Origin of the sequence: Pseudomonas oryzae, assembly GCF_900104805.1 — a bacterium.
Classification (GTDB): Bacteria; Pseudomonadota; Gammaproteobacteria; order Pseudomonadales; family Pseudomonadaceae; genus Geopseudomonas; species Geopseudomonas oryzae.
Window position 1 is genome coordinate 4390001 of sequence record NZ_LT629751.1, and the last position, 56056, is coordinate 4446056.

General features: G+C 65.4%; 53 protein-coding genes, 3 tRNA genes and 2 rRNA genes (2 of these 58 cut by a window edge). 33 read left to right on the forward strand and 25 right to left on the reverse strand.

The annotated features are described in order from the left end of the window. The 10 genes from BLT78_RS20005 to BLT78_RS20050 all read left to right on the forward strand — a co-directional run. Window positions 1–2394: ribosomal RNA gene (locus tag BLT78_RS20005) — 23S ribosomal RNA — on the forward strand (it extends 498 nt beyond the left edge of the window). Between the two features lie 126 nt (window positions 2395–2520). Continuing rightward, window positions 2521–2636 (forward strand): 5S ribosomal RNA (gene rrf, locus BLT78_RS20010). A 123-nt stretch (window positions 2637–2759) separates the two neighbouring features. After that, a complete protein-coding gene (locus BLT78_RS20015) occupies window positions 2760–3422 on the forward strand; it encodes a paraquat-inducible protein A (RefSeq protein ID WP_090351706.1) in 663 nt (220 codons plus the stop codon). Beyond that, the gene (locus BLT78_RS20020; protein WP_090351708.1) at window positions 3409–4029 is read left to right on the forward strand and encodes a paraquat-inducible protein A; all 621 of its coding nucleotides are present in this window, start codon (window positions 3409–3411) and stop codon (window positions 4027–4029) included. The genes BLT78_RS20015 and BLT78_RS20020 overlap by 14 nt, the downstream gene beginning before the upstream one ends. After that, window positions 4022–6304 carry a PqiB family protein gene (locus tag BLT78_RS20025; RefSeq protein WP_090351709.1) on the forward strand — a complete coding sequence of 761 codons (2283 nt, stop codon included), beginning with the start codon at window positions 4022–4024 and terminating at the stop codon, window positions 6302–6304. Before BLT78_RS20020 ends, BLT78_RS20025 begins: the two co-directional genes overlap by 8 nt. 142 nt (window positions 6305–6446) lie before the next feature. After that, on the forward strand, window positions 6447–7994 hold the full coding sequence (locus tag BLT78_RS20030) for a 2-isopropylmalate synthase (RefSeq protein ID WP_090351711.1): 1548 nt from the start codon (window positions 6447–6449) through the stop codon (window positions 7992–7994). Next, entirely contained in the window at window positions 7991–8800 is an 810-nt protein-coding gene (locus BLT78_RS20035; protein ID WP_090351712.1) for a hypothetical protein, read from the forward strand. The genes BLT78_RS20030 and BLT78_RS20035 overlap by 4 nt, the downstream gene beginning before the upstream one ends. After that, entirely contained in the window at window positions 8797–9249 is a 453-nt protein-coding gene (gene rimI, locus BLT78_RS20040) for a ribosomal protein S18-alanine N-acetyltransferase (RefSeq protein WP_090351714.1), read from the forward strand. The genes BLT78_RS20035 and rimI overlap by 4 nt, the downstream gene beginning before the upstream one ends. 67 nt (window positions 9250–9316) lie before the next feature. Beyond that, window positions 9317–10639: a flavin monoamine oxidase family protein gene (locus BLT78_RS20045; RefSeq protein WP_090351716.1), complete on the forward strand. Its 1323-nt coding sequence runs from the start codon at window positions 9317–9319 to the stop codon at window positions 10637–10639. A 180-nt stretch (window positions 10640–10819) separates the two neighbouring features. Beyond that, complete coding sequence (locus tag BLT78_RS20050; protein ID WP_090351717.1) at window positions 10820–11746, forward strand: DMT family transporter; 927 nt, start codon at window positions 10820–10822, stop codon at window positions 11744–11746. Here BLT78_RS20050 and BLT78_RS21485 read toward each other — a convergent pair. From BLT78_RS21485 to BLT78_RS20090, 8 genes are all read right to left on the reverse strand, one after another. After that, window positions 11728–12372, reverse strand: coding sequence for a hypothetical protein (locus BLT78_RS21485; protein WP_157719557.1), 645 nt, complete (start codon window positions 12370–12372; stop codon window positions 11728–11730). The genes BLT78_RS20050 and BLT78_RS21485 overlap by 19 nt on opposite strands. 116 nt (window positions 12373–12488) lie before the next feature. Beyond that, a tRNA-Met gene (locus BLT78_RS20060) sits at window positions 12489–12565 on the reverse strand. A 139-nt stretch (window positions 12566–12704) separates the two neighbouring features. Next, the gene (locus BLT78_RS20065; protein WP_090351720.1) at window positions 12705–13211 is read right to left on the reverse strand and encodes an Lrp/AsnC family transcriptional regulator; all 507 of its coding nucleotides are present in this window, start codon (window positions 13209–13211) and stop codon (window positions 12705–12707) included. A gap of 1 nt (window position 13212) precedes the next feature. After that, window positions 13213–14067 (reverse strand): ABC transporter ATP-binding protein, encoded by an 855-nt coding sequence (locus BLT78_RS20070; RefSeq protein ID WP_231975658.1) that lies wholly within the window; start codon window positions 14065–14067, stop codon window positions 13213–13215. A 6-nt stretch (window positions 14068–14073) separates the two neighbouring features. Next, entirely contained in the window at window positions 14074–14787 is a 714-nt protein-coding gene (locus BLT78_RS20075; protein ID WP_090351721.1) for an ABC transporter permease, read from the reverse strand. After that, window positions 14784–15509 (reverse strand): ABC transporter permease, encoded by a 726-nt coding sequence (locus tag BLT78_RS20080; protein ID WP_408003088.1) that lies wholly within the window; start codon window positions 15507–15509, stop codon window positions 14784–14786. Before BLT78_RS20080 ends, BLT78_RS20075 begins: the two co-directional genes overlap by 4 nt. Before the next feature lie 72 nt (window positions 15510–15581). Beyond that, window positions 15582–16361: an ABC transporter substrate-binding protein gene (locus BLT78_RS20085; RefSeq protein WP_090351724.1), complete on the reverse strand. Its 780-nt coding sequence runs from the start codon at window positions 16359–16361 to the stop codon at window positions 15582–15584. Window positions 16362–16643: 282 nt separating this feature from the next. Continuing rightward, a complete protein-coding gene (locus BLT78_RS20090) occupies window positions 16644–17075 on the reverse strand; it encodes an Lrp/AsnC family transcriptional regulator (protein ID WP_090352431.1) in 432 nt (143 codons plus the stop codon). A 155-nt stretch (window positions 17076–17230) separates the two neighbouring features. Here BLT78_RS20090 and rocF point away from each other — a divergent pair, with 155 nt between their 5' ends. Next, a complete protein-coding gene (gene rocF / locus BLT78_RS20095; protein WP_197673126.1) occupies window positions 17231–18178 on the forward strand; it encodes an arginase in 948 nt (315 codons plus the stop codon). 153 nt (window positions 18179–18331) lie between these two features. Here the strand turns inward: rocF and ctlX are convergent, their stop codons facing one another. From ctlX to BLT78_RS20150, 11 genes are all read right to left on the reverse strand, one after another. After that, window positions 18332–19249: a citrulline utilization hydrolase CtlX gene (ctlX, locus tag BLT78_RS20100; RefSeq protein WP_090351726.1), complete on the reverse strand. Its 918-nt coding sequence runs from the start codon at window positions 19247–19249 to the stop codon at window positions 18332–18334. A gap of 286 nt (window positions 19250–19535) precedes the next feature. Then, window positions 19536–20582: an ornithine cyclodeaminase gene (locus tag BLT78_RS20105; RefSeq protein ID WP_090351727.1), complete on the reverse strand. Its 1047-nt coding sequence runs from the start codon at window positions 20580–20582 to the stop codon at window positions 19536–19538. 284 nt (window positions 20583–20866) lie between these two features. After that, entirely contained in the window at window positions 20867–21967 is a 1101-nt protein-coding gene (ychF, locus tag BLT78_RS20110; RefSeq protein ID WP_090351728.1) for a redox-regulated ATPase YchF, read from the reverse strand. A 42-nt stretch (window positions 21968–22009) separates the two neighbouring features. Beyond that, window positions 22010–22594: an aminoacyl-tRNA hydrolase gene (gene pth, locus BLT78_RS20115; protein WP_090351729.1), complete on the reverse strand. Its 585-nt coding sequence runs from the start codon at window positions 22592–22594 to the stop codon at window positions 22010–22012. A gap of 34 nt (window positions 22595–22628) precedes the next feature. Next, the gene (locus BLT78_RS20120; RefSeq protein WP_090351731.1) at window positions 22629–23216 is read right to left on the reverse strand and encodes a 50S ribosomal protein L25/general stress protein Ctc; all 588 of its coding nucleotides are present in this window, start codon (window positions 23214–23216) and stop codon (window positions 22629–22631) included. A 105-nt stretch (window positions 23217–23321) separates the two neighbouring features. Continuing rightward, window positions 23322–24263 (reverse strand): ribose-phosphate pyrophosphokinase, encoded by a 942-nt coding sequence (locus tag BLT78_RS20125; RefSeq protein WP_090351732.1) that lies wholly within the window; start codon window positions 24261–24263, stop codon window positions 23322–23324. A gap of 96 nt (window positions 24264–24359) precedes the next feature. Next, window positions 24360–24434 (reverse strand) — tRNA-Gln (locus tag BLT78_RS20130). A 50-nt stretch (window positions 24435–24484) separates the two neighbouring features. Continuing rightward, window positions 24485–24559, reverse strand: a tRNA-Gln gene (locus BLT78_RS20135). Between the two features lie 18 nt (window positions 24560–24577). After that, complete coding sequence (gene ispE, locus BLT78_RS20140) at window positions 24578–25444, reverse strand: 4-(cytidine 5'-diphospho)-2-C-methyl-D-erythritol kinase (RefSeq protein ID WP_090351734.1); 867 nt, start codon at window positions 25442–25444, stop codon at window positions 24578–24580. 22 nt (window positions 25445–25466) lie between these two features. Then, window positions 25467–26081, reverse strand: a complete 615-nt coding sequence (lolB, locus tag BLT78_RS20145; RefSeq protein WP_090351735.1) for a lipoprotein insertase outer membrane protein LolB — start codon at window positions 26079–26081, stop codon at window positions 25467–25469. Continuing rightward, window positions 26078–27799 (reverse strand): tetratricopeptide repeat protein, encoded by a 1722-nt coding sequence (locus tag BLT78_RS20150; protein WP_090352434.1) that lies wholly within the window; start codon window positions 27797–27799, stop codon window positions 26078–26080. The genes lolB and BLT78_RS20150 overlap by 4 nt, the downstream gene beginning before the upstream one ends. A 167-nt stretch (window positions 27800–27966) precedes the next feature. On the opposite strand from BLT78_RS20150, the gene hemA reads away from it, so the two are divergent. From hemA to BLT78_RS20180, 6 genes are all read left to right on the forward strand, one after another. Next, the gene (gene hemA, locus BLT78_RS20155; protein ID WP_090351736.1) at window positions 27967–29232 is read left to right on the forward strand and encodes a glutamyl-tRNA reductase; all 1266 of its coding nucleotides are present in this window, start codon (window positions 27967–27969) and stop codon (window positions 29230–29232) included. A 56-nt stretch (window positions 29233–29288) separates the two neighbouring features. Next, a complete protein-coding gene (gene prfA, locus BLT78_RS20160) occupies window positions 29289–30371 on the forward strand; it encodes a peptide chain release factor 1 (RefSeq protein WP_090351738.1) in 1083 nt (360 codons plus the stop codon). A gap of 147 nt (window positions 30372–30518) precedes the next feature. Then, the gene (gene prmC, locus BLT78_RS20165; RefSeq protein WP_090351740.1) at window positions 30519–31364 is read left to right on the forward strand and encodes a peptide chain release factor N(5)-glutamine methyltransferase; all 846 of its coding nucleotides are present in this window, start codon (window positions 30519–30521) and stop codon (window positions 31362–31364) included. Further along, a complete protein-coding gene (gene moeB, locus BLT78_RS20170) occupies window positions 31354–32112 on the forward strand; it encodes a molybdopterin-synthase adenylyltransferase MoeB (RefSeq protein ID WP_090351741.1) in 759 nt (252 codons plus the stop codon). The genes prmC and moeB overlap by 11 nt, the downstream gene beginning before the upstream one ends. Next, window positions 32102–32896: a glutamate racemase gene (murI, locus tag BLT78_RS20175; protein WP_090351743.1), complete on the forward strand. Its 795-nt coding sequence runs from the start codon at window positions 32102–32104 to the stop codon at window positions 32894–32896. The genes moeB and murI overlap by 11 nt, the downstream gene beginning before the upstream one ends. A gap of 130 nt (window positions 32897–33026) precedes the next feature. Further along, entirely contained in the window at window positions 33027–33542 is a 516-nt protein-coding gene (locus tag BLT78_RS20180; protein ID WP_090351744.1) for an acyloxyacyl hydrolase, read from the forward strand. Between the two features lie 137 nt (window positions 33543–33679). On the opposite strand, the gene BLT78_RS20185 is transcribed toward BLT78_RS20180, so the two are convergent. After that, window positions 33680–34666 (reverse strand): NAD(P)/FAD-dependent oxidoreductase, encoded by a 987-nt coding sequence (locus BLT78_RS20185; protein WP_090351746.1) that lies wholly within the window; start codon window positions 34664–34666, stop codon window positions 33680–33682. A gap of 194 nt (window positions 34667–34860) precedes the next feature. Here BLT78_RS20185 and BLT78_RS20190 point away from each other — a divergent pair, with 194 nt between their 5' ends. After that, the gene (locus BLT78_RS20190) at window positions 34861–35763 is read left to right on the forward strand and encodes a TIGR01777 family oxidoreductase (protein ID WP_090351747.1); all 903 of its coding nucleotides are present in this window, start codon (window positions 34861–34863) and stop codon (window positions 35761–35763) included. Between the two features lie 11 nt (window positions 35764–35774). Then, entirely contained in the window at window positions 35775–36800 is a 1026-nt protein-coding gene (gene hemH, locus BLT78_RS20195; RefSeq protein ID WP_090351749.1) for a ferrochelatase, read from the forward strand. A 54-nt stretch (window positions 36801–36854) separates the two neighbouring features. Here the strand turns inward: hemH and BLT78_RS20200 are convergent, their stop codons facing one another. Together BLT78_RS20200 and cueR are read right to left on the reverse strand one after the other, a co-directional pair. Further along, window positions 36855–38183 (reverse strand): lytic murein transglycosylase, encoded by a 1329-nt coding sequence (locus tag BLT78_RS20200; protein ID WP_090351750.1) that lies wholly within the window; start codon window positions 38181–38183, stop codon window positions 36855–36857. 106 nt (window positions 38184–38289) lie between these two features. Further along, complete coding sequence (gene cueR, locus BLT78_RS20205) at window positions 38290–38703, reverse strand: Cu(I)-responsive transcriptional regulator (RefSeq protein WP_090351752.1); 414 nt, start codon at window positions 38701–38703, stop codon at window positions 38290–38292. A 420-nt stretch (window positions 38704–39123) separates the two neighbouring features. Between cueR and BLT78_RS20210 the strand changes: the two genes are divergently transcribed. From BLT78_RS20210 to BLT78_RS20275, 14 genes are all read left to right on the forward strand, one after another. Further along, window positions 39124–39315, forward strand: coding sequence for a Flp family type IVb pilin (locus BLT78_RS20210; protein WP_090351754.1), 192 nt, complete (start codon window positions 39124–39126; stop codon window positions 39313–39315). A gap of 53 nt (window positions 39316–39368) precedes the next feature. Continuing rightward, a complete protein-coding gene (locus BLT78_RS20215; RefSeq protein WP_090351755.1) occupies window positions 39369–39863 on the forward strand; it encodes an A24 family peptidase in 495 nt (164 codons plus the stop codon). 37 nt (window positions 39864–39900) lie between these two features. Further along, complete coding sequence (locus BLT78_RS20220) at window positions 39901–41253, forward strand: AAA family ATPase (RefSeq protein WP_231975659.1); 1353 nt, start codon at window positions 39901–39903, stop codon at window positions 41251–41253. Next, entirely contained in the window at window positions 41250–42053 is an 804-nt protein-coding gene (gene cpaB / locus BLT78_RS20225) for a Flp pilus assembly protein CpaB (RefSeq protein ID WP_090351758.1), read from the forward strand. Before BLT78_RS20220 ends, cpaB begins: the two co-directional genes overlap by 4 nt. A 94-nt stretch (window positions 42054–42147) precedes the next feature. Continuing rightward, window positions 42148–43659: a type II and III secretion system protein family protein gene (locus tag BLT78_RS20230; RefSeq protein ID WP_090351759.1), complete on the forward strand. Its 1512-nt coding sequence runs from the start codon at window positions 42148–42150 to the stop codon at window positions 43657–43659. Window positions 43660–43673: 14 nt separating this feature from the next. Next, window positions 43674–43943, forward strand: coding sequence for a hypothetical protein (locus BLT78_RS20235; protein ID WP_090351761.1), 270 nt, complete (start codon window positions 43674–43676; stop codon window positions 43941–43943). A 31-nt stretch (window positions 43944–43974) separates the two neighbouring features. Then, window positions 43975–45324, forward strand: coding sequence for a Tad domain-containing protein (locus BLT78_RS20240; protein ID WP_090351762.1), 1350 nt, complete (start codon window positions 43975–43977; stop codon window positions 45322–45324). A gap of 100 nt (window positions 45325–45424) precedes the next feature. After that, the gene (locus tag BLT78_RS20245; RefSeq protein WP_408003089.1) at window positions 45425–45841 is read left to right on the forward strand and encodes a TadE/TadG family type IV pilus assembly protein; all 417 of its coding nucleotides are present in this window, start codon (window positions 45425–45427) and stop codon (window positions 45839–45841) included. Further along, window positions 45841–46344 (forward strand): TadE/TadG family type IV pilus assembly protein, encoded by a 504-nt coding sequence (locus tag BLT78_RS20250; protein ID WP_090351766.1) that lies wholly within the window; start codon window positions 45841–45843, stop codon window positions 46342–46344. Before BLT78_RS20245 ends, BLT78_RS20250 begins: the two co-directional genes overlap by 1 nt. Further along, a complete protein-coding gene (locus tag BLT78_RS20255; protein ID WP_090351767.1) occupies window positions 46338–47573 on the forward strand; it encodes an AAA family ATPase in 1236 nt (411 codons plus the stop codon). Before BLT78_RS20250 ends, BLT78_RS20255 begins: the two co-directional genes overlap by 7 nt. Further along, entirely contained in the window at window positions 47563–48999 is a 1437-nt protein-coding gene (locus tag BLT78_RS20260) for a CpaF family protein (protein ID WP_090351769.1), read from the forward strand. Before BLT78_RS20255 ends, BLT78_RS20260 begins: the two co-directional genes overlap by 11 nt. Further along, the gene (locus BLT78_RS20265) at window positions 48996–49982 is read left to right on the forward strand and encodes a type II secretion system F family protein (RefSeq protein ID WP_090351770.1); all 987 of its coding nucleotides are present in this window, start codon (window positions 48996–48998) and stop codon (window positions 49980–49982) included. Before BLT78_RS20260 ends, BLT78_RS20265 begins: the two co-directional genes overlap by 4 nt. Before the next feature lie 31 nt (window positions 49983–50013). Continuing rightward, a complete protein-coding gene (locus tag BLT78_RS20270; RefSeq protein ID WP_090351772.1) occupies window positions 50014–50976 on the forward strand; it encodes a type II secretion system F family protein in 963 nt (320 codons plus the stop codon). A gap of 1 nt (window position 50977) precedes the next feature. Beyond that, a complete protein-coding gene (locus BLT78_RS20275; protein WP_090351773.1) occupies window positions 50978–52099 on the forward strand; it encodes a tetratricopeptide repeat protein in 1122 nt (373 codons plus the stop codon). A gap of 64 nt (window positions 52100–52163) precedes the next feature. Here BLT78_RS20275 and BLT78_RS20280 read toward each other — a convergent pair whose 3' ends face one another. From BLT78_RS20280 to BLT78_RS20290, 3 genes are all read right to left on the reverse strand, one after another. Next, the gene (locus tag BLT78_RS20280; RefSeq protein ID WP_090351775.1) at window positions 52164–53021 is read right to left on the reverse strand and encodes a response regulator transcription factor; all 858 of its coding nucleotides are present in this window, start codon (window positions 53019–53021) and stop codon (window positions 52164–52166) included. Window positions 53022–53259: 238 nt separating this feature from the next. Then, a complete protein-coding gene (gene gdhA / locus BLT78_RS20285; RefSeq protein WP_090351776.1) occupies window positions 53260–54591 on the reverse strand; it encodes an NADP-specific glutamate dehydrogenase in 1332 nt (443 codons plus the stop codon). Window positions 54592–54888: 297 nt separating this feature from the next. Continuing rightward, window positions 54889–56056 carry the 3' portion of a sigma-54-dependent transcriptional regulator gene (locus BLT78_RS20290; protein WP_090351778.1) on the reverse strand. Its footprint extends 185 nt past the window's final position, so only the last 1168 of its 1353 coding nucleotides appear in the window; its start codon lies beyond the right edge, outside the window; it ends in the stop codon at window positions 54889–54891.

The following is a 56056-nucleotide window of genomic DNA, read 5'->3' on the forward strand; positions in this document are numbered from 1 at the left end:
ACCTGAAACCGTATGCGTACAAGCAGTGGGAGCCTACTTTGTTAGGTGACTGCGTACCTTTTGTATAATGGGTCAGCGACTTATATTCAGTGGCGAGCTTAACCGTATAGGGGAGGCGTAGCGAAAGCGAGTCTTAATAGGGCGTTTAGTCGCTGGGTATAGACCCGAAACCGGGCGATCTATCCATGAGCAGGTTGAAGGTTAGGTAACACTGACTGGAGGACCGAACCCACTCCCGTTGAAAAGGTAGGGGATGACTTGTGGATAGGAGTGAAAGGCTAATCAAGCTCGGAGATAGCTGGTTCTCCTCGAAAGCTATTTAGGTAGCGCCTCACGTATCACTCCAGGGGGTAGAGCACTGTTTCGGCTAGGGGGTCATCCCGACTTACCAAACCGATGCAAACTCCGAATACCTGGAAGTGTCAGCGTGGGAGACACACGGCGGGTGCTAACGTCCGTCGTGAAAAGGGAAACAACCCAGACCGTCAGCTAAGGTCCCAAAGTTGTGGTTAAGTGGTAAACGATGTGGGAAGGCTTAGACAGCTAGGAGGTTGGCTTAGAAGCAGCCACCCTTTAAAGAAAGCGTAATAGCTCACTAGTCGAGTCGGCCTGCGCGGAAGATGTAACGGGGCTCAAACCACACACCGAAGCTACGGGTTCATCCTTTGGATGAGCGGTAGAGGAGCGTTCTGTAAGCCTGTGAAGGTGAGTTGAGAAGCTCGCTGGAGGTATCAGAAGTGCGAATGCTGACATGAGTAACGACAATGGGAGTGAAAAACTCCCACGCCGAAAGACCAAGGGTTCCTGCGCAACGTTAATCGACGCAGGGTTAGTCGGTCCCTAAGGCGAGGCTGAAGAGCGTAGTCGATGGGAAACAGGTTAATATTCCTGTACTTCTAGTTACTGCGATGGGGGGACGGAGAAGGCTAGGCCAGCTTGGCGTTGGTTGTCCAAGTTTAAGGTGGTAGGCTGATTTCTTAGGCAAATCCGGGAAATCTAGGCCGAGAGCTGATGACGAGCGTTCTTTTAGAATGCGAAGTGGTTGATGCCATGCTTCCAGGAAAAGCCTCTAAGCTTCAGGTAACTAGGAACCGTACCCCAAACCGACACAGGTGGTCGGGTAGAGAATACCAAGGCGCTTGAGAGAACTCGGGTGAAGGAACTAGGCAAAATGGCACCGTAACTTCGGGAGAAGGTGCGCCGGTGAGGGTGAAGTATTTACTACGTAAGCCCATGCCGGTCGAAGATACCAGGCCGCTGCGACTGTTTATTAAAAACACAGCACTCTGCAAACACGAAAGTGGACGTATAGGGTGTGACGCCTGCCCGGTGCCGGAAGGTTAATTGATGGGGTTAGCGCAAGCGAAGCTCTTGATCGAAGCCCCGGTAAACGGCGGCCGTAACTATAACGGTCCTAAGGTAGCGAAATTCCTTGTCGGGTAAGTTCCGACCTGCACGAATGGCGTAACGATGGCGGCGCTGTCTCCACCCGAGACTCAGTGAAATTGAAATCGCTGTGAAGATGCAGTGTATCCGCGGCTAGACGGAAAGACCCCGTGAACCTTTACTATAGCTTTGCACTGGACTTTGAGCTTGCTTGTGTAGGATAGGTGGGAGGCTTTGAAGCGTGGACGCCAGTTCGCGTGGAGCCATCCTTGAAATACCACCCTGGCAATCTTGAGGTTCTAACTCTGGTCCGTTATCCGGATCGAGGACAGTGTATGGTGGGTAGTTTGACTGGGGCGGTCTCCTCCCAAAGAGTAACGGAGGAGTACGAAGGTGCGCTCAGACCGGTCGGAAATCGGTCGCAGAGTATAAAGGCAAAAGCGCGCTTGACTGCGAGACAGACACGTCGAGCAGGTACGAAAGTAGGTCTTAGTGATCCGGTGGTTCTGTATGGAAGGGCCATCGCTCAACGGATAAAAGGTACTCCGGGGATAACAGGCTGATACCGCCCAAGAGTTCATATCGACGGCGGTGTTTGGCACCTCGATGTCGGCTCATCACATCCTGGGGCTGAAGCCGGTCCCAAGGGTATGGCTGTTCGCCATTTAAAGTGGTACGCGAGCTGGGTTTAGAACGTCGTGAGACAGTTCGGTCCCTATCTGCCGTGGACGTTTGAGATTTGAGAGGGGCTGACCTTAGTACGAGAGGACCGGGTTGGACGAACCTCTGGTGTTCCGGTTGTCACGCCAGTGGCATTGCCGGGTAGCTATGTTCGGAAAAGATAACCGCTGAAAGCATCTAAGCGGGAAACTTGCCTCAAGATGAGATCTCACTGGAGCCTCGAGCTCCCTGAAGGGCCGTCGAAGACTACGACGTTGATAGGCTGGGTGTGTAAGCGTTGTGAGGCGTTGAGCTAACCAGTACTAATTGCCCGTGAGGCTTGACCATATAACACCCAAACAATCTGATTGTTTGCGTGAGACAGGCCGAAAGCTTGCAGAACCGCAAATTACCGAATACGACTATCACGTACCCGATTCGGGGTAGCGCCACGGCGATGCCCCAACCGAATTGCTTGACGACCATAGAGCGTTGGAACCACCTGATCCCATCCCGAACTCAGCAGTGAAACGACGCATCGCCGATGGTAGTGTGGGGCTTCCCCATGTGAGAGTAGGTCATCGTCAAGCACCTATACAGAAACCCCGATCAGCTCATGCTGGTCGGGGTTTCGTCCTTTGAGCGCTGAAAAGCGCATGGCTAGGCTCTTCTTAGCTAAGATAGCGCGTACCTGCCCATCGCGCGGTGTTCCGATGTCCGACCCCGCTGTCTCATCCCCCACGTCACTCGCCGAGCTGCCATTGTCGCAACTGATGGCCTGCCACGAGTGCGACTTGCTGATGCGAAAGCCTGAGCTGGATCTGGAGCAGAGAGCCTGTTGTCCACGCTGCGGCTATGAGTTGTCGTCTCACCGTGCCCATGTCGAATTGCGCAGTCTTGCGCTGGTGCTGACGGCCTTGCTGCTGTTCCTGCCGGCGAATTTCCTGCCGATCATGCAGCTCAATCTGCTGGGGCAGACCACTCAGGACACTGTATGGAGCGGAGTGGTTGGGCTTTACCGCAGTGGCATGGAGCTGGTCGCCGGGATCGTCTTTCTTTGCAGCATGGTGGTGCCGCTGCTCAAGCTCCTCTGCCAGTTGTTGGTGCTGTTGTGCATTCGCTGGCGGGTGGCGCTCAAGAGCGGGCGCTGGCTGTTCCGCTCGTATTACCATTTGCGCGAGTGGGGAATGCTGGAGGTCTACCTGATGGGGATCTTGGTCTCCATCGTCAAGCTGATCGACATGGCCGACCTGACGCTGGGCATGGGGCTGTTCTGCTTCATCGGACTTCTGCTGGCTCAGGTATGGCTGGAGGTCACCATGTCGCCGCACCAGATCTGGGCCGCGCTGGAGGATGAAGAGCATGCGCGCGCTTGATGCCGGCATTCTGGTGTGCGACGAATGCCACCAGCTCAATCGCTGGCAGCCAGGCGAGGCTCAGCACTGCAGCCGCTGCGAGGCCAGACTGCATCCCCGCCGGCCAAACAGCATTGCCCGTACCTGGGCGCTGCTGCTGGCTGCGGCCCTGCTTTATGTACCCGCCAACCTGCTGCCGATCATGACCGTCAGCCTGTTCGGCCTGGGCAGCCCGGCGACGATCATGGGGGGGGTGATGGAGCTTATCCACGCGCAGATGCTGCCGATCGCCCTGGTGGTATTCGTTGCCAGTATTCTTGTGCCGACCTTCAAGCTGGTCGGCATCGCCCTGCTGCTGTACTCGGTGCAGCGCCATCAGCCGCTTTCGCCACGCCAGCGGATCATCATGTTCCGCTTCATCGAGTGGATAGGGCGCTGGTCGATGCTGGATATCTTCGTCATCGCCATCCTCGTCGCGCTGGTCAGCTTCGGCAATCTGGCCAGCATCGAGGCAGGGGCCGGCGCCCTGGCGTTCGCGGCGGTGGTCGTGCTGACCATGCTGGCGGCCATTACCTTCGATCCCCGGCTGATCTGGGACAACACCGACGCAGATGATCCCCATGAGTGAACTTGCCCACCCCGAGATCCACAAGACCAGCAGTTGGTCGGCCATCTGGGTGCTCCCCCTGCTGGCCTTGCTCATCGGCCTCTGGCTGCTCTGGCGAGCCCTGAGCGAAGCTGGGGTGGAGATCATGGTGCACTTCCCCGATGGCGAAGGCATCCAGGTCAACAAGACCCAGGTCATGTACAAGGGCATCGCCGTGGGCAAGGTCATCGACCTGCATGTCAGCAAGGACATCCAGGGCGTCGATGCCATCATCGAGATCAACCGCGAGGCGAAGGACTACCTCAGCGCGGAAACCCGCTTCTGGCTGGTCAAGCCGCGGGTCTCGCTGGCCGGGGTCACCGGTCTGGAAACCCTGGTGTCCGGTATCTACATCGCCGTCGATCCGGTCAGGGGCGAGCCGGCCCATGAGTTCACCGCGCTTCGGGAGCCGCCGCCGCTTTCCGACCGCCTGCCGGGTCTGCACATCACCCTCAAGGCCGATCGGTTGGGCTCGCTCGACGAGGGCAGCCCGGTATTCCATCGACAGATCCGCGTCGGCCAGGTGAAGAGCTACCGGCTGGGCGAGGACCAGCGCACCGTCGAAGTGCAGATCTACATCGAGCAGCCCTATGCACACCTGGTGCGCAAGCACACACGCTTCTGGAACGCCAGCGGCGTCACTTTCAGTGGCGGACTATCCGGCTTCAAGCTGCGCACCGAGTCGCTGGTGAGCATAGCCACCGGCGGCATTGCCTTTGCCACCCCGGACCATCGGGCGGATAGTCCGCCCACCGACCCGACCATTCCGTTCCGTCTCTACGAGGATTTCGATGCCGCCGAGGCCGGCCTCAAGGTTGCCTTGAAGCTCGAGGATGTCAGCGGCCTGCAGCCTGGGCGCACCCCGGTGATGTACAACGGTGTGCAGGTAGGCACCTTGAAGAGGATCGACATGGGCAAGGATTTTGCTCAACCGATGGCCGAGCTGACCATGGATCCGCGTACCGAGGAGCTGTTGCTGTCCGGCACCGAGTTCTGGGTGGTCAAGCCATCGATTTCCCTGGCCGGCATCACCGGCCTGGAGGCGCTGGTACAGGGCAACTACCTGGCAGTGCGCTTTGGCAAGGAGGGTTCGCCATCCCGCGAGTTCGCCGTGCGGGCGAAGGCGCCGCCGCTGAATGTGGATGCTCCCGGGCTGCATCTGGTGCTGTCCGCCGATCGACTGGGCTCCCTGGACATCGGCAGTCCGGTGCTCTACCGGCAGATGCGCGTCGGCAGCGTGCAAAGCTACCAGCTGTCCCGTGAGCGCGACCGCGTGGTGCTGGGCGTGCACATCGAGCCGGACTACGCGGGATTGATCAACAGATCCACCCGCTTCTGGAATGCCAGTGGCATCACCCTCAAGGGAGGGCTGGGGGGCGTCGAGGTGAAGAGCGAGTCGCTGCAGACACTGGTGCTCGGTGGCATCGCCTTCGAAACCCCCGATCCGGCCGCTCCCGCAGTGAAGCGGATCGAGCGCTTCCCGCTGTACGAGTCCGAGGCCTTGGCCCTCGCGCGCGGCCAGTTGCTCGAGCTGCGCGTCGAGCGCGGCGATGGCCTGCGCGAGGGCACGCCGCTGCGTTATCGCGGTCTGGATATCGGCCTGGTCGAGGAGGTGCGTCTCAGCGAAGATCTGGGCGCGGTGCTGCTCCGGGTCCGGGTCACCGCCGCCGAGGCCCGCGTCGCCAGTGCCGGCAGCCGGTTCTGGGTGGTGCGCCCGGAGCTCGGCCTGGTGCGCACGGCCAACCTCGACACCCTGGTGAGCGGACCCTACCTCGAGGTCGAACCGGCGCCCCGGGCCGGCGAGCGGCAGACGCGCTTCACCGTCCTGCCCCGGGCACCCCAGGCGGTTGCCGAGGAGCCGGGGTTGCCACTGGTGCTCAGTGCCAGCCGGCGCGGCTCGCTCAAGCCCGGCGTCGCCGTCACCTATCGCGAGATGGCGGTGGGCAAGGTCACCCGCCTCGACCTGGGGCCCACCGCCGACCGCGTGTTGGTGCACGTCCTGATCGAGCCGCGCTACGCGTCGCTGGTGCGCGGCGGCAGCCGCTTCTGGAACGCCAGCGGCATCGGGGTCGATCTCGGCCTGCTCAAGGGCGCGCAGATCCGTACCGAGTCGCTGGAGGCGCTGCTCGAGGGCGGCATCGCCTTCGCCACGCCGGAGCAGCCCGGTCCGGTCCATCCCGGCCAGACCTTCGCCCTGTTCGATGAGCCACAGGACGAGTGGTTGCGCTGGGCGCCGAAAATTCCACTGCCGCCGTGAAGACATCCCGGGCCCGGGCAACCAGCGGCCGCGCCCCTGCGGGGCCTGGCGCTTTCCCGCCAGCGGGATTCGCGCCACAATCTGCGGATAACCAGAACGGCATGCGCCGACCTGCCGGCGACGGGATCACCAGGAGACCGACATGAGCAACGACCGCGTCATCATTTTCGACACCACGCTGCGCGACGGCGAGCAGAGTCCCGGCGCGTCCATGACCAAGGAAGAGAAGCTGCGCATCGCCAAGGCGCTGGAGCGCATGCGCGTCGACGTGATCGAGGCCGGCTTCGCCATCGCCAGCCCGGGCGACTTCGAGGCGGTCAAGGCGATTGCCGAGACGATCAAGGACAGCACCGTGTGCAGCCTGTCGCGTGCGCTGGACGGCGACATCGAGCGCGCCGCCGAGGCCCTCAAGAACGCCAATTCCGGACGCATCCACACCTTCATCGCCACCAGCCCGATCCACATGCAGTACAAGCTGCGCATGCAGCCGGACCAGGTGATCGAGCAGGCCGTGCGGGCGGTGAAGAAGGCGCGCAGCCTGTGCGGCGACGTGGAGTTCTCCTGCGAGGACGCCGGCCGCTCGGAAATCGACTTCCTCTGCCGGATCATCGAGGCGGCCATCGACGCCGGCGCGCGCACCATCAACATCCCGGATACCGTCGGCTACGCCATCCCGCACCAGTATGCCGATACCATCCGCCAGCTGCTCGAGCGCATCCCCAACGCCGACAAGGCGGTGTTCTCGGTGCACTGCCACAACGACCTCGGCCTGGCCGTGGCCAACTCGCTGGCCGCCGTGGTCGCCGGTGCGCGCCAGGTCGAGTGCACCATCAACGGCCTGGGCGAGCGCGCCGGCAACGCCGCGCTGGAAGAGATCGTCATGGCGATCAAGACGCGCAAGGACCTGCTCGGCGTCTACACCAACATCGAGACCGAACACATCCTCAGCACCTCGCGCATGGTGTCCGGCATCACCGGCTTCCCGGTGCAGCCGAACAAGGCCATCGTCGGCGCCAACGCCTTCGCCCACGAGTCGGGCATCCACCAGGACGGCGTGCTCAAGCACCGCGAGACCTACGAGATCATGCGCGCCCAGGACGTCGGCTGGAACGCCAACAAGATGGTCATGGGCAAGCACTCCGGGCGCAACGCCTTCCGCGCCCGTCTCGAGGAGCTGGGCATCGTTCTGCCCGGCGAGGCCGAGCTGAACGCCGCGTTCGCCCGCTTCAAGGAGCTGGCCGACAAGAAGCACGAGATCTTCGACGAGGACCTGCAGGCGCTGGTCTCCGACAGCCTCGGCGAGGAAGCGCCGGAGCACTTCAAGCTGGCCTTCCTCGAGGTGGCGAGCAAGACCGGCGAGGTGCCGCAAGCGCAGCTGGTGCTCAGCGTCGACGGTGTCGAACACAAGGCCAGCGCCAGTGGCGCCGGTCCGGTGGACGCCACCTTCAAGGCCATCGAGGCAATCGTCCAGTCGCAGGCCAACCTGCAGCTGTACTCGGTCAACGCCATCACCCAGGGCACTGACTCCCAGGGCGAGGTGACCGTGCGGCTGGAGAAGGGCGGACGCATCGTCAACGGCAATGGCGCCGACACCGACATCCTCGCCGCCTCCGCCAAGGCCTACCTGAACGCGCTGAACCTGATGCAGGCCGGCGGCCACAAGACCCACCCGCAGGCAGCCGACGTTTGATCGACGAACAGCAGCGCCGCGCCTACCTCGGCGCCATGCAGGTGACCACCTGGTTGCCGCGCATGGCGCTGCCGTTTGCCGCGCCCTCGCGTCCCGAGCTGCTGGTACTGCCGGAGCCGGAGGTGGAAGCGCCGCGGCGGCCGCGTCCGGCTGTCGCCGCTCCGGCGGCGGAGTCCCGGCGACCCGAGACTGCCCGGCCTGCGGTTCCGGTACCGGAGGCGGTCGTGCCGCGCAAGGCGCCGGTGATCCCGCTCCGGCCGGCTGCCGACAAGGCGCCCGCGCCGCTGGCCGAGGTCGCGCCGCCACCTGCGCCACGCCGCGAACCGCCCCCCCGCTTCGCCCTGCAGTCGTTGCGCGCCGGCAGTTGCCTGTTGCTGGTCGAACTGCCGACGGGGGAGCCCTTCGGTGCACGCGATCCCGGTTATCGCCTGCTCAAGGACCTGCTGCGCGCTGCCGGGCTGCCGGACAGTCCGCGACCGATCGGCGAGCCGATCCGCTGGCCGCTGATCCGCAACAATCCCGAGTTCGACCAGGGCCCGGCAGCCGCCCGCGACTACGTGCGGGCCGTGCTGCAGGGGCAGCTCGAACAGGAGCCGACGCTCTGCACCTGGCTGATCGGCAGTGCCGCCGCGCGTTTCGCCGGCGAAGAGGAGCAACCGCCGAGCTGCCGGGAGATCGACCTCGCCGGACTTGGCGCAGCCTGGACCCTGCCGGGCCTCGAACAACTGATGGAAGCTCCGCCGCTGAAGGCCGAGCTGTGGCAAAGCATGCGGCGCGCCAGACGCCGCTGGACGAACGAAGCATGACTGATGCGGTAAGTTTCCGGCGCATGAGCGCCGACGACCTGGATGCGGTACTCAAGATCGAATACGCCGCCTTCAGCCATCCCTGGACGCGCGGCATCTTCACCGATGCGCTCAACTCCTACGAATGCTGGCTGATGTTCGAAGGCAGCCAGCAGGTCGGCCACGGGGTGATCAACCTGATCGCCGACGAGGCGCACCTGCTCAACATCACCGTCAAGCCGGAGAGCCAGGGCCGCGGCCTCGGTCTGCGCCTGCTCACCCACCTGATGCAGCGCGCCCGTGAGCGCGGTGGCAACGAGTGTTTCCTCGAGGTGCGCGCCTCCAACCAGTCGGCCTACCGTCTGTACGAGCGTTTCGGCTTCAACGAGATCGGCCGGCGGCGTGATTACTATCCCGCCACGGGCGGACGCGAGGACGCCCTGGTGATGGCCTGCCCGCTGTTCGACTGAGCCGCTGCCGGGCGTGGCCCGGCGAGCGCTTGCATACCTTGTCCTGAACTTTGCCGGGAGCGCCGGGATGACGCTGCAAACCGCCGAGGTGATCGTGGTCGGCGCCGGCCTGTCCGGGCTGACGGCTGCCTGGCGTCTGGCCTGGGCCGGCAAGGACGTGCGCGTGCTGGAGGCCACGGGCGATCTCGGTGGGCGTATCCGCACCCGCCAGTTTGCCGACGGCATGCCGGTGGAGCTGGGCTCCGGTGGTATCGGCGCTCGCCAGGTGCGCGTTCGCCAGCTGACCCAGGAGCTGGGGCTCGCGCTGCAGGCGCCGACCGTCCAGCCCTGCGGCTTCGATCAGCTGTATCGCCAGGCGCTGGCCGCGCGCGGCTGGCTCGCCCGCCAGCAGCTCGGACACCTGTGGCGGAAGCTCGAGCAGCAGGCCGCCCAACTGCCGCCGGAGCCCTCCGCCGAGCACGGTCTGGCTCGCGAGCTGGACACTCGCAGCCTGGCCGCTTGGCTGGAGCAGCGCTGGCTGGGCGGCGAGGCGCGCCGGCTGGCCGGGCAGATGGCCGAGCGGCTGTTCGCCGCCCCGCCATCCGTGTCCCTGCTGCAGGCGCAGTTGCAGCTGCGCCGCCAGGGCGGGCGTGCCGGATTGCTGGAGCTGCGCCTGGGCGCGCAGGAGCGGCCGGCGGCCGGCATGCGGGCGATCTGCGTCGCCCTGGCCCAGCGTCTGGGCGACTCCCTCGTGCTCGATACGCCACTGCTGGCAGTCGAGCAGGATGCTCGTGGCGTCGAGCTGGTCACGGCGGGCGCACGTTATCGCGCCGAGCAGGTGGTGCTGGCGTTGCCGGCCTTGCTGCTGGCGCGGCTCGGCTTTGCCCCGGCGCTGCCCGGCTGGTACGAGCTTGGCCTGCGCCAGCTGCTGCCGCAGGCCTCCCTGGATGTCCAGTTGCGCTACGAGCGGCCGTTCTGGCGCGCGCGTCTGCCCCATGTCGCCTTGCCGCACTGCGCCGGTGACTGCCTGCTGATCGAGCAGCCGCCCGTGCTTGCGGGGGAGGGGGCGCTGCGCGTGCGGCTGACTGGCGAGCTGGCCAGGCGTTGCCTGGCGCTGGCGGCGTCGGCGCGCCAGGCCCTGCTGCTGGATACCCTCGGCGTCCTGCTCGGCGAGCCGGCGCGCACGCCGCTGGAGTGCCTGCTGCAGTGCTGGGCCGACGAGCCGTTCCTGCGCTGTGCGGAGCCCTACTGGCCGGCCGGCGGCTGGAGCGTGCAGGCGCCGCTGCTGAGCCGCCCGCTGGGGCGCGTGCACTTCGCCGGCGCCGACCTGGCCCTGCGCTGGCCAGGCACCCTCGAGGGCGCGGTGGAGGCCGGCGAGCGCGCCGCCGAGGAAGTCCTGGCCCTGGGCTGACGACCGCCGCACCGCGCGCGGGCTTGCCAAGCGGGCGGACGGCTTCGTAAGGTGCCCGCCTGTGTCGAAGGAGTTGGCCATGTCATTTGCCGCAAGCCCGGGGTGCTCGACCCGCGAGGCGCCTCAGTCCCCTGGTGCTCTGCCGTGCGCGAGCCACCGGCAGTCGAGCGAGGTGCGGCGATGAACCTGCGCCATCTGTGGGCCGCTGCCGGACTGTTGCTGTCCTGCCTGTGCTGGGCCGGCAACGCCCTGGTGGCGCGGGCGGTGGCCGACAGCATCCCGCCGATGTCGCTGGCGTTCTGGCGCTGGTCGCTGGCGCTGGGACTGCTGCTGCCCTTCGTCGCACGCCCGCTCTGGACGCTGCGCGTGCAGATCCGCGCCGCCGGTTGGCGCCTGTGGCTGGTCGCCGTGCTGGGCATCGCCAGCTACAACTCGCTGCTTTACCACGCCGCGCACAGCACCTCGGCGATCAACATCACCCTGCTCAACACCTGCCTGCCGCTCGCCACCTTCCTCGGCGCGGGACTGCTGCTCGGCGAGTGGCCGGCGCGGCGTGCCTGGTTCGGCATGGCGGTGGCCGCCGCTGGCCTGCTGCTGCTGATCGGGCGTGGCGAGCTGGCGACCTTCCGCGCCCTCGACTTCTACCCCGGCGATCTGCTCATGCTGCTGGCGGTGGCGGCCTGGGCCCTGTATTCGCTGCTGATGCGCCTGTGGGGGCCGCGCTTCGGGCTGCCGCCGCTGCCGTTGCTGGGCGTGATGATCCTGTTCGGCCTGGGCATGATGCTGCCGTTCTACCTGTTCGAACTGCTGCGCGTCGGCGGTTTCGCGCCGACTGCGGGCAACCTCGCCGCGATCGGCTATACCGCGCTGTTCGCCTCGCTGCTCGCCTATCTGGCCTGGAACCACGGACTCAAGGTGCTGGGCGCGGCGCGCGCCTCGCTGTTCAGCTACCTGATGCCGGTGTTCGCGGCACTGCTCGCCTGGCTGCTGCTGGACGAGCGCCTGGCCTTCTACCACTGGCTGGGCGGGGCGCTGATCTTCGCCGGCCTGCTGCTGGCCACCCGCCCGGTCAGGAGTGTCGCGGACCTTCAACGCAGCGCCGAGTAGTTGTTCTCCGCGTGGCAGGCGGCCGGGTCGCGGTGCTCGCGGCACAGCCTGGCGAAAGTCGCCTTGGCGCCCTTGCGGCAGTCGCGGTAGCGCAGCGAGCCGCGCCGTTCGTTCATGCACACGCTGGCGTAGTCGATCCGGCCGCCGCTTTCGCGCCACTTGAAGGTGCCGCGGACGCTGCCATCGCGGGTTTGCCACGACCACTTGGCCGAGCGGGTCACGCTCTTTTGCCGCGGCCTGGGTCGTTCGCCAGTTGCCGGGCGCACGGCCGGCAGGCGATTGATGATCGGCCGGGGCTGGTAGTTGTGCTCGTTGAACGTGGTTTGCCGGGGCGCCGCGGTGTCCGCCGGCGGCGCCGGGCGGTAGGCGTGGATCTGCGCTGGCGGAGGCGCCGCGGGCCTGCTCAGCGGCACAGGCGCAGACAGGGGCGGCGGGGCGGCGGCGGCCGTGATCGGTGCTGGAGAGGGGGCTGCGAGTGGCGCCACCGGCGTGGCCCGACTCTTCAGCCACTGCGGAGCGACAATGGCGGCAGCTGCCGTGCTGCCCAGTATGGTCAGCGCCAGCAGCCAGCCGTGGCGGCGCCGGGTGCGATGGCGTAAGGGCGCATCTTCCTGATCTGCGTGCATGGAGGCCTCCTGGCCGTGATGACTCCCCGATCCCTGGGGAGCTGCCAGCGTAGCCGGAGGTTTTTTCGCGCACAACGAAAAAGGGCCTGCATTTCTGCAGGCCCTTTCGGAATTTTTGGTGGCTACGCAGGGACTTGAACCCCGGACCCCAGCATTATGAATGCCGTGCTCTAACCAGCTGAGCTACGTAGCCAACGTGGCGCGCATTATTATGGGCGGCGGGGTTGCTGTCAACCCCCGAGTGCAGAAAAAACTCCAATCCGATCAAACGCTTGCCGCATCCTGCGATCGGGCTCGACAGCCGTCGTCCCTGACGGCCGCCGAGCGGGCGTTCAGCCCGGCATCGGAGCCGGATTCTTCACCGTGGCCAGCTCCGGGTGGGCGACCAGCTTGTCGATGTGCAGCTCGGGATTGTCCAGCCAGGCCTCGGTCAGCACCCGGTAGTGCTCCATGTCGCGGCAGCGCATGCGCAGGCTGTAGTCGAAGGTGCCGCTGATGAGCCGGCACTCGAGCACCTGCGGGCAGGCGCGCATGCAGGCCTCGAAAGCCTTCTGCGCGGCACGCCCGCTCTGGTTGGACAGCGCCACCAGGACCAGCAGCGACAGGCCGGGGGAAACCTGCTGCAGGTCGACGATGGCGCCGTAGCCGAGGATCACCCCCATGCGCTCGAGCTTGCGCACCCGCTCCAGGCACGGGCGCGGCGTCAGGTGCACCAGTTCGGAGAGCTTCTGGTAGGTGATCCTGCCGTTGTGGCGCAGCACCTCGATGATCGCCTGGTCGATGCGATCGAGGCTGAGGTTGTGCTCCTGACCGGTATCGGAGATGTCTTTGAGGCTCATGTCACTTCAGTCGGTTGGACAGGAACTGTTGCAGGCGTTCGCTGGCAGGATTGTCGAGGATCCGCGCGCTGCCCTGCTCCTCGACGCGGCCCTGGTGGAGGAACAGGACCTGGCTGGAAACCTGGCGGGCGAAGCCCATCTCGTGGGTGACCATGATCATGGTGCGTCCCTCCTCGGCGAGAGTCTGGATCACCTTGAGCACTTCGCCAACCAGTTCCGGGTCGAGGGCCGAGGTCGGCTCGTCGAACAGGATGATCTCCGGCTCCATGGCCAGCGCCCGCGCGATGGCCACGCGCTGCTGCTGGCCGCCGGAGAGGAAGGCCGGGTACTGCTCGGCGACCCGCGCCGGCAGGCCGACCTTGTCCAGGTAGGCGCGGGCACGCTCCTCGGCCTCGCGCGCCGGCACGCCGAGCACCTGGCGCGGCGCCATGGTGATGTTGTCCAGCACGCTCATGTGGCTCCACAGGTTGAAGTGCTGGAACACCATGGCCAGGCGGGTGCGCAGGCTCTGCAGCTGGGCCTTGTCGGCCACCGTGGCGCCGCCGCGGGTTTGGCGCATGGCGATGGTCTGGCCGTCGAGGGTGATGCTGCCGGCGTCGGGTTGCTCGAGGAAGTTGATGCAGCGCAGCATGGTGCTCTTGCCCGAGCCGCTGGTGCCGATCAGGCTGATCACGTCGCCGCTGCTGGCGTGCAGCGACACGCCCTTGAGCACTTCGTTGTCGCCGTAGCGCTTGTGCAGGTCTTCCACCTGCAGCTTGTGCTGGGCGGTGCCGGCGACGCTGCGGGCGTGGCTTTCGTTGCGCGAGGAGAGGAGGCCGGCCGGGTTGGCGGGCATGGCGTAGGCGGTCTGGTTCATCACGAGTTACCCCCGGGTAGGGCCAAGAAAGGTCATCCAGCGGCTTTCGGCGAAGCGGAACAGGCCGACCAGCAGGAAGGACAGCAGCATGTAGAGCAGGGCGGCGATGCCGAAGGCCTGGAAGGTCATGAAGGTTGCGGCATTGGCGTCGCGGGCGACCTTGAGGATGTCCGGCACGGTGGCGGTGAACGCCAGCGAGGTGGCGTGCAGCATGAGGATCACCTCGTTGCCGTACTGCGGCAGCGCCCGGCGCAGGGCCGAGGGGATGATCAGGTGCGTGTACAGGCGCCAGCCGGTCAGGCCGTAGGCGTGCGCCGCCTCGATCTCGCCATGCGGAATGTTGCGGATGGCGCCGGCGAAGATCTCCACCGTGTAGGCGCAGGTGTTCAGCACGAAGGCCAGGAGGGTGCAGTTGATCGCCTCGCGGAAGAAGCCGTCGAGCAGCGGCTGGGAGCGCACCGCCTCCAGGCTGTACAGGCCGGTGTAGCAGATCAGCAGCTGGATATACAGCGGCGTGCCGCGGAACAGGTAGGTGTAGAACTGCACCGGCCAGCGCAGCAGGCGGTTGCGCGAGACGCGGGCGATGGCCAGCGGCACGGCGAGCAGGAAGCCGAGGACGATTGAGGCGACCAGCAGCCAGAGGGTCATGGCCAGCCCGGACAGGTTGTAGCCGTCGCTCCACAGGAAGGCGTGGCCGTACTGTTGCAGCAGCTCGATCATGGCATCAGCCCCTTGATTCCGGTGTTGTAGTGGCGCTCCAGGCGGCGGAACACCAGGTTGGACAGGCTGGTGATCAGCAGGTAGACCACCCCGGCGATGATCAGGAAGTACAGCGGGTCATTGGTGGTCTTGCCGGCATTCTGCGCGGCCTTGACCAGGTCGGAGAGGCCGATGATCGACACCAGCGCGGTGGCCTTGAGCAGCACCAGCCAGTTGTTGCCGAGGCCCGGCAGGGCGAAGCGCATCATCTGTGGGAACAGCACCAGGCGAAAGCGCTTGAACGCGCCGAGTCCGTAGGCGGTGGCCGCCTCCAGCTGGCCGCGCGGCACGCTGAGGATGGCGCCGCGGAAGGTCTCGGTGAAATAGGCGCCGTAGATGAAGCCGAGGGTGGCCACGCCGGCGCTGAACGGGTCGATCTCGATGTAGTCCCAGCCGAGCAGGTCGGTCAGCTCGTTCAGCCAGGTCTGCAGGCTGTAGAAGATCAGCAGGATCAGCACCAGGTCGGGCACGCCGCGGATCAGCGTGGTGTAGCCCGCGCCCAGCAGGCGCAGCCAGCGCAGTGGGGCGAGCTTGATGCAGGCGCCGAGTAGGCCGAGGGCGACGCTGAGCAGCATGGACAGCATGGCCAGCTTCAGCGTCATCCAGATGCCTTGCAGCAGCAGGGGGCCGAAGCCTTGCAGGTCGAGGACCGGCAGGCCGAGGGAGTGCAGGAGGTCATTCACGATGGAACACCTGTTCGGAAAGGCGAGGGCGGTGCCCGGCCGCCGCAGCAGGCCGGCCGGACGGCGGAGCGGTTACTCGCTGTAGATGTCCTGCGAACCGAAGTACTTGCGCTCGATGGCCTTGTAGGTGCCGTCGGCGTGCAGGGCGGCGATGCCCTTGTTGATCAGCGCCTGCAGCTCGGCGTCGTTCTTGCGCAGGCCGATGGCGATCACCGAGGGCAGGCCCGGGTCGCTGATCGCCGCGCCGCTGTGGAAACCCTGGCCCTTGGGCTGGGAGAGGAAGTTCAGCTCGGCTTCCAGCTTGTCGGTGACGATGGCGTCGAGGCGGCCGTTGGCCAGGTCGGCATAGTTCTGGTCCATCGACTGGTAGGCCTTGATCCGCGCGCCGGCCGGGGCCAGCTTGGCGCGGGCGTAGACTTCCTGGATCGAGCCCTGCAGCACGCCGACCTGCTTGCCCTCGAGCGATTCCGGGGTGGCGCCGAAGCCGGCGTCCTTGCGGGTGACCAGCGCGGTGGGGCTGAGGAACAGCTTGTCGGAGAAGGCGATCTGCTGCTCGCGGGCCGGGGTGACGGCCATCGACGACATGATGCCGTCGAACTTGCGCGCCCGCAGGGCGGGGATCAGGCCGTCGAAGTCATTGGTCACCCAGGTGCACTTGACCTCCAGCTTGGCGCAGATGGCGTTGCCCAGCTCGATATCGAAGCCCTGCAGGCTGCCGTCGGCGGCCACGGACTCGAAGGGCGGATAGTCGGGGAACACCCCGAAGCGGATTTCCTTCCATTCCTTGGCCTGGGCCAGTCCGGCGGTCAGCGGGAGGACGACTGCGGCTACCAGCGTGCAGAGCTTTTTCATGGGAACTGTTCCACTGTGAATCTTGTTTTTGTTGTGCGGCCAGGACGCCGAGGGCCGGTCTGGCTGCGCGTGGCGGGTGCTGATGACCGGCTGGAGGCCGGCTCAACTGGGGACTGAGAATGCCCGGGGGAACGACTCTTTTGGTGTCGTTAAGCGTTGGGGAGGAGGCAGGAATAGCTGTTAAACGCAGGCAAACAGCAGAATCGGCTGTTGGTGGCGTCTTTTATGTTCTCGCGCCGCCGGCTTGTCGCATATCTGTACGGCCGTGGGGTGGCTGGCGCCTCACTTATAGGCGGCCAGCAGCAGGTTGCTTTCCGAGTTGGCCACGCCCTTCAGGGCGCGCAGCTCGCGCAGCACCCGGTCGAACTCGCTGAGGGTCGCGGTGTGGATCTCCGCCACCAGATCCCAGCGGCCGTTGGTGGTGTGCACCTGCACCACCTCGGGGATCTGCCGCAGGGCGGCGATCACCGCGTCGCTGGCGCCGCCACGCAGCTCGATCATGGTGATGGCGCGCACGCCGCTGTTCTCCAGCTCGTTGCGCAGTTTGATGGTGAAGCCGACCAGCAGGCCGGAGCGCTGCAGACGGTCGATGCGATTCTGCACGGTGCCGCGCGACACCTTGAGGCGTTCGGCCAGCGCGGCGGTGGAGGCGCGGCCGTCCTCGCGCAGCAGGGCCAGCAGGCGGCGGTCGAGGTCATCGGGTTGGTCAGGCATGGTCATCACCGGGCAGCGAGTGTTTTTGGCATATCGTCAACGGATTCTATCATTTTGCTCTTTCTTGATGTGCAAAATGTAATTTATCTATCTATCTGCTAGGCGCCCTCTTTCCTACAATTTTCCGACGTTTTCACTCAACCGGAGTCGCCATCGTGTCTGCCTTGCCTGTCCCGTCCCTTCTGCCCAAGACCGTCAGTCTGGTCGGTGCGCCCACCGATGTCGGTGCTGGCGCCCGTGGCGCTTCCATGGGGCCGGAGGCCCTGCGCGTCGCCGGTCTGGTGCCGGCGCTGCGCGAGCGCGGTTTCCAGGTGCTCGATCGTGGCAACCTGCGTGGCCCGGCCAATCCCTGGCTGGCGCCGCAGCAGGGCTACCGCCATCTGTCGGAGGTGATCGCCTGGAACCAGGCGGTGCACGACGCCATCTATGCCGAGCTGCGCGAGGAGCGCCTGCCGATCCTCTTGGGCGGCGACCACTGCCTGGGCGTCGGCTCGATCAGCGCGGTGGCCCGCCACTGCCGGGATACCGGCAAGAAGTTGCGCATCATCTGGCTGGATGCCCACGCCGACTTCAACACCTCGGATCTCACCCCCTCGGGCAACCTGCACGGCATGCCGGTGGCCTGTCTGTGTGGCGACGGCCCGCGCGAGCTGGTCGAGATGGCTGGCGCGGTGCCGGCGATCCAGCCGCAGTGGATCCGCCAGATCGGCATCCGTAGCGTCGACGAAGGCGAGCGGGTGCGCGTGCACGAGGCGGGGCTCGAGGTGATGGACATGCGCTATCTGGACGAGGTGGGCATGCGCGTGGCCATGCAGCAGGCGCTGGCCGACCTCGACGCCGACACCCACCTGCACGTCAGCTTCGACGTCGACTTCCTCGACCCGGAGATCGCCCCCGGCGTCGGCACCACGGTGCCGGGCGGGGTGAGCTACCGCGAGGCGCAGCTGTGCATGGAAATGATCGCCGACACCGGGCTGCTGGGGTCGCTGGACATCGTCGAGCTCAACCCGGCGCTCGATCACTGCAACCGCACCGCACGGGTGGCGGTGGAGCTGACCGAGAGCCTGTTCGGCAAGTCGACGCTGATGCGCGCCGCGCGCTGACTCCCTATTCTGCGGCCATGCCACAACGACCGAGACCGCCACAGGGCGGTCTCGGTCGTTTGCATGCCGGCGGGGCGTCGCTGATGCCGGAGCCTCCCTGCTCCGGATGGCAAGACACCGCGGTTCGGTGTCGGCGTGGCTGTCGGCAATGCGTCAATGACGCGTGGGCAGATGGACTTCCGCCAGCATGCAGCGCGCGCTGCCGCCGCCGATGCGTTCGATGGTGTCGATGTTCACCACCACGGGGCGGGCGTGCCGCTCGATCAGCTGGCGCTGCAGCGGTGCGAGCGACTGCCAGGCGCTGCGCGACATCACCAGCAGCGGCTGGCCGTCCTTGTTGTGCAGTTCCAGCATGTTGCCGGCGAAGCCTTCCAGCTGGGCCCAGTTGAGCGGCAGGATGTCCTTACCGGTGTCGCGCAGTTGCCGCTCGAGCTGCCGGCGCTCGACCTCGTCGCGCACGGCCTGCAGGCAGACGATGGCCAGGCTGCGGCCGACGCTCATCATCACGTTGCTGTGGTAGATGGGCGCGCCGCCGCGGTCCATGGCATGGAAGGCGCACAGGCGGTACTCCAGGCGCTCGGCGAACTGGCGCAGCGCACGGGCGTGGGTGCGTCCGGAGTAGCAGGCGTAGCTGATGCGGTGCTGGCGATCGAGCACCATGCTGCCGGTGCCTTCGAGGAACAGGCCCTGTTCCTCCAGCGGGCTGAGATCGATGGTCTCGCTGATCCGGAAGTGACGGTCGAGCACCTCGAGCACGCCCTTGCGCCGCTCCAGGCGGCGGTTAGCGCCCTCCATCGGGTAGACCACCAGGCGGCCGTCGGCATGGCTGCTCCAGCAGTTGTTGGGGAAGATGGAGTCGGGGGTGTGCGGCGCCGGGCTGTCCTGCACCACCAGCACGTCCACGCCGGCGCCGCGCAGGCTCGCGACATAGCCGTCGAATTCTTCCAGGGCTCTGGCCTGGGCCTCTGCCGGCTCCAGCAGCGCCTGCTGGAAGCGGTTGTTGCCGGCGGTGTCGGGGTTGAAGGCGAACCCGGCAGGCCGAATCATCAGCACGGTATCGGTGGTTTGCATGGGGCATCATCCGGTGGTTGGCGATGCCCCATTGTCGGTCCGTGGCCGTGGTGATCCCGGCTGATCTGCCGCTTCGGCTCAGCCTGGCAAGCTGAAGGAGGCCGGGCTGCAGCCGATTCGGTCGCAGGTCGGGGACTGCTGCGCAGGCGCCGGGAGAGGTTCGCCGGGGCAGCGCGAGCAGGCAGGGCGCGCGGCGACCGGGACCGGCAGGCCCGGGGCGAGCATGGGCGAGAAACGACAAGACGCCCCGGGCCGTGGGGCGCGGGGCGTCTTGTGTCGGAAGCGATCAGGCGCGCTTGAGCAGCGGCTGTTCGGCGTCTTCGGCGAGCAGGGCGAACAGGTTCTTCGGGTCGCGCGGGCTGGGCACCAGCTCGATCCGGCTGCCGATGTCCAGGCGCTCGGCGACGTCGCGCACGTAGCGCAGGGCCGAGTAGTCCTCGAGGGCGAAGCCCACCGAGTCGAACAGGGTGACTTCCTCTGCGCTGCGGCGACCGGCGGCGCCGCCGCTCAGCACCTGCCACAGCTCGGTGGTCGGCGAGCCGGCCGGCAGCTGCTGGATCTCGCCCTCGATGCGGCTCTGCGGCTCGTACTCGACGAACACGCTGGCCGCCTCGACGATGCTGCGGTGCAGCTCGGTCTTGCCCGGGCAGTCGCCGCCCACGCCGTTGAGGTGCATGCCCGGCTCGATCATCTCCGGAGTGAGGATGATGGCGTTGGTCTTGTCGGCGGTCACCGTGGTGACGATGTCGGCGCCGCGCACCGCCTCGGCGGTGGAGTCGGCGATGATAACCTTGATGCCCGGGAAGCCGGCCAGGTTGCGGGCCAGCTTGCGGCTAGCCTGCGGGTCGACGTCGTACAGGCGGATCTCGTCGATGCCGAGGATGCTGTGGAAGGCGATGGCCTGGAACTCGCTCTGCGAGCCGTTGCCGATCAGCGCCATGCTGCGCGCGTTCTTGCGCGCCAGCACACTGGCGGCCAGCACCGAGGTGGCGGCGGTGCGCAGGGCGGTGGTCAGGGTCAGCTCGCTGAGCAGCACCGGCTTGCCGGTGGCGACGTCGCCCAGGGCGCCGAAGGCCATCACGGTGAGCATGCCGTCGCGGGTATTCTTCGGATGGCCGTTGACGTACTTGAACGCGTACAGCGCGGTGTCGGACACCGGCATCAGCTCGATCACGCCGTCGGCCGAGTGGTTGGCCACCCGCGCGCACTTCTCGAATTCCGGCCAGCGCAGGTAGTCCTGGCGCAGGTACTCGGTCATCTCGGCCAGGCAGGTGGTCAGGCCCTGGCGGGCCACCAGGCGGCTCAGATCGTTGACGTCGATATAGCGGGTCATCTTGTTGTTCCTCTGGGCTATCGGCTCGGGCGGCCAGCGGCGCGGCGCCTGGTGCTGGCTCGCTGCCAGGCGGCGGTGTGCGTCTGGCGATGCGGCTATTGTCTGCCGGCGGGGCCGACAATCCCGGCTGAACTGCTGGCGCCGTCCAGCCTGGAAAGCTGAAAGACGAGGCGCTGCAGCCGATTCTGCTGTCGGTGCGAGCCCGGAGGGTGAAGAGGGGGCGATGCTCTCGCCAGAAAGCACAAGCCCCGCACGGGGCGGGGCTTGTCGGCAGGCGGGGAGGCTCAGACGTTGAAGCGGAAGTGCATCACGTCGCCGTCCTTGACGATGTAGTCCTTGCCTTCCAGACGCCATTTGCCGGCTTCCTTGGCGCCGGCTTCGCCGCGGTACTGGATGAAGTCGTCGTAGGCGATGACCTCGGCGCGGATGAAACCCTTCTCGAAGTCGGTGTGGATCACCCCGGCGGCCTGCGGCGCGGTGGCGCCGACCTTGACGGTCCAGGCGCGCACTTCCTTGACCCCGGCGGTGAAGTAGGTCTGCAGGTTGAGCAGCTGGTAGCCGGCGCGGATCACCCGGTTGAGGCCCGGCTCGTCCATGCCCATGGATTCGAGGAACATCTGCTTTTCCTCGTCCTCGTCCAGCTCGGCGATCTCGGCCTCGATCTTGTTGCACACCGGCACCACGATGGCGCCTTCCTCCTCGGCGATGGCGCGGACCACGTCGAGGTGCGGGTTGTTGTCGAAGCCGTCCTCGGCGACGTTGGCGATGTACATCACCGGCTTGCTGGTCAGCAGGTGGAAGCCGCGGATGATCAGCTTCTGCTCGGCATCCATGTTCTTCATCAGCGAGCGGGCCGGCTTGCCTTCGCTGAAGTGCGGGATCAGCTGCTCGAGGATGGCCTTCTGCGCCAGGGCTTCCTTGTCGCCGCCCTTGGCGTTGCGCTGTACCTTCTGCAGCTGCTTCTCGCAGCTGTCGAGGTCGGCGAAGATCAGCTCGAGGTCGATGATCTCGATGTCGCGCTTGGGATCGACCGAGTTGGACACGTGGATCACGTTGTCGTCCTCGAAGCAGCGCACCACGTGGGCGATGGCGTCGGTCTCGCGGATGTTGGCGAGGAACTTGTTGCCCAGGCCCTCACCCTTGGAGGCGCCGGCGACCAGACCGGCGATGTCGACGAACTCCATGGTGGTCGGCAGCACGCGCTCGGGCTTGACGATCTCGGCCAGCGCGTCGAGGCGCGGGTCGGGCATCGGCACGATGCCGCTGTTCGGCTCGATGGTGCAGAACGGGAAGTTCTCCGCGGCGATGCCGGACTTGGTCAGGGCGTTGAACAGGGTGGACTTGCCGACGTTGGGCAGGCCGACGATGCCGCAGTTGAATCCCATGGTGTATCCCTCGCGGAGATGAATTCGGTCGAAAAGGGGGCGTCAGGCTTTCTGGCTGTGCAGCTGCTGCATGGCCTTGGTCCAGTCGCCGGCGAGCATTTCCGGCAGCACGTCGAGGGCGAAGTCGATGCTCGCCTCGAGCTTTTCCTGTTCGCTGCGCGGGGCCCGGCCGAGGACGAAGCCGGAGACGAGGTTCTTGTCGCCGGGGTGGCCGATGCCGAGCCGCAGGCGATAGAAGGAATTCTGGTTGCCGAGCTGGGCGATGATGTCGCGCAGTCCGTTGTGCCCGCCGTGGCCGCCGCCGAGCTTGAGCTTGGCGATGCCGGGGAGCATGTCGAGTTCGTCGTGGGCCACCAGGATGGCCGCCGGCGGAATGCGGAAGAAGTTCGCCAGCGCCGCCACGGACTGACCGCTGCGGTTCATGTAGGTGGTGGGGATGAGCAGACGAACGTCGCGGCCCTGGTGGCTGAACTTGCCGACCAGGCCGAAGTACTTCTTGTCGGCGGCGAGATTGACGCCCAGCTTGCGGGCCAGCGCCTCGACGAAAAGAGCCCCTGCGTTGTGCCGGGTCTGCTCGTATTCCGGACCGGGGTTACCGAGGCCGACGATCAGTTGGATGGCAGTCACGACAGGGGCTCTCTTGGTTCAGTCAGCGAGTGACTTATTCGCCTTGCACGCGGGAAGCGTGGATGTTGGCGACAGCCAGATCGTTGCCGTGGGCCAGGGCCACCAGCTCGACGCCAGCCGGAACGGTCAGGTCGGACAGGTGCACGGTCTGACCGAGGGCGACCTTGGCCAGGTCGACTTCGATGAATTCCGGCAGGTTCTGCGGCAGGCAGGAGACTTCCACTTCAGAGATGGTGTGGGAGACTTCGCCGCCCTGCAGCTTCACGGCATCAGCGGTTTCGGCGTTGATGAAGTGCAGCGGAACGCTGGTGGTCAGCTTGTGGTCGGCCACGGCGCGCAGGAAGTCGGCGTGGACCACGAAGCCCTTGGACGGATGACGCTGCAGGGCCTTGATCAGCACGGTCTCGGTGGTGCCACCGATGTTCAGAGCGATCACGTGGCTGAAGGCAGCCTCGTTCTCCAGCAGCTTGGCGAAGTCCTTGGCCAGCAGGCTGACGGACAGCGGAGCCTGCTCGCCACCGTAGACCACGGCAGGAACCAGGTTAGCGTTACGACGCAGGCGGCGGCTCGCACCTTTCCCCAGGTCGGAACGCACTTCGGCATTCAGGGCAAAATTGGTCATTGCATTTCTCCAGAATGACAACACGCCCGACACGCTTGCGACCAGCGTTCGGGCGGTTGCGAAAGACCCCGCACAGTGCGGGGCGGTTGTATCGGCGCCCGTCCCTCAGCGGAACATGGCGCTGATGGATTCCTCGTTGCTGATGCGGCGCACGGCTTCGGCGACCACCGGACCGATGTCCAGCTGGCGGATGCGGTCGCAGGCCTGGGCGGCGGCGGACAGCGGAATGGTGTTGGTCACCACCAGGGCGTCCAGCACGGAGTTCTCGATGTTCTCGATGGCGCGGCCGGACAGCACCGGGTGGGTGCAGTAGGCGTACACCTTGGCGGCGCCGTGCTTCTTCAGCGCGGTGGCGGCGTGGCACAGGGTACCGGCGGTGTCGACCATGTCGTCGACCAGGATGCAGGTACGGCCTTCGACGTCACCGATGATGTGCATCACTTCGGACTGGTTGGCCTTCGGGCGACGCTTGTCGATGATCGCCAGGTCGACGCCGAGGCTCTTGGCCACAGCACGGGCGCGCACCACGCCGCCGATGTCCGGGGAGACGATCATCAGGTTCTCGAAGCGCTGGTCCTGGATGTCGTCGACCAGTACCGGCGAACCGTAGATGTTGTCCACCGGAATGTCGAAGAAGCCCTGGATCTGGTCGGCGTGCAGGTCGACGGTGAGCACGCGGTCGACGCCGACCACGGTCAGCATGTCGGCCACCACCTTGGCGCTGATCGCCACGCGGGCGGAACGCGGGCGGCGGTCCTGGCGGGCATAGCCGAAGTAGGGGATGACCGCGGTGATGCGGCTGGCCGAGGAGCGGCGGAAGGCGTCGGCCATCACCACCAGCTCCATCAGGTTGTCGTTGGTCGGCGCGCAGGTCGGCTGGATCAGGAACACGTCCTTGCCGCGCACGTTCTCGTTGATTTCGACGCTGATTTCGCCGTCGGAGAACTTGCCTACGGAAACGTCACCGAGGGGAATGTGCAGCTGACGCACGACACGGCGGGCGAGATCGGGGTTGGCGTTCCCCGTGAAGACCATCATCTTGGACACGCGCAGTACCTGCCGACTGAGGGTAGACCTGACGAACAAAAAACCTTTGTGACCTCGCGGTCTCCACCGCAAAACCACAAAGGTTTTTCTGGAATATGGCAGGGGCGGCTGGATTCGAACCAACGCATGGCAGGATCAAAACCTGCTGCCTTACCGCTTGGCGACGCCCCTGTGGCGTATAAACAACTGCTGACTGGCTGCGTATAACCTCAAGGAGGTTATGGCAGGGGCGGCTGGATTCGAACCAACGCATGGCAGGATCAAAACCTGCTGCCTTACCGCTTGGCGACGCCCCTGTATCGTACAACCCAGTGCTATGCACTCACTTCCCTTGCCAGCTCTTCGAGCTTGCGGTGCAACATCGAAACGTTGCGCCCCTGGGCTACGAAGCTTGGCAGTGTGGCCGGAAGCTGGCGCGAAACTTTATCAGCCTCGTCGCGGTTTGGGAAGCTCCCAAACACACAAGCTCCGGTGCCGGTCATTCTTGCGGGAACAAATTTGTTCAGCAAGTTCAAGGCGTTACGAACTGCAGGGTAACGCTGCTCGACCACCGGCTGGCAGTCGTTACGACCGCCCCCTGCGGGAAGGCCGCAAACTCTAATGGCCGGGGTATCGCGTGTCAACTCCGGCGCAGAGAAAATTTCTGCTGTGCTGACAGACACTTGCGGCACTGCGACGAGAAACCAGGGTTCCTCCAGGGCGACCGGCACCAGTTGCTCGCCGACGCCGCCGGCGAAGGCGGCGCGGCCGCGCACGAACACCGGGACGTCGGCGCCAAGTTCGAGGCCGAGCGCGGCCAGGCGGTCGAGATCGAAGCCGAGCTGCCACAGGCGGTCGAGGCCGAGCAGGGTGGTGGCGGCGTCCGAGCTGCCGCCGCCGATGCCGCCGCCCATGGGCAGGCGCTTGTCCAGCCAGATGTCGGCGCCCAGCGGCGTGCCGGCGGCCTGTTGCAGGCGGCGGGCGGCGCGCACGATCAGGTTGCTGTCGTGGGGCACCCCCGCGACCTCGGTGTGCAGGCGAATTTCGCCGTCCGCACGAAGTCGGAAGCCCAGCTGGTCGCCGTGGTCGAGGAACTGGAACACCGTCTGCAGCTCGTGGTAGCCGTCGGGGCGGCGGCCGAGGATGTGCAGGAACAGGTTGAGCTTGGCCGGGGCCGGCAGGATCAGGGTGGCGTCGTGCATGTCGGTCATGGGCAGGTGGCGATCACAGGCCGAGGCGGCGCGGCAGCCACTCCTTGATCACCAGGGTGATGTCGAGGTCCTCGCCGGACAGCTTGAGCCGCTGCGGCAGCCAGAAGCCGCCCTGCTGCCGATAGTCGGCGTATTCGACCCGCCAGCCGTCCTGTTCGAGGCGCGCCAGGCGGCTGTCGGCGTCGAGGGTCAGCTGGCTCTTGCTGTCCGGCGCCGGCAGGCCGCGCACCCACCACAGCAGGTGGGAGACCGGCAGGCGCCAGCCGAGCTGTTCTTCCAGCAGCGCCTCGGGGGAGGCGGCCTGGTAGCGGCCCTGGTTGGCCACCTCGAGGAGGATGTCGCCCTCGCGCCCGGTCAGCCGGGTGGCGCCGCGGCCCAGCGGGCCGGACAGGCGGATGTCGTAGTAGTCGCGGCGCTGCAGCCAGAACAGCACGCCGCTGCCGGAGTCCTGCGGGGCGCGGATGCCTACCTTGCCGCTGATCTGCCAGCCGTCGATGGCGGCGACTTCGGCCTTGTGGCTGCGCCAGGCGCCGGGGTTGCCCTGCCCCTCCAGATCCTCGCGCGGGCCAATGCCGGCGCAGCCGGCGAGCAGCAGCAGACCGGCGAGCAGCAGGTGCTGGATTCTCACGGCTTCACCTTGCCGGTCAGGCGCTTGAGGGTGTCGCGCAGGATGGCGCTGTCCGGGGTGTCGGTCAGCGCCTTGCGCCAGACTTCGCGGGCCTCGGTCTGCTTGCCGGCGGCCCACAGCACTTCGCCCAGGTGGGCGGCGACCTCGTGGTCGGGCATGCGCGCGAGGGCCAGACGCAGGAACTGTTCGGCCTTGGCCAGATCGCCGAGGCGATAGCTGACCCAGCCGAGGCTGTCGAGAATCGCCGGATCATCCGGGTTCAGCGCATAGGCCTTCTCGATCAGCTCCAGGGCCTCCTGGTAGCGGGTGGTGCGATCGGCCAGGGTGTAGCCGAGGGCGTTGAGGGCCATGGCGTTGTCCGGCTCGCGCTCGAGGATGAAGCGCAGGTCGCGTTCCAGGCCGCTGAGGTCGCCGCGTTTCTCCGCCAGCATGGCACGGGTGTACAGCAGGTTGAGGTCGTCGGGGTAGCGCTCGAGGGCCTCGCCGACCACCTTCCAGGCATCGCCCAGACGCTCCTGCTCGGTCAGGCTCTCGACCTCGATCAGATAGAGCTGCAGGGCGACGTCCGGCTGGCTCTCGCGGGCGCTGGCCAGCTGGCGACGGGCTTCGGCATCGCGGCCGAGCTTGACCAGCAGGGCGGTGCGGCGTACCTGCGCCGGCAAGTACTCGTCGCCTGCGCCGACCGCGGCGTACTGCTCCAGGGCGGCGTTCGTATCGCCGTCCTGCTCGGCGATCTGGCCGAGGTGGAAGTGGGCGGTATCGGTATGGGCATCGCGCTCGATCAGGGTCAGTAGGTGGCCGCGCGCATCGTCGCGCTCTTTGGCCTCCAGGCTGATCAGCGCCAGCGACAGACGCAGGTCGTCATCCTCGGGGAAGCGGCGCAGCAGCTCGGCGAACTGCTCGCGGGCTTCCTTCAGGCGCTCCGCTTCCAGCAGCTGGCGGGCGTAGGCCAGGCGCAGGCGCTTGTCGTCCGGATGCTGGCGCAGGCCGTCCTTGAGCAGTGGCAGCACTTCCTCGTCGCGATCCAGGCTGGCCAGCAGGCGGGCGCGCAGCAGCAGCGGCGCAACCTCGCGGCTGCCCGCCGGATGCTGCTCGAGGCTGGCCAGGGCTTCCTCGCTGCGGCCGTCCTGCTGCAGCAGCACGGCGCGGCCGAACAGCAGCTGGGGGTTGTCCGGGTAGCGTTCGAGCAGGCGCTCGAAGCTCTGGCGCAGGCCGGCGCGGGTTTCCGGGTCGGTCTGCGCGGCGGTCAGGGCAAGGAAGTCGAAGTGGGTGTCGCCCTTGGCCTTGAGCACCAGCTCCATGTAGCGCATGGCTTCGTCCTGGCGTCCGGCGCGGGCCAGCTGGATGGCGGCGATGCGCTGGGCGTCGAGGTTGCCCGGGGCGCTGTCGGCCCACAGCAGGGCGGCGTCCAGGGCGGCATCTTCGGCGCCGACGTATTCGGCGATGCGGTAGGCGCGCTCGGCCACCGCGGGATCGCCGGTGGCGTGGGCCTGCTCCATGTAGTTGGCCAGGGCGATGTCGTAGCGCTCGCGCTGACCGGCCAGCTCGGCGGCCAGCAGGCTGTACAGGGTGTCGGGGCTGAACGAGGCGCTGGGCGCGGGGGCAGCGGTTTCGCTGGCGGCCGGTGGCGCCTGCTGGTCGTCGGGACCGGCGGAAGGCAGGGTCTGGCAACCACCGAGCAAGGTCAGGGTGGTCAGCAGCGCAAGGGATTTGTTCATGGCAGGCATACGCGGGTTCACCGGCAGGTCGGGCAATCATGACACAAGCGCCGGGTCAATCCCATGGCCGCGGAGGTCCATCATCGCCGGCGACGCGGCGAGGCAGTTGTCCTGCACCGGTCTAAGTAGGACAATTGTCCGCTTTCAGGTCACCTCAGCATCCCCGCATGGCTTTTCTCGCCCTCGGCATCAACCACAAAACCGCATCGGTGGCGGTCCGCGAGCGCGTGGCCTTCGGCCCCGAGCAGCTGGTCGACGCCCTGCAGCAGCTGTGCCGGGTGACGCCGTGCCGCGAGGCGGCGATCCTCTCCACCTGCAACCGCAGCGAGCTGTATCTGGCGCTGGACGAGTCGCGCGCCGAGGCGATCCTGACCTGGCTGGCCGGCTATCACGGTCTCAACCTCGACGAGCTGCGCGCCTGCGCCTACATCCATCAGGACGACGCTGCCGTGCGCCACATGATGCGCGTGGCCTGCGGCCTGGATTCGATGATCCTCGGCGAGCCGCAGATCCTCGGCCAGATGAAGGACGCCTACGCCACCGCGCGCGAGGCCGGCACCCTGGGGCCGCTGCTCGGCCGCCTGTTCCAGGCCACCTTCAGCACCGCCAAGACCGTGCGCACCGACACCCGCATCGGCGAGAACCCGGTGTCGGTGGCCTTCGCCGCGGTGAGCCTGGCCAAGCAGATCTTCAGCGACCTGCAGCGCAGCCAGGCGCTGCTGATCGGCGCCGGCGAGACCATCGCCCTGGTCGCCCGCCACCTGCACGAGCAGGGGGTCAAGCGCATCGTGGTGGCCAACCGCACCCTCGAACGCGCCAGCGCGCTGGCCAGCGAGGTCGGCGGCCATGCCGTGCTGCTGTCGGCGATTCCCGAGGAGCTGGTGGGCAGCGACATCGTCATCAGCTCCACCGCCAGCCCGCTGCCGATCCTCGGCAAGGGCGCGGTGGAGAGTGCGCTGAAGAAGCGCAAGCACCGCCCGGTGTTCATGGTCGACATCGCCGTGCCGCGCGACATCGAGCCCGAGGTCGGCGAGCTGGACGACGTCTACCTGTACACCGTCGACGACCTCCACGAGGTGATCGCCGAGAACCTGCGCAACCGCCAGGACGCCGCGCGCGCCGCCGAGGAGCTGGTGCTCACCGGGGTCGGCGAGTTCATGCTGCGCCTGCGCGAGCGCGACAGCCTCGACCTGCTGCGCAGCTACCGCCAGCGCGCCGAGCAGCTGCGTGACGACGAACTGGCCAAGGCCCTGCGCCTGCTCGGCAACGGCACGCCGGCCGAGGAGGCCCTGGCCCAGCTGGCGCGCGGGCTGACCAACAAGCTGCTGCATGCGCCCAGCGTGCAACTGAAGAAGTTTTCCGCCGCCGGCCGCCAGGATGCGCTGGCCGTGGCCCAGGAACTGCTCGACCTCGACGGCGAGCAGCATCGCTAACGCCCCCGCGTGCCGTGGCAGCCAGCCGCGGCACCAGCCATGGTGAAACCGCACCGATGAAAGCCTCGCTGCTGAACAAGCTCGACACCCTGCAGGACCGTTTCGAGGAGCTGACCGCGCTGCTCGGCGATGCCGAGGTGATCAGCGATCAGACGAAATTCCGTGCCTACTCGCGCGAATACGCAGAGATCGAGCCGGTGATCGAGGCCTTCCGCGCCTTTCGCAAGGTGCAGGGCGACCTCGAGGGTGCCCAGGCGCTGCTCAAGGACAGCGACCCCGACCTACGCGAGATGGCCGAGGAGGAAGTCGCCGCGGCCAAGGCCCAGCTCGAGACGCTGGAGGCCAACCTGCAGCGCATGCTGCTGCCCAAGGACCCCAACGACGGTCGCAACGTGTTCCTCGAGATCCGCGCCGGCACCGGCGGCGACGAGGCGGCGATCTTCTCCGGCGACCTGTTCCGCATGTACTCGCGCTATGCCGAGCGCCAGGGCTGGCGCGTCGAGATCCTCTCCGAGAACGAGGGCGAGCACGGTGGCTACAAGGAGGTGATCGCCCGCGTCGAGGGCGACAACGTCTACGCCAAGCTCAAGTTCGAGTCCGGCGCCCATCGCGTGCAGCGCGTGCCGGAAACCGAGTCGCAGGGGCGCATCCACACCTCGGCCTGCACCGTGGCGGTGCTGCCCGAGCCGGACGAGCAGGCGGCCATCGAGATCAACCCGGCCGACCTGCGCATCGATACCTACCGCGCTTCGGGCGCCGGCGGTCAGCACGTCAACAAGACCGAGTCGGCGATCCGCATCACCCACATGCCCTCGGGCATCGTGGTCGAGTGCCAGGAAGAGCGCTCGCAGCACAAGAACCGCGCCAAGGCCATGGCCTGGCTGGCGGCCAAGCTGCAGGACCAGCAGGACGCCGCGGCGCACAAGGAGATCTCCGAGACCCGCAAGCTGCTGGTCGGTTCGGGTGACCGCTCCGAGCGCATCCGCACCTACAACTTCCCGCAGGGCCGGGTCACCGACCACCGCATCAACCTGACCCTCTACTCGCTGGGCGAGGTCATGGGCGGCGCGGTGGAACAGGTGATCGAGCCGCTGCTGCAGGAGTACCAGGCCGACCAGCTGGCGGCGCTTGGCGATTGAGATTTTCTCTTTACCGGCTGCCGTCAATCGTAGGGTAGAAAACTCGCGCAGCGATTTTCTACCGTCACCACCGGCGCCTCTGGTGGACAACGCTGCGCGGTTGTCCACCCTACGTTCGAACGCGCCTCCCTCCGGAGAAGGCAGCTGATGCCCACTATCGAAGCTCTGTTGAACAGCGCCGAGCTGCCCGACTCGCCAAGCGCCCGCCTGGACGCCGAGCTGCTGCTCGCCCACGTGCTCGGCAAGCCGCGCAGCTACCTGCGCACCTGGCCGGAGCGCGAGCCCGACGCTGCGCAGTGCGCCGCCTTTGCCGCACTGCTGGCGCGTCGCTGTCAGGGCGAGCCGGTCGCCTACCTGCTCGGCCGCCAGGGTTTCTGGAGCCTGGAGCTGGAGGTGGCGCCGCACACCCTGATTCCCCGTCCGGACACCGAACTGCTGGTCGAGACCGCGCTGGCGCTGGGGCCGCAGGGCCCCGCGCGGGTGCTCGACCTCGGCACCGGCAGCGGTGCCATTGCCCTGGCGCTGGCCAGCGAGCGGCCGGCCTGGCAGGTGCTCGGTGTCGACCGAGTGGCCGAGGCGGTGGCGCTCGCCGAGCGCAACCGCGCGCGCCTCGGGCTGGACAATGCCCGCTTCGTCGAGAGCCTGTGGTTCGCCGCGCTGGGCGGTGAGCGGTTCCGGCTGATCGTCGGCAACCCGCCATACATCGCCGCCGAAGACCCGCACTTGGCGCAGGGCGACGTACGCTTCGAGCCGGCCAGCGCGTTGGTGGCCGGCCGTGACGGGCTGGACGACATTCGCCTGATCGTGCGTGAGGCGCCGGAGCATCTGGACGCCGGTGGCTGGTTGCTGCTCGAGCATGGCTACGATCAGGCCGAGGCGGTGCGCGCGCTGTTCGCCGCCCGCGGTTTCGTCGCCGTGGAAAGCCGCCGCGATCTCGGCGGCCACGAGCGCATCACCCTCGGCCAGTGGCAGGGAGGCAGCGATGCTGAGTGACGATGAACTGCTGCGCTACAGCCGGCAGATCCTGCTGAAGCAGGTCGACATCGATGGCCAGTTGCGTATCCGTGCCGGCAAGGTGCTGGTGGTCGGCCTCGGTGGCCTCGGCTCGCCGGTGGCGCTGTACCTGGCCGCTGCCGGGGTCGGCGAGCTGCACCTGGCCGACTTCGACACGGTCGACCTGACCAACCTGCAGCGCCAGGTGATCCACGACAGCAATAATGTCGGCCAGGCCAAGGTCGACTCGGCGATGGCGCGTCTGGCGGCCATCAACCCCCATGTGCGGCTGCTGCCGCTGCGCCAGGCGCTGGACGCCGATACGCTGTCCGCCGCGGTGGCGGCGGTCGACGTGGTGGTCGACTGCTGCGACAACTTCACCACCCGCGCCGCGGTCAACGCCGCCTGCGTCGCCGCCGGCCGGCCGCTGGTGTCCGGCGCGGCGATCCGCCTCGAGGGCCAGCTGTCGGTGTTCGATCCGCGCAACGCCGCCAGCCCCTGCTACCACTGCCTGTACGGCGCCGGCAGCGAGGCCGAGCTGACCTGCAGCGAGGCCGGCGTGCTCGGCCCGCTGGTGGGGCTGGTCGGCAGCCTGCAGGCGCTGGAGACGCTCAAGCTCTTGGCCGGCTTCGGCGAGCCGCTGGTCGGCCGCCTGCTGCTGGTCGATGCGCTGGGCAGCCGTTTCCGCGAGCTGCGCGTCAAGCGCGACCCGCAGTGCCCGGTCTGCGGAGGGCGGCATGGCCAGTGAGGCCCCGGTCGGCGTGTTCGACTCCGGGGTCGGTGGTCTGTCGGTGCTCGGCGAGCTGCGTGCGCGTCTGCCCCGCGAGTCGCTGCTCTACGTCGCCGACAGCGGTCACGTGCCCTACGGCGAGAAGAGCCCCGACTACATCCGCGAACGCTGCCGGCGCATCGCCGATTTCCTGCTGACACAGGGCGCCAAGGCGCTGGTGGTGGCCTGCAACACCGCCACGGTGGCGGCGGTGGGCGAGTTGCGCGAGCGCCATCCCGGCCTGCCGATCGTCGGCATGGAGCCGGCGGTCAAGCCGGCGGCGGCGGCGACCCGCAGTGGCGTGGTCGGCGTGCTGGCCACTACCGGCACGCTGCGGAGCGCCCGGTTCGCCGCCCTGCTGGATCGCTTCGCCAGCGACGTGCGGGTGGTCACCCAGCCCTGCCCTGGGCTGGTCGAGTGCGTCGAGCAGGGCGCGCTGACGGCGCCGGCGACCCGCACGCTGCTCGAAGCCTACGTGCAACCGCTGCTGGCGCAGGGTTGCGATACCCTGATCCTCGGCTGCACCCACTATCCCTTTCTCAAACCGCTGCTGCGCCAACTGGTGCCGAGCGGCGTCGAACTGATCGACACCGGGGCTGCGGTGGCGCGCCAGCTCGAACGCCTGCTCGCCGAGCACGAGCTGCTCGCCGCGGGCGCGGCGCAGCCGACACACTTCTGGTCCAGTGGCGATCCGCAGGCTCTGGCGCGCGTGCTGCCGGTGCTGTGGGGCGAAGCGGCGCCGGTGGCGGCGCTGGAAGTCTGAAGCACGTCGTTTCCGTTGCGCGCTGGCGCTCCTATACTTGCTTCACAAGTGTTACACCCGAGCTGCCACAGATACTTCACAAAGACAGACGGGAGATGTTTTCTCGCCAATGGAACAAGGAATTCCTCTCATGAAGCGATTGCTGAGCGTCACCGCTGTACTGGCAACGGCCCTGGGCGCGAGCGCACCGGCCAGCGCCTGGGACGTCACCCTGGCCGCCGGTGTGACCCGCGAGTCCACCGAGGTGGTGCGCCTGGGCTTGCAGCAGGACTTCGGTCGCAGCTGGTGGCAGAGCTCCACCGGCCAGCTGACCGGCTACTGGGATGGCGGCTACACCTACTGGTTCGGCGACAAGAGCGCCAGCAACCACAGCCTGTCGTTCGCCCCGGTGTTCGTCTACGAGTTCGCCGGCGAGAACGTGCGCCCCTACATCGAGGCCGGTATCGGCGTGGCCTTCTTCGAGAGCACCGAGTTCGAGGAGCACGACCTGAGCACATCTTTCCAGTTCGAGGATCGCCTCGGCTTCGGCCTGCGCTTCGCCGGGCAGGAAGTCGGCCTGCGCGCCATCCACTACTCCAATGCGGGGATCAAGAATCCCAACGACGGCGCCGAGACCTATACGCTGCACTACCGCACCGCGTTCTGAGACGCTGCAGACGACAAAAAGCCGGGAGATTCCCGGCTTTTTCGTTTCTGCGCGGCAGACTCAGGCGCTGCCGGTCCCCACCTGGCGGGCGGGCTCTGCGCGCGGAACCCGCGCCGCGCGAGTCCTGCGCGACCTCGTCAGGCCGCATGCTCGAGCAGGCGGCGGGCTGCCTCCTGGCCGCTGAGCCAGGCGCCCTCGACCCGGCCGGACAGGCACCAGTCGCCGCAGGCGTACAGACCGAGATCCGGATCGGCCAGGGCGCCCCACTGGTGGGCCTGCGCCGGGCGGCCGTAGAGCCAGCGGTGGGCCAGGCTGAAGTCGGCTTCCGGCACGGCGCAGCCGATCAGCTCGGCGAAGGCGCAGCGCAGTTGCTCGATCACCGCCTCGCGCGGCAGATCGAGGTGCTGCCGGGTCCACTGGCTGCTGGCGTGCAGCACCCAGGCATCCGGCTCGGCCTGACGGCCCGGCTTGCTGCGGTTGCGTGCGACCCAGTCGAGCGGGCTGTCCTGCACGAAGCAGCCTTCCACCGGGGTGGCCAGCGGCTTGGCGAAGGCCAGCCCGACGGCCCACACCGGGTCCATCACCGCACTGGCCACGGTGGCGGCCAGCTTCGGAGCGCTGGACAGCAGGGCGGTGGCCTGCGGCGCGGGGGTGGCGATGATCACCCGGCTGAACGGGCCGTGGCTCTGGCCGTCGGCGTCCTGCAGGTGCCAGTGCTGCTCGCCGCGGAACACCTCGGTGATGCGGCAGGCGAAGGTGATCGGCAGCTCGCCGAGCAGGTTACGGGTCAGCGCGCTCATGCGCGGCACGCCGATGAAGCGCAGCTGGGTGTCGGGCGACAAGGAAAGCTCGCCGGCCTGGGACTGGTACAGGGCGGGCTTCCACTGGTCGAGCCAGCCGTTCTCCTGCCACTGCTGCACGGTTTCCACGAAGCGCCGGTCGCGGGCGGTGAAATACTGCGCGCCGAGGTCGAGATCGCCGATCTCGGTGCGCCGACTCGACATGCGGCCGCCGCTGCCGCGGCTCTTGTCGAACAAATGCACGGCTAACCCCGCCGCCGTGAGGGCGTTGGCCGCGGAGAGCCCGGCCATGCCGCTGCCAATGATGGCGATGGGACTGTTCATGACGTCACCTCTATTGCTGGGATTTCAGGCTAATCCTTGGACTCAACTTGTACAATGCCATAATTCTGTATAATACGCTTCGGTCCACTCCAGCCATGAACCCGGCTATTGGCAGGCTACTGCCGCCTGGCCGGTAATTCCAGTGTGGACCACACTCTGAACTGACGCATGCAGGTAGAGAAGGAGATACGGCCGTGCGCATTCTGCTGACCGGCGGTACCGGACTGATCGGACGGGCACTGTGCCGCCTTTGGGCTGCGCAGGGGCACGAGTTGCTGGTGTGGAGCCGCCGCCCCGCTGAGGTGGCCGAGCTGTGCAGCGGCGCGCGGGGTGTCGGTCGTCTGCAGGAGTTGGATGGCGAGGCGATGCCGGACGCGGTGGTGAACCTGGCGGGAGCGCCGATCGCCGACCGGCCGTGGACCGCCGCGCGGCGCCGCCTGCTGTGGGAAAGTCGGGTGACCCTGACCCGGCAGCTGGTCGACTGGCTGGCCAGCCGACCGCTCAAGCCTCGCGTGCTGCTGTCCGGTTCGGCGGTCGGCTGGTACGGCGATGGCGGCGAGCGCCGCCTCAGCGAGGACAGTGCCGCCGGGGGCGAGGACTTCGGCAGCGAGCTGTGCTTCGCCTGGGAAGGCGAGGCGCGGCGCGCCGAAGAGCTGGGCGTCCGCGTGGTGCTGATTCGCACCGCGCCGGTGCTGGCGCGCGAGGGCGGCATGCTGGGACGCCTGTTGCCGCCGTTCCGCCTGGGCCTGGGCGGGCGTCTGGGCAGCGGCCGGCAGTGGATGCCATGGATCCACATCGAGGACGAGGTCGGCCTGATCGACTTTCTTTTGCAGCACGAGGAATGCAGCGGTCCCTATAATGCCTGCGCGCCGAACGCGGTGCGCAACGCCGAGTTCACCCGCATCCTGGCCCGCGTGCTGCACCGTCCGGCGCTGTTGCCCGCTCCGGCCTGCGTGCTGCGCCTGGTACTCGGCGAGATGGCCGGTCTGCTGCTCGGTGGCCAGCATCTGCAGCCGCTGCGCGCCATGGAAGCGGGCTACCAGTTTCGTTTTTCCGACCTGGAGACGGCCCTGGCCGATCTGCTGGGCTCTCACTGACAAGGACATTCATGACCGATCACGCGTTGCTGCTGGTCAACCTCGGTTCGCCAGCCTCCACCGCGGTGGCCGACGTGCGTCGCTACCTCAACCAGTTCCTGATGGACCCCCATGTCATCGACCTGCCCTGGCCGCTGCGCCGGCTGATCGTGGCGATGATCCTGATCCGGCGCCCGGCTGCCTCGGCCGAGGCCTATCGCTCGATCTGGTGGGCGGATGGCTCGCCACTGGTGGTGCTCAGCCGCCGCCTGCAGGCCAAGGTGGCGGAGCGCTGGAAGGACGGGCCGGTCGAACTGGCGATGCGCTACGGCGAACCCTCCATCGAGGGCGCCCTGCAGCGGCTGGCCGCTTCCGGGGCGCGCCGGGTGACCCTGGTGCCGCTGTATCCGCAGTTCGCCGACAGCACGGTGACCACCGTGGTCGAGGAGGCCAGACGGGTGCTGCTGGCTCGTAACCTCAAGCTGAAGATGGACGTGCTGCCGCCGTTCTACGACCAGCCGGAATACCTCGAAGCCCTGGCGGACAGCGCCCGGCCCTATCTGGCGCAGGGCTTCGATCACCTGCTGCTCAGTTATCACGGTCTGCCCGAGCGGCATCTGCACAAGAGCGATCCCACCGGCGCGCACTGCCTGAGGGGCGATGACTGCTGCCAGCGTGCCAGCGGGGACGTCCTCGCCAGCTGCTATCGCGCCCAGTGCCTGCGTACCAGCAGCGGTTTTGCCCGGTACGCGGGGCTGCGGGATGAGCAGTGGTCGGTATCCTTCCAGTCACGCCTGGGGCGTGCCAAGTGGATCGAGCCCTACACCGAGGCGACGCTCGACGAGCTGGCCGGCAAGGGCGTGAAGAAACTGCTGGTGATGTGTCCGGCATTCGTCGCCGACTGCATCGAGACCCTCGAGGAGATCGGCGAGCGCGGACGCGAGCAGTTCCGCGAAGCCGGCGGCGAGGAGCTGGTGCTGGTGCCGTGCCTCAACGATCACCCGCAGTGGGTGGAGGCGCTGGTCCGGCTGTGCGAGCGCATGCCGCAGGAACTGTGAGCATCCGTCTGACATGACAAGGGCGACCCGCGGGTCGCCCTTGTCATGTCTGCGTCAGGGAAGCTGGCGCAACTGCTCGAGCAGGCGATGGTTGGGATAGCCATCGGCCGGCCAGCCCAGCTGCTGCTGGCTGGCGCGCACCGCCCGGCGGGTATTGGCGCCAATGATGCCATCCGGGGTGCCGGGGTCGAAGCCGCGCTGCGCCAGGCGCTCCTGCAGCTCGATACGCTCGCTGCGCGACAGCGGCCGCTCGCCGCGCGGCCAGCCGGCGAGAACCTGGCCACCGCCGTCGAAGCGCTCGGCGAGCAGGCTGATGGCCAGCGCGTAGGCGGTGGAGTTGTTGTACTTGAGGATGGTGCGGAAGTTGTCCTGCACCAGGAACGCCGGGCCGAGGTGACCGGCAGGCAGCAGCAGGGTGGCGTTCTGCTGGCGGGCGGCGTTGACCTGGGGCTGTTCAGCCAGCGGCCGGACGCCCAGTTGCAGCCATTCGCCGACCGTCTTGCGCACCTCCGGATCGGCCAGCGCATAGTCGAAGCCCTGTGGCAGGCGCACTTCCATGCCCCAGCCCTGGCCCGGTTGCCAGCCCGAAGCGCGCAGGTAGTTGGCGGTCGAGGCCAGGGCATCGGCGGTGGAGTCCCAGATATCGCGCCGGCCGTCGCCGTCGAAGTCCACCGCATGGCGCTGGTAGGTGGTCGGGATGAACTGGGTCTGGCCCATCGCCCCGGCCCAGGACCCCTGCATGCGCTCCGGTCGCACGTCGCCGTGCTGGAGGATCGCCAGAGCGGCGATCAACTGCTCCTGGGCGAACTGCGGGCGCCGCCCCTCGTGGGCGAGGGTGGCCAGCGAGCGGATCACGCTCATGTTGCCCATGTTGCTGCCGAAGTTGCTCTCCATGCCCCATACCGCCACCAGCGCATGGCGCTCGACGCCGTAACGCTGTTCGATGGCGCGCAGGGTGCCGGCATGCTTGGCGAGCAGTTGCTTGCCCTTGACCACGCGCTGGGGGGAGACGGCACTGTCCAGATATTCCCACACCGGGCGGGCGAACTCCGGCTGACTGCGGTCGAGGCGGATCACCGCCGGGTCGGGGCTGACCCCCGCGAAGGCGCGGTCGAAGGTCTCGGCAGCGATACCGGTCGCCAGGGCGACGCGGCGGAAGTCTTCGCGCCACTGGCTGAAGCTGCGCGGCATGGCCGGCGCGGCAGCGACCGGCGCCGCGACAGACAGGCTGGCGGGCACGGCGGCTCCCAGTGTCGGCGCCGCTTGCAGGGTACGGTTGGCAGGAGGCTCGGCACAGGCGCTGAGCTGGACCACCGCCAGCAGCAGGGCACTGCTGCCGAACAGGCGCTGGCGCAACCGACGCCCGGCGGACAGATAAGGCATGAACGACTTCCACGGCAAAGCGAAAACAGGGGACAACCTTAACACGCATGGACCACGTTGGCTTTACATGGCCTGCCGGAGATAGAGCTCGCCCGTCGGCTGGAGTTCACTGCCCGTGGCGGCATCCGTCGGCGCCGCACTCCAGTTTTTGCAGGATCGGGCAGTCCGGGCGCTGGTCGCCCTGACAGTGTTCGACCAGCTCGCTCAGCGTGTCGCGCAGGCTGACCAGCTCGGTGATCTTGCGCTCCAGCGTGGCGATATGACCCAGCGCCAGGGCCTTCACATCGGCGCTGGCGCGCTGACGGTCCTGCCACAGCTGCAGCAGCTTGCCGACCTCCTCCAGGGAAAAGCCCAGGTCGCGGGCACGCTTGATGAAGGTCAGCCGGTGGAGGTCCTGCTCGCCGTAGTGGCGATAACCGTTGTCGCCACGCCCGGCCGGCCTCAGCAGGCCAATGCTTTCGTAGTGGCGGATCATCTTGGCGCTGAGGCCGGATTGGCGAGCGGCCTGGCCGATGTTCATGGGACTTCCTCCGATTGACGGCGGGCAGCCAGGGTTTGGCCATCCTCTGCTGATGTAATGATCAACCTTGCCATGTTGGGAAGGTAAAGGGGAGTAGGTTGTGGCGAATGCACCGCTGGTGCATGGCAAACGCCGTGGCTCACGGAAATGTAGGGTGCGCCATGCGCACCAACGAGCGCCTGGCGTTGTGTGAGTTCTCGTGAGGGCAAGCGTGGCGCGCCGCACCCTACGTTTCAGCGACCGCCTGTCGCCGTGGTCTGGCTGCGGAGGCACGATCTGGACGCCGCTGGTCGGGGCTGCAAAAAAGTACCTGAGATTCGCAAAACTCTCCTAACCACCAGATGTTTCACCGGCTAGTTTGAGTGTTACGGCAGGCTTACGGCCGTGAACAACCAAGAAACACTTCACGAGGTGGTGAAAATGGAACTTCAAAAAATCAAACAAGCAGTAATCAAGTTCGTCAAGGATGAAGAGGGCCTGACGATTGTTGAGTATGCGGTTGCCGGTGGCCTGATTACCGTTGCCGTCGTCGCGGCGTTTATCATCCTGGGCGGCAACGTGAACGCCAGGATTACCAGTCTGGGTTGCGCTGTAATGGGTCAGACCTGCTGATCGAAGAAATATATGTCTATTGAGGCTGCCAATTATTTGATCGGGGGCTTTCGATGCTGCTTGCATTGATGTCGGTGCTCCTTTTGGGGGCGGTGATTCACGATCTGGTGAGTCACCGACTCCCCAATTATTTCCTTCTTCTGGGCCTGGTTGTTGGTGTCGTCTGGCAGGTGTCGACGAGTGGGTTGGTTGGGCTGGCCTCGGCGGCGGGTGGGCTATTGACCGGCTTCGCTCTGTTCGTGCCGATCTATGCGCTAGGTGGTATGGCTGCCGGAGATGTGAAATTGATGGCCGTGGTGGGCAGTTTTCTGGGAGCCGTGGGAGCATTGTGGGCAGGCGCCTACAGTTTGATGGCAGGGGCGGTTCTGGGAATTGTTTATCTGTTCTGCAGAGGGCATTTGGGCCGATTTGCGGTACGTTATTGGGCTATGGCTGTTACGCGCAGTCGCATACAGGCAGACGATAGCGATGCGGCTAGACACAGATTTCCTTATGCTGTCGCAATTGCTGCAGGTACCTTGCTGAGTATGTATTGGACGCCGATCTGACAATGTAAGTCCTCTGAACAAATCCAGGGAGAAGGCTATGAATATGCCGGGGTTTGCCAAGGTCGAAGATGCCGGGGTAGACAACTCCGGTGGTGGTAACGGATTCAATGTCGCGCAACCGCGATCGCTGGCGGAAACCGGACTTTCCGATACTCTGTTGATCGATCTGCTCTGCAAGCACCTGTATGACGCCGGTAGTCTGGATACCTCCCGACTGATTGAGCGCATGGCCTTGGCAGGTCCTGTGCTGGATGAGTTGCTAGCCTTTTTGCGCAAGGATGGTCGGATCGAGGTGCTGGGCCAAGCGACCAATGGTGGCGGCCTGCGATATGGGCTGACCGAGCGGGGCCGCGGCAGTGCCCGCGATGCCTTGGCTCGCAGTGGGTATATCGGCCCTGCGCCTTATCCCGTAGAACGCTATCGTGAGCTATTGCGCGCCCAGACTATCCACCACGGTGGTGTTACCGGCAAGGAGATGCATGGTGCTTTCGCCGGGGTGGTGCTGCACAACGGCATGCTCGATCAGCTGGGTGCCGCGCTGAATTCCGGGCGGGCGATCATGATTTACGGCCCCGCCGGTACCGGCAAGACCTTCATCAGCAGCAAACTGATTCGCCTGTTCGGCGAATTGATCTGGGTACCCCACGCCATCGCCATCGGCGAGGCGATCATCGAGGTGTTCGATCCCCAGGTGCACAAGCGAGCCGATGAGGACGTACCGAAGCCAAGTCTGCGTCTCGACCAGGGCCACGACCGCCGCCTGCTGCGCTGCAAGCGCCCGGTGGTGATCACAGGTGGTGAGCTGACCATGGATCAGCTGGATATCCGTTACGACCCCTATACCCGCCAGTACCAGGCGCCGCTGCAGCTCAAGGCCAGTAACGGCATGTTCATCATCGACGACATGGGCCGCCAGCGCATGGCGCCGGCCGAACTGCTCAACCGCTGGATCGTGCCGATGGAGGAGAAAAAAGACTTCCTCAACCTCGGCGGTGGCCGCCACTGTGAACTACCGTTTGACCTGATCCTGGTGTTTTCCACCAACCTCAATCCGCTGCAGCTGGCGGACGAGGCCTTCCTTCGCCGTATCGGCTACAAGCTGCACTTCGACTATCTGAATCGAGACGAATACGAGCGGATCTGGCGGCAGGAGGTGGAAAAGCTGGAAATTCCCTTCGATCCGCTGTTGCTCCGTTACGTGATCGAAGGCCTGCATCAACCGGAAAAGGTGCCGCTGGCACCCTGCCACCCCCGCGATCTGCTGGGCATGGCGCGGGACCGGCAGCGTTATCAGGGGCGCTCCGGGCAATTGACGCCTCAGGAGCTGGAGTGGGCCTGGCGCAACTACTTCGTAAGGCTGCCGGGTGCTGAGCAAGGAGAGAAGTCATGAATTCCCGCACATTGATGTTGATCGCGCTGTCGGTGGTTCTGGGGCTGGGAGCGGCCTGGATGGCTAACAACTGGTTGTCTGCGCGATTGAACACGACCGCCGATTCCAATATGGAAAACGTCGTGGTGGCCGCGGTGGAGATTCCCTTCGGCCAGATGGTCGAGCCCCAGCACGTCAAGGTTGTCAGCATGCCCAAGGGTACAGCTCCGGGCGATGCCTTCGACTCGGTGGAGAAGGTTTCGGGGCGGATCGCTACCTTCACCTTGCTGCAGGGCGACATCCTGCGCAGCGCTCGACTGGCCGAGCATCTGGGCGGTAGCACGCTGGCCTCGCTGATCGAGCCGAACAAGCGGGCGATCTCGGTGCGGGTGGATGACGTGGTGGGCGTCGCGGGTTTCCTGCTGCCGGGCAACCGCGTAGATGTTTTGGTGGCCAAGAAGGTTTCGGGCTCGAGCAACGTGGCCGAGTCGGAAACCATCCTCTACGACCTGAGGGTACTGGCAGTCGATCAGACTGCCAGTACCGATAAGACCCAACCGGTAGTGGTACGTGCCGTCACTTTGGAAATGACGTCGGAAGAGGCGGAAGTTCTGGTCAAGGCGCAGACAGAGGGGAAGCTGCAACTGGCTTTGCGTAATCCGCTGGATGACCAGAAGAAGGTCGATGAACCCAAACCCGCTCCGGTTGTTGCCGTGGTGCCGCCGCCGAAGCCGGTGGTGCGCCGCACCGGCGGAACTCCGGGGGGGCAGGTGACCATCATTCGCGGAACTGAAGTGGAGAATGTGAGCGTTCAGCGGTAAGCGAGGCAAGTGAGTGGCTGGAATCAGGGGCGCCGCACGGCATGCGGCGTTCGCCTCCCAAGCAGGCAAGCGTTGATAAAGATAAGGAGCAGACATGGACACCATCCGCAGACTCGGCTCATACACGCTAAGCACAGTGGGCGCCTTGCTGTTGCTGGCATTCGCTGTACAGGCTGCCGAGCCCACCGCTGTCACCACTGGGGTGCCGATGGGCGGCATCACTAATGTCGAAGTACCCATCTACAAATCGCGTGTACTGGCCACTCGTAGTGCGGTGCGCAAGGTATCCATCGGCAACCCTGAAATTGCCGATGTGCTGGTCACCAACCCGCGGGAGCTGTATTTGCTGGGGCGTTCGCTGGGTAGCACCAACGTGTTGCTGTGGGACGGCAGCGGCAAGCTGATCGACAGCCTCGACCTGGAAGTGGTTCACGATCTCACCGCGCTAAAGTCCAAGCTGCATGAGCTGATGCCGAACGAGAAGATCTCGGTGTTCAGCGCACAGGGTGCGTTGGTCCTGCGTGGCCAGGTGTCCAGTGCTGCGGCCATGGATACAGCGGTCAAGGTGGCCAAGACCTATACGGCCCAGAGCCAGAGCATTGCCCAGGGTAAGGCTGAGGAGGCATCGGCAGCACCTACCAAGACACTGGACGTGATCAACCTGCTCACCGTCGGCGGCAGCCAGCAGGTGATGCTCGAGGTCAAGGTGGCGGAGATGCAGCGCAGCCTGTTCAAGTCGCTGAATGTGCGCTTCAACGCTCTGGACTTCGGCTCTTCCAGTCGTTGGTCGACGGGGGGGTTCAATAACGGTCAAGGACTCGGTTTCGACGAGGATGGTTTGCTTAACCCGACGACCATGTTCGGCGATGGCAAGGGCATTCTCGGCCAGTTCCTGTCCGACGAATTCCTCTTCAACATGGTTCTGGAAGCTTCCAAGGACAATGGTTCGGCCAAGGTCCTCGCCGAGCCGACCCTGACTACCCTGACCGGACAGCAGGCCGAGTTCATCTCCGGCGGCGAGTTCCCGGTGCCGGTGACCGAGGATGACGGCATCACCATCGAATACAAGGAGTTCGGTGTCGGGGTGAAATTTCTGCCGGTGGTGCTCGATTCAGGGCGAATCAATCTCAACCTGAATGTATCGGTCAGCGAGCTCTCCAACACCAACGCGCTGGCGTTGGATACTGGCATCGACAGCGTCCTGGGTGAGGGAGTGGCCCAGATAATCCCGTCACTGACCAAGCGCAGCGCACAGTCGACGGTCGAGCTTGGTAACGGTCAGACCATCGCCATCGCTGGCCTGATCAATGAAAACACCAAAGACCTCGTCAGCCGTTTCCCTGGGCTGGGTGATCTCCCGGTTCTGGGCCATCTGTTCCGCAGCCAGCAGTTCCAAAGTGGTGAAACCGAGCTCGTAATCCTGGTCACCCCGCATCTGGCCAAGCCGATCGATGCCCGAGCTGTGCGCCTGCCCACCGAGCGCTTCGTCGAGCCTAGCGATCTGGACTTCTATCTGCTCGGAAAGACTAAAGGGAATGCTCCGGGACGCAACGTGCCGGTGAGCCTGGGCGTAAGCGAAGGCAATTTCGGCCACGATCTGGACTGACAGGAGCTCAGACCATGAAAGCACTTATTCCGCTGATGATACTGACTACCTTGGCCGGCTGCATGACGTATGAAGAGGGCCGGGTTGGGGGGCTTGGGGGGACTGTGTATTCCACGATGTACCAGCAGATAGCCGAGAAGGAAGTTGCGGCCAACCCGGGTACTGAAGTTTCTCCGACCGGGAGCGACGGTCCCCTCACCGAGCAGGTAATGGACGGATATCGCGGTGTCACTGGCGATGCGGCTGAGGTCGCCCAACCGATCGAAATCCGCATGAGCAATTGATCTTGAGATAGCGATTTGCGAGGCAATCCATATGAATCCCCTTCAGAAACGAAACCTGCAGCAACAGTGGCCGCACGGACAACGGGGGGGAGTAATGGTGCTCTTGGTCATCGCCCTGCTGGCGATTCTGCTGATGGGGGCGCTCGCGCTGGATGGTGGTCACATGCTGCTGAACAAGACCCGCCTCCAGAATGCCGTGGATGCGGCGGCATTGAGCGGCGCGAAGACGCTGCAGACCGCTTTCGGAAGCGGCAACGCCTCCACTCTGACTAGGGATGCTGCGCTGGATACCCTGGCGCGAAATGCCGCCGCAGAAGGCAACGGTGAACTGGGCACTGCCATTGGCACGACTGCGGCGGCAGTTGCTGGGTCCGCCGTGGTCACCCTGTCCAGCAGCGTCTACGGCCCCTTTTCCTTTCCGGGGCCGGCAGATGCCAAGTATGTGCGGGTATCTGTGCCCAATTATCCGTTGACGGGGTTCCTGTGGGGGGTCGCTCAGGTCTTCGGCGGCGTAGGGGCGAAGGCGGTCGCCGCGATAGCCACTGCGGGGCCGAGCCCATCCGCCAGCCCTTGCAAGATCGAGCCCATAATGGTCTGTGGCGACCCCAACGACGACCCTGCCGAGAACGGCGGAGCCTCCTATTGGGGATATGAGTACGGTGAACTGGAAGTGCTGAAGAGCGCTGCCGGGAATGATCCGGCCATCGGTCCGGGTAACTTCCAGCTCCTGCGCCTCGACGGGGCTTCCGGTGCCAACGATTTGCGTACGGCTCTGGCTGGCGGCATCGAGAAGTGCAATGTGGTGGGAGACGAAGTTGGGACCGAGCCCGGTAACACGGTCGGCCCCGTGGCTCAAGGGTTGAATACTCGTTTCGGCGTCTACAACGGGCCGGGCATGAACCCCGCCGATTACCCTCCCGATTGGGTGCCTACCTTCAGCACTCCGAAGATGACTTACAGCGACAGTACCGGTCAGGTGCTTTATCAGGGTCAGGTGGTGACTTCCACCGGCGGGGATCTAACCGCCGGTGCATCCTCGCTCTATGACATCAACGACTGGAAAAGAGACAGTGCGGCCTGCGCGGTATCTGGCTCCTGCACGGGAGCCTACGAGCGACGAATGCTCAATATCGTGATCGGCAATTGCGATGGCACATCTGGCGGGCAGGTCAATGTTCCCGTGCTGGATTTCGGTTGTTTCTTCATGCTGCAGACTGTTGCCCAGCAGGGAGTCGAGGCCCAGGTGTTTGGCCAGTTCGTCAAGGAATGCGAAGGCGATGGCGTAGCGGGGCCGGTTCCGTCCGATGATGTCGGGCCGGTGATCATTCAGTTGTACAAGACCTATATCGACAATAACCGGACGCCGAGTACCGACTCCTGAGGCATTGTCGAACACGAGCCCGCCGACTCCGACTCGGCGAGGGGAGGTGATTATGCACGGTAGCTCACTGCCGCCAGGGAGGCGCCAGAAGGGCGTGGCAATGGTCGAGTTCACCATCGTCCTGCCGCTCTTGCTGTTCCTGTTGCTGGCTATCGGCGAGTTCGGACGCATGCTTTACCACTACAACAACCTGCTGCAGGCCAACCGAGATGCGGTCCGTTACGTGGCCGGGAAGGCCTGGAACGGCAACCTCGGTCGTGTCGAGATCGATCCGGTGCTGGAGGCGCGGACCAAGAACCTGGCGGTATACGGTACTCCCGTTCCGCAGAGCCGGACCGTGGTGCCTGGGTTGACTACTGCCGACGTGCAGGTCAGCACGGTCGGGACGGAGCATGTCCAGGTGCGCGTCGCCTATGCGTTCCGGCCGGTAGTAGGCAGTGCCTTGCCCGCGTTGTTGGGCAATGCCATTCCGATCAACCTGACCTTGGTGGCCACCACCGTGATGAGGGGGTTGTGATGAGCGCGAAACGCATGCGTGGGGTCTACGTGGTGGAGTTCGCCATCATCGGTCTGCTGCTTTTCGTCTTGTTGTTCGGCGTATTGGACATGGGACGGCTGTACTTCACCGTCAACGGTCTGGACGAGGTGGTGCGTCGTGGTGCGCGGCTGGCAGCCGTCTGTGATATCCGCGACCCGCGCATCCTGCGCCGGGCCATGTTCAACGACATCAACAACTCGGGCGCCAGCTCGTTGATCGGCTACCTGGAAAGTGCCCATCTCAATCTCGTCTATCTGGACGAGAACGGCACCGTGGTGGCCAACCCCAACGATCTGGTCAGCGCCACCGGCTTCCGTGCCATCCGCTATGTGCAGCTGCGTGTGGACAACTTTCCATTCCAGTCGATGATTCCCGGATTCAACAGGGTTTTCACCCTGCCGGCATTCAGGGCGACCATTCCTCGCGAAAGCCTCGGCAGACACGCCGAGGAGGGCGTAGTACCGGAGATCACGCCATGCTGAAATCCAAGGAGTTTCCGTCTATGACGGACAATGCATCGCGTCGCGGGCTGCGGCTCCTGATCAGTAGCCGCGATCCCCAGGCCATCAAGGATCTGCAGGCGATCTGCCAGCATGTTCCGGGGCTGCAGGTTTCCACTCGGCTGGCCACCAACGGGCATTGTGATCCGCTGTATGGTTTGGAGCAGGTACCTGACCTGTTGTTGTTGCGGGTCAGCGGGCAATGGCGCGACGAGTTGGCGGCGCTGTTGCAGCGACCACCTGCCGAGCGGCCTACCCTCCTGCTCTGTGGTGCCCTGGAGCAGTCAGAAGGTTTACGGATGGCGATGCAGGCGGGAGCGCGGGACTTCTTCCCCGACCCGCTCAATCAGCTCGAGTTGAGTGCAGCGTTGCAGCGGATGGTGCTGGAACGCCGCGCGAGCAATGGCGATACCGGCAAGCTGCTGGCAGTGATGAATGCCAAGGGTGGCTCTGGGGCGACCTTGGTGGCCTGCAATCTGGCCCAGCAACTGAGCCAGAATGCCAGCGTGCTGCTGATCGACCTCGATCTGCAGTTCGGCAGTGTGGCCCACTACCTGGATGTGCGTCCGACTCACAGCCATGTCGATGTGCTGCAGCAGGTCGCAGAACTGGACAGCGTGGCGCTGCGGGGATTCTGTACCCATTACAGCCCCAATCTGCATGTCCTGGGCGGGAAGGACGGCGAACTGTGCCTGCCGCAGGATGTGCATGCCGAGCAACTGGAGTCTCTGTTATATCTGGCCCGCAGTACCTACGACTGGGTGGTGGTGGATCTGCCCCGGCAGATCGACCACTTGACCGGGACGGCGCTGGAAAACGCCGACAAGGTAATGGTGGTACTGCAGCAGAGTGTCAGCCACCTCAAGGATGCCGACCGGCTGCTGAGAATACTGCGCGATGACATGGGCATCCAGACCAATCGGCTGCAATTGCTGGTCAACCGCTATGGCAAGAACTCGGCGGTAACCCTCAAGGATATCGAGGAGGCACTGCACTGCTCGGATCTGCTGCAGTTACCCAACGATTTCAATGTGGTCAGCGAAAGCCAGAATGCTGGCGTGCCGCTGGCCATCCATGCGCCGCGTGCTGCCATCACCCTGGCGTTGAGACAGGTCGCCGAGGAGCTGTTGGGCGGCCAGGAAATCAGTCGCGGCGGCCTGCTCAAGCGTGCGGTGAGCCGTCTGTTCGGGGGATCCAGCCATGTTCAATGAGTTGCGCAACCGCCTACGTCAGCCATCCCAGAAGAGTGGGGCTGCCCAGCCCGCAAGCAGTGAGGCGGCCAGCAAGGAGCACTCCCTGCTCAGTTGGGAGGAGCCCGCGCCGGAGTCGGTCTACAACACCCGGACCCAGCTCAACCCGCTGGAGGTGGAGTGGCGTGGCAGGGTCTACGAGCAGTTGCTCAAGGTCATGGACCTGGCACTGCTGGACAGCCTAGACGCGGCCGAGGCGACTCGGCAGATCCGCGATATCTGCCAGCGGCTGCTGGACGAACACAGCGCGCCGGTCAGTACAGCCAGCCGCCAGCTGATCATCAAGCAGATCACCGACGAGGTTCTCGGCCTCGGCCCCTTGGAGCCGCTGCTGGCCGACAGCTCGGTGTCGGACATCCTGGTCAACGGCGCCAAGTCGGTCTATGTCGAGCGCTTCGGCAAGCTGCAGAGGACCGACGTGTGCTTTCGCGACGATACCCACCTGCTCAACATCATCGATCGCATCGTATCCTCGTTAGGGCGGCGCATCGACGAGTCTTCGCCGCTGGTGGATGCGCGTCTCCAGGACGGCTCGCGGGTCAACGCCATCATTCCGCCGCTGGCCATCGACGGGCCGAGCATGTCGATCCGGCGCTTTGCCGTCGATCTGCTCAACACCGAGAGCCTGATCGAGCGCGGCACCCTGACGCCGGCGATCGCCCTGGTGCTCAAGGCCATCGTCCGCGGTCGGCTCAACGTGCTGGTGTCCGGCGGTACCGGTACCGGCAAGACCACCATGCTCAACGTGCTGTCCAGCTTCATTCCGCACAACGAGCGCATCGTCACCATCGAGGACTCGGCCGAACTGCAACTTCAGCAGCCGCACGTGGTGCGTCTGGAGACCCGTCCGCCGAATATCGAAGGGCGTGGCGAAGTGAACCAGCGCGAGCTGGTGCGCAACAGCCTGCGCATGCGCCCGGACCGCATCGTCATCGGCGAGGTGCGCGGCGCCGAGGCGCTGGACATGCTGGCGGCGATGAACACCGGCCACGACGGTTCGCTGACCACCATCCACGCCAACACCCCGCGGGATGCTCTCGGACGTATCGAGAACATGGTGGCGATGACCGGCGCGACCTTCCCGATCAAGGCGCTGCGCCAGCAGATCGCCTCGGCCATCGACGTGGTGGTGCAACTCGAGCGCCAGGAGGACGGCAAGCGCCGGGTGGTGAGCGTGCAGGAGATCAACGGCATGGAGGGCGAGATCATCACCATGACCGAGATCTACACCTTCGAGCGGCGCGGCATCGGCGAGCATGGCGAAGTGCTCGGCGACTACAAGCCCACCGGCATGGTGCCGGCTTTCCGCGATTCGCTGGCCAAGCACGGGATCGACCTGCCGCTAAACCTGTTCAGGCCGGAGTGGATGGAGGGCGTGCAGTCATGAGCCAGATTCCCTCGGAGTTCATCCTGATCTTCCTTGGCATGGTGTTCCTGTCGGTGTTCCTGCTCACCCAGGGCACGGTGGTGCCGGTATTCGGTGAGGCGAGCAAGGTCCGCAAGCGTATCCGTGAGCGGCTGCATACGCTGGAGCGCGCCAGCGACCTGCCGAACATGCAGACGGTGCTGCGGCAGAAGTATCTCAAGCGCCTGTCGCCGCTGGAGGCGGCACTGGAGCAGTTGCCGGGCATGGAGAAGCTCGCCGAGATGGTGGAGCAGGCCGGGCACGAGTTTCGTGCCTATCGGGTTGTGTTGCTCGGGTTCGCATTCGCTTGCGCCGGTGGGTTGCTGGTATGGCTGTTCTTCCCAGTGTGGTGGGCCGCCCTGCTGGTTGCTTTCGTGATGTTCTGGATCCCGATCTACAAGGTTTCCCGCGACCGGGCCAAGCGCTTCGCGGAGTTCGAGGAACAGTTGCCGGATGCGCTGGACTCGATGGTGCGGGCGCTCAAGGCGGGGCATCCGTTCAACGAGACGTTGCGCCTGGTGGGCGAGGAACAGAAGGGCGTGGTGGCTCACGAGTTCGGCCTGACCTTCGCCGATATCAACTACGGCAACGACGTGCGTCGCGCCATGCTCGGCCTGCTCGAGCGTATGCCGAGCATGACGGTGATGATGCTGGTCACTTCGATCCTGTTGCACCGGGAGACCGGTGGCAACCTGACCGAAATCCTCGAGCGTTTGAGTTCGCTGATTCGTGGACGTTTCCGCTTCCAGCGCAAAGTCAAGACGTTGTCGGCTGAGGGGCGGATGTCGGCTTGGATTCTGGTTGCCATTCCATTCGTGTTGACCATCGTCCTGTTCATCACTTCCCCTGAGTATGTGCCAATGCTGATCAAGGAACCGCTCGGTCATAAGCTGATCGGTGCATCCTTCTTCGCCATGCTGCTGGGGATTTTCTGGATCAAAAAAATCATCCGCATCCAGGTCTGAACTTGGATCGACTGGTGGGGAGGAACTGCAAATGGACTATCTACTGAGCCTGCTCAATGGAGCAGTAGGCAATCAGGAGGTGGCGCGGCTGCTGTTCGTCGGAGGGATTGCTTTGAGTGCCGTGCTGGCCGCAGTGACGCTGGCGTTACTTGTGTTCGGCCTGCAGGATCCAGTTCAGCGCAGGTTACGAGTACTGAAAAGTGCCAGCGCGAGCGCGGGACAACATTCTCCCGGTAATCTGCAAATGATGTTGGCCCAGGTCGGGGAGCGCTTTGCCGGCGATACTGACTGGCAGAGCTCTCCGACGCGCACTCTCCTGATGCATGCCGGTTTTCGTCAGTCTTCCGCTGCTCAGGTGTATTGGGCGGCACGATTGTTGCTAGTTCTGTTGTTGACGGGCATCGTGCTTCTTGTCTTGCCCTTCATGAAAGGTGTGTCGTTGTTGCTGGGAGGTTTTCTGGTAGCTCTGGCCGCCGGTTTGGGGTGGCTATTGCCGGCAATCTATGTCGATAAGCGCAAGCAGACACGTATGCGCTCTCTGAGGTCAGCTTTTCCTGATGCACTTGATCTGCTTGTAGTTTGCGTGGAATCAGGCTTGGCGCTACCACAGTCCATCGAGCGAGTTGCACAGGAAATGGCTGTTAGTCACTCCGAACTTGCCGAGGAGCTTGCCTTGGTCAACGCGGAGATCCGCGCCGGTATTTCCAGTACCGAAGCCCTTCGCCATCTGGCTGATCGCACCGGTCTTGAGGACATCAATGGATTGGTCAGCCTGCTGGCACAAAGTATCCGCTTTGGTACCAGTGTGGCTGATACCTTGCGCATATATGCGGAGGAGTTTCGCGACCGCCGTACCCAGGCTGCAGAGGAGCAGGCGGCGAAAATCGGCACGAAACTGGTCTTTCCACTAATCTTCTGCCTGTGGCCGAGTTTTTTTCTGATTGCAATCGGGCCGGCAATTCTCGGCGTTCTCAAGGCCTTCGGGAGATTGTGAGATGCACAGGATCGCGCTTTTGGCAGCAATTGCTGCCGCTCTGGCAGGTTGCCAGAGTATGGGGGAGGGGAGCGTTAAAAGCCGCAATGCGCTGTACGATGGAGGCCGGGCGGTGCTCTATGAAGTCAGGAAAGGCGCGGATAATCCGGAGCAGGCCATGCTCATGGCCGCCAGGGCATACGCGGCCGGCGATACCGATCAGGCGCTCTATCAATATCTGCGTGCCAGCGAACTGGATCCCAAGCGCTATGAGGCGCTGGTCTGGGTTGGCCGCATCCATCGTGAGCGCGGCAACCACAAATTGGCCGAGATCGCCCTGCACAATGTGCTCAAGGAGGAGCCCAACAACCTCGCGGCCTTGAGTGAGCTGGGTACCCTGCAGATCGGCATGCGCCGTTATCCGGAGGCGACCGAGACGCTGGGTAGCGCGCTGCGCATCGATCAGCAGCGTTTCGGCGGAGTGGTTCCGGCGGGAGAGCTGGCCGATCTGAGCGCACTGATGGTGGATGGCAAGTCGCCACTGCGTGTCTACAACGGTCTGGGGGTCCTGGCCGACCTGCGCAATGATTTCGCCCGCGCCCAGGTCTACTACCGCTTGGCGCTGCAGATCAGTCCGCGCTCGGCGGTGGTCGCCAACAGTCAGGCTTATTCCCATTACCTGGCCGGTGACTGGGTGGCCGCGCGCCAGGCCTACCACCAGGCGTTGAGCTTCGATGCCACCTACAAGCCGGCGTGGCGCAACTACGGCATGCTGCTGGCGCGCATGGGCAGCTACGAGGAGGCGCTGTCGGCCTTCGAGCAGGTGGAGTCGCGTGCCGAGGCCAGCAACGATGTGGGCTACATCTGTCTGATCGAGGGCAAGCTGGAGCAGGCCGAGCAGTTCTTCCGCTCGGCCATCGACCTGTCGCCCTCCCACTACGATGTCGCCTGGCAGAATCTCAAGCGGGTCCAGCAGATTCGTCGGGTGCGTGATGGCAATGGCACTGGTGTGGACGAGCCGATGCCGCCTCTGGCTCCGGCTCCCATGCCCCTGGCCGTGCCTGCGGCAACGCCATTGGCCGCCTCGGCTCCGGTGGTATCCACCGTCAGTCTGCCTGCACCTCTGCAGACCGACGCCCCCTGAGCTGCTGTCCAACACAAGCCAGAAGCCGCGTCTCAGGATGCGGCTTCTGGCTTGTGTCTGTCAGTCAACTGACCTGCAGGATTTCCCCGTCGGCGCTTTCACTCGTCTCATCGAGCTGGGAGGGCGGTTGCCGGCGATGAGTGCGGCAGGCGCTCGGGCTCCGGCCGAAGTGCTGGCGGAAGGCGCGGGAAAAATAGGAGGGATCCTTGAAACCCACCGTATAGGCCACGCTGGATACCGGAATGTCGCTGTTGAACAGCAGCTCCTCGGCAGCCTGCATGCGCTTGCGCGTCACGTACTCCTGGAAGCCTATGCCGCAGTACTGCTTGAACAGACGGCTGAAGCGCACGGTGCTCATCGCACAGAGTGCGGCCATATCGCTTTCGTCGATCCGCTCGCGGAAATGGCTGTCGATGTGGGTGATGGCTGCAAGGAGTGGCTGCTGGACATGCTGCTCGCGATTCAGGCGCACGCAGTCTGGCAAGCGCTCGGTGCGACGGGGGCGCTGGCGCTGAGTGCCCGCTGGGCGCGCACGCATCTCGCAGAGGTCGCGCAGGGAGCGCAGGTAGCGGTTGAACTCGGCATGACTGAGGGGAAGCGCCAGGTACTCCCATACGCCGGAGCGGAATGCCCAGACGGCGAGCTCTTCGGAGTGCTGCACGGTAAGCATGGTGATCGGCAACGAGGGTGAGCGCTGCTTGATCTCCATCAGCAGGTTCAGGCCATTGCTGTCGGGACGGTCGAATTGCAGGCACAGCATGTCCGGTGCCGGCTTGTCCGCCTCCGCAGTCAGGTCATCCAGTCCGCAGGCCTGGTCGATGTGGCAATGGGGGAGGAACGCTTGAATGCACTGCGCGGCACTACGTGTGCTGCTCAGGTCGAACCATAACAGACGGGGCTTTCGCGTGGCCTTGGTACTCATTCCTGTGACTACTCGGCGATCTTCTGTTTCTCTTAGTAGTTAAGAACAGGTACGTGCCGGCTGTGAGACAGATTCTTCCTAAAAAATCAGTCTCTTAAAGCGAATTCCTGATGCGCTGGGCCGATCGGCTGAGTTGTGGCGGTGGTGCCGAGATAAACGTGCGGCCCAGTGAGTATCGGACAGGAAAAAGCCGGCGCGAGGCCGGCTCTTTCTTCAGGCTGGGTCCGCGTCTGACGACTCAGACCACACCCTGGGCCAGCATGGCATCGGCGACCTTGACGAAGCCGGCGATGTTGGCGCCCTTGACGTAGTTGATGCGGCCATTCTCCTCGCCGTAGCTGACGCAGGCGTGGTGGATGTTCTGCATGATGCTGTGCAACTTGGCATCCACTTCGCCGTCGGTCCACAGCAGGCGCATGGCGTTCTGGCTCATTTCCAGGCCCGACACGGCCACGCCGCCGGCGTTGGAGGCCTTGCCCGGGGCATAGAGGATGCCGGCCTCGATGAACAGGTCGACCGCTTCCAGGGTGGACGGCATGTTGGCGCCCTCGGCCACGCAGATGCAGCCGTTCTTCAGCAGGGTGCGCGCGTCCTCGGCGTCCAGTTCGTTCTGGGTGGCGCACGGCAGGGCGATGTCGCAGGGCAGGTTCCACGGACGCTGGTCGGCCAGGTACTGCAGGCCGAAGTGGGCAGCCATCTCCTCGATGCGGCCACGACGGACGTTCTTCAGATCCATCAGGTAGTCGAACTGCTCGCAGGTCAGGCCGCCTTCGATGAAGATGGTGCCGGTGGAGTCGGACAGGGAGATCACCTGGCCGCCCAGCTCCATGACCTTCTGCGCGGCGTACTGGGCGACGTTGCCCGAGCCGGAGATGGCCACGCGCTTGCCCTCGAAGCCTTCGTGACGGGTCTTGAGCATTTCCTGGGCGAAGTACACGCAGCCGTAGCCGGTGGCTTCCGGACGGATCAGGCTGCCGCCGTAGCTCATGCCCTTGCCAGTCAGCACCGAGCTGAACTCGTTGGCCAGACGCTTGTACTGGCCGTACATGAAACCGATCTCGCGGGCACCCACGCCGATGTCACCGGCCGGCACGTCGAGGTCGGCGCCGATGTGGCGGTACAGCTCGCTCATGAACGACTGGCAGAAGCGCATCACTTCACCGTCGCTCTTGCCCTTCGGGTCGAAGTCGGAGCCGCCCTTGCCGCCGCCCATGGGCAGGGAGGTCAGCGAGTTCTTGAACACCTGCTCGAAGGCCAAGAACTTCAGCACGCCGAGGTTGACCGACGGGTGGAAGCGCAGGCCGCCCTTGTACGGGCCGATGGCGCTGCTCATCTGCACGCGGTAGCCGCGGTTGACGCGGACGTTGCCCTGATCGTCGACCCACGGTACACGGAACAGGATGGCGCGCTCCGGCTCGACGATGCGCTCGAGGATCCCCGCCTTCAGGTAGCGCGGCTCGCTCTGCAGGAACGGCCACAGGCTGCGTACCACTTCTTCGACCGCCTGGTGAAATTCGGGCTGATCGGGATCGCGGCGCTTGATTTGCGTCAGGAAGGCGTCAAGGGACATGGGATGCCTCGGAGGTTGCGATGAACGGGGCCGGCCAGTGAGATGGCAGGAATCATTGGAACTTTTGGTGGCTCCAAGATAGTGCATCGTGACGCATTTGTGAATCTTTTTGGTGCTTTTTTGTAAGTGTGTGCGAGCGGGACGCTCTGTGTGGCTTTCTAGGCGGGATTTTCGTGATTGTGTTGTGTGCTTTTATGGTGCGCGATTCTGGCTGTGTGAAGTGTTTTGGGGCGTGGTGGGGCGCCGGAGTGCCGGCTGCCCCATCCCGCCAGGCGGTTGCCTGGCTCGCCGGACGCCTCAGTCGATGCCGAGCTTCTTCAGCCGGTAGCGCATGGAGCGGAACGACAGGCCCAGACGCTGGGCGGCGGCGGTGCGATTCCAGCGGGTTTCCTCGAGGGCCTGCATGATCGCCTGGCGCTCGATGTTCTCGAGAAAGTCCTCGAGATCGTCGATCCGCGCCAGATTGCCCGCGCCGCCGTCGCCGCCAGTCGCGGCGGCGGGAGCGTCGCCCAGGCGCAGGTCGCTGGCCTGGATGACGTCGTCCTCGCAGAGGGTGTAGGCCCGCTCGAGCATGTTCTCCAGCTCGCGCACGTTGCCGGGAAAGCGGTAGTTCTTCAGCTTCTCCAGGGCATCCTCAGTGAGTTGCGCCGGCTCCAGGCCGCACTCGGCGGCCAGGCGCTGCAGGGCGCGTTCGGCGAGCAGGCCGATGTCCTCGCGGCGCTCGCGCAGCGGCGGCACCTTGAGTTCGATGACGTTTAGGCGGTAGTAGAGGTCCTGGCGGAAGCGCCCGGCGGCGACCTCGGCGGCCAGATCCTTGTGGGTGGCGCTGAGGATGCGCACGTCCACAGCAACCTCCTGTTGTCCGCCGACCGCGCGTACGGCCTTCTCCTGGATGGCGCGCAGCAGCTTGACCTGCATGGGCAGCGGCAGGTCGGCCACCTCGTCGAGGAACAGGGTGCCGCCGTCGGCGGCCTTGAACAGGCCCGGCTTGTCCTCGACGGCGCCGGTGAAGCTGCCCTTCTTGTGGCCGAAGAACTCGCTTTCCATCAGTTCGGAGGGGATGGCGCCGCAGTTGACCGGCACGAACGGCTGCTCGCTGCGCGGGCCCAGTTCGTGGATCAGGCGCGCCACCAGCTCCTTGCCGCTGCCGGACTCGCCGCTGATGTACACCGGCGCCTGGCTGCGCGACAGCTTGGCGATCTGTTTGCGCAGGACGCGCATCGGCGGCGAGTCGCCGAGCAGGCGGCTGTCCACCGAGCCTTCAGCCTCATCCTGGGCCTGCGGTGCGCGCAGGCGCAGGGCGGTGGCCACCAGCTCGCGCAGGCGGGCGAGGTCCACCGGCTTGCTGAGGAAGTCGAAGGCGCCGGCCTTGAGCGCGTTGATCGCGGTGTCCACGCTGCCGTAGGCGGTGATCATCGCCACCGGGGTCTGCGGGTAGCGCTGCTGGATCAGCTGGACCAGTTCC

Coding starts and splice junctions, on each gene's coding strand:
- BLT78_RS20015 (WP_090351706.1), top strand. CDS start 2,760: ATGTCCGACCCCGCTGTCTCATCCCCCACGTCACTCGCCGAGCTGCCA.
- BLT78_RS20020 (WP_090351708.1), top strand. CDS start 3,409: ATGCGCGCGCTTGATGCCGGCATTCTGGTGTGCGACGAATGCCACCAG.
- BLT78_RS20025 (WP_090351709.1), top strand. CDS start 4,022: ATGAGTGAACTTGCCCACCCCGAGATCCACAAGACCAGCAGTTGGTCG.
- BLT78_RS20030 (WP_090351711.1), top strand. CDS start 6,447: ATGAGCAACGACCGCGTCATCATTTTCGACACCACGCTGCGCGACGGC.
- rimI (WP_090351714.1), top strand. CDS start 8,797: ATGACTGATGCGGTAAGTTTCCGGCGCATGAGCGCCGACGACCTGGAT.
- BLT78_RS20045 (WP_090351716.1), top strand. CDS start 9,317: ATGACGCTGCAAACCGCCGAGGTGATCGTGGTCGGCGCCGGCCTGTCC.
- BLT78_RS20050 (WP_090351717.1), top strand. CDS start 10,820: ATGAACCTGCGCCATCTGTGGGCCGCTGCCGGACTGTTGCTGTCCTGC.
- BLT78_RS21485 (WP_157719557.1), bottom strand. CDS start 12,372: ATGCACGCAGATCAGGAAGATGCGCCCTTACGCCATCGCACCCGGCGC.
- BLT78_RS20065 (WP_090351720.1), bottom strand. CDS start 13,211: ATGAGCCTCAAAGACATCTCCGATACCGGTCAGGAGCACAACCTCAGC.
- BLT78_RS20070 (WP_231975658.1), bottom strand. CDS start 14,067: ATGAACCAGACCGCCTACGCCATGCCCGCCAACCCGGCCGGCCTCCTC.
- BLT78_RS20075 (WP_090351721.1), bottom strand. CDS start 14,787: ATGATCGAGCTGCTGCAACAGTACGGCCACGCCTTCCTGTGGAGCGAC.
- BLT78_RS20085 (WP_090351724.1), bottom strand. CDS start 16,361: ATGAAAAAGCTCTGCACGCTGGTAGCCGCAGTCGTCCTCCCGCTGACC.
- BLT78_RS20090 (WP_090352431.1), bottom strand. CDS start 17,075: ATGCCTGACCAACCCGATGACCTCGACCGCCGCCTGCTGGCCCTGCTG.
- ctlX (WP_090351726.1), bottom strand. CDS start 19,249: ATGCAAACCACCGATACCGTGCTGATGATTCGGCCTGCCGGGTTCGCC.
- BLT78_RS20105 (WP_090351727.1), bottom strand. CDS start 20,582: ATGACCCGCTATATCGACGTCAACGATCTGAGCCGCCTGGTGGCCCGC.
- ychF (WP_090351728.1), bottom strand. CDS start 21,967: ATGGGATTCAACTGCGGCATCGTCGGCCTGCCCAACGTCGGCAAGTCC.
- BLT78_RS20120 (WP_090351731.1), bottom strand. CDS start 23,216: ATGACCAATTTTGCCCTGAATGCCGAAGTGCGTTCCGACCTGGGGAAA.
- ispE (WP_090351734.1), bottom strand. CDS start 25,444: ATGCACGACGCCACCCTGATCCTGCCGGCCCCGGCCAAGCTCAACCTG.
- BLT78_RS20150 (WP_090352434.1), bottom strand. CDS start 27,799: ATGAACAAATCCCTTGCGCTGCTGACCACCCTGACCTTGCTCGGTGGT.
- hemA (WP_090351736.1), top strand. CDS start 27,967: ATGGCTTTTCTCGCCCTCGGCATCAACCACAAAACCGCATCGGTGGCG.
- prfA (WP_090351738.1), top strand. CDS start 29,289: ATGAAAGCCTCGCTGCTGAACAAGCTCGACACCCTGCAGGACCGTTTC.
- prmC (WP_090351740.1), top strand. CDS start 30,519: ATGCCCACTATCGAAGCTCTGTTGAACAGCGCCGAGCTGCCCGACTCG.
- moeB (WP_090351741.1), top strand. CDS start 31,354: ATGCTGAGTGACGATGAACTGCTGCGCTACAGCCGGCAGATCCTGCTG.
- murI (WP_090351743.1), top strand. CDS start 32,102: ATGGCCAGTGAGGCCCCGGTCGGCGTGTTCGACTCCGGGGTCGGTGGT.
- BLT78_RS20180 (WP_090351744.1), top strand. CDS start 33,027: ATGAAGCGATTGCTGAGCGTCACCGCTGTACTGGCAACGGCCCTGGGC.
- BLT78_RS20185 (WP_090351746.1), bottom strand. CDS start 34,666: ATGAACAGTCCCATCGCCATCATTGGCAGCGGCATGGCCGGGCTCTCC.
- hemH (WP_090351749.1), top strand. CDS start 35,775: ATGACCGATCACGCGTTGCTGCTGGTCAACCTCGGTTCGCCAGCCTCC.
- BLT78_RS20200 (WP_090351750.1), bottom strand. CDS start 38,183: ATGCCTTATCTGTCCGCCGGGCGTCGGTTGCGCCAGCGCCTGTTCGGC.
- cueR (WP_090351752.1), bottom strand. CDS start 38,703: ATGAACATCGGCCAGGCCGCTCGCCAATCCGGCCTCAGCGCCAAGATG.
- BLT78_RS20210 (WP_090351754.1), top strand. CDS start 39,124: ATGGAACTTCAAAAAATCAAACAAGCAGTAATCAAGTTCGTCAAGGAT.
- BLT78_RS20215 (WP_090351755.1), top strand. CDS start 39,369: ATGCTGCTTGCATTGATGTCGGTGCTCCTTTTGGGGGCGGTGATTCAC.
- BLT78_RS20220 (WP_231975659.1), top strand. CDS start 39,901: ATGAATATGCCGGGGTTTGCCAAGGTCGAAGATGCCGGGGTAGACAAC.
- cpaB (WP_090351758.1), top strand. CDS start 41,250: ATGAATTCCCGCACATTGATGTTGATCGCGCTGTCGGTGGTTCTGGGG.
- BLT78_RS20230 (WP_090351759.1), top strand. CDS start 42,148: ATGGACACCATCCGCAGACTCGGCTCATACACGCTAAGCACAGTGGGC.
- BLT78_RS20235 (WP_090351761.1), top strand. CDS start 43,674: ATGAAAGCACTTATTCCGCTGATGATACTGACTACCTTGGCCGGCTGC.
- BLT78_RS20240 (WP_090351762.1), top strand. CDS start 43,975: ATGAATCCCCTTCAGAAACGAAACCTGCAGCAACAGTGGCCGCACGGA.
- BLT78_RS20245 (WP_408003089.1), top strand. CDS start 45,425: ATGGTCGAGTTCACCATCGTCCTGCCGCTCTTGCTGTTCCTGTTGCTG.
- BLT78_RS20250 (WP_090351766.1), top strand. CDS start 45,841: ATGAGCGCGAAACGCATGCGTGGGGTCTACGTGGTGGAGTTCGCCATC.
- BLT78_RS20255 (WP_090351767.1), top strand. CDS start 46,338: ATGCTGAAATCCAAGGAGTTTCCGTCTATGACGGACAATGCATCGCGT.
- BLT78_RS20260 (WP_090351769.1), top strand. CDS start 47,563: ATGTTCAATGAGTTGCGCAACCGCCTACGTCAGCCATCCCAGAAGAGT.
- BLT78_RS20265 (WP_090351770.1), top strand. CDS start 48,996: ATGAGCCAGATTCCCTCGGAGTTCATCCTGATCTTCCTTGGCATGGTG.
- BLT78_RS20270 (WP_090351772.1), top strand. CDS start 50,014: ATGGACTATCTACTGAGCCTGCTCAATGGAGCAGTAGGCAATCAGGAG.
- BLT78_RS20275 (WP_090351773.1), top strand. CDS start 50,978: ATGCACAGGATCGCGCTTTTGGCAGCAATTGCTGCCGCTCTGGCAGGT.
- BLT78_RS20280 (WP_090351775.1), bottom strand. CDS start 53,021: ATGAGTACCAAGGCCACGCGAAAGCCCCGTCTGTTATGGTTCGACCTG.
- gdhA (WP_090351776.1), bottom strand. CDS start 54,591: ATGTCCCTTGACGCCTTCCTGACGCAAATCAAGCGCCGCGATCCCGAT.